At 64.2% G+C, this 57,671-nt stretch carries 48 protein-coding genes and 1 riboswitch (2 of these 49 cut by a window edge); of the genes, 14 read left to right on the top strand and 34 right to left on the bottom strand.

The genetic code is table 11. From position 1 onward, the window contains the following. The 3 genes from LB566_RS04785 to LB566_RS04775 all read right to left on the bottom strand — a co-directional run. Positions 1-108 carry the beginning of a dihydroxyacetone kinase subunit DhaK gene (locus LB566_RS04785; protein WP_140551176.1) on the bottom strand. Its footprint begins 900 nt before the window's first position, so only the first 108 of its 1,008 coding nucleotides appear in the window; its start codon is at positions 106-108; the stop codon falls past the left edge of the window. A 77-nt stretch (positions 109-185) separates the two neighbouring features. Continuing rightward, a complete protein-coding gene (locus LB566_RS04780) occupies positions 186-659 on the bottom strand; it encodes a 6,7-dimethyl-8-ribityllumazine synthase (RefSeq protein WP_140551175.1) in 474 nt (157 codons plus the stop codon). Between the two features lie 76 nt (positions 660-735). Next, a riboswitch (FMN riboswitch) is annotated at positions 736-884 on the bottom strand. 59 nt (positions 885-943) lie between these two features. Then, entirely contained in the window at positions 944-2,134 is a 1,191-nt protein-coding gene (locus tag LB566_RS04775; protein WP_224623485.1) for an MFS transporter, read from the bottom strand. A gap of 49 nt (positions 2,135-2,183) precedes the next feature. On the opposite strand from LB566_RS04775, the gene LB566_RS04770 reads away from it, so the two are divergent. Together LB566_RS04770 and LB566_RS04765 are read left to right on the top strand one after the other, a co-directional pair. Further along, positions 2,184-2,723: an Lrp/AsnC family transcriptional regulator gene (locus LB566_RS04770; RefSeq protein WP_140551173.1), complete on the top strand. Its 540-nt coding sequence runs from the start codon at positions 2,184-2,186 to the stop codon at positions 2,721-2,723. A 155-nt stretch (positions 2,724-2,878) separates the two neighbouring features. Further along, the gene (locus tag LB566_RS04765; protein WP_224623638.1) at positions 2,879-3,691 is read left to right on the top strand and encodes a methyltransferase domain-containing protein; all 813 of its coding nucleotides are present in this window, start codon (positions 2,879-2,881) and stop codon (positions 3,689-3,691) included. 98 nt (positions 3,692-3,789) lie between these two features. Here the strand turns inward: LB566_RS04765 and LB566_RS04760 are convergent, their stop codons facing one another. After that, a complete protein-coding gene (locus LB566_RS04760) occupies positions 3,790-5,112 on the bottom strand; it encodes a four-carbon acid sugar kinase family protein (protein WP_224623482.1) in 1,323 nt (440 codons plus the stop codon). A gap of 8 nt (positions 5,113-5,120) precedes the next feature. Beyond that, a complete protein-coding gene (oiaX, locus tag LB566_RS04755) occupies positions 5,121-6,371 on the bottom strand; it encodes a 3-oxo-isoapionate-4-phosphate decarboxylase OiaX (RefSeq protein ID WP_224623480.1) in 1,251 nt (416 codons plus the stop codon). A 282-nt stretch (positions 6,372-6,653) separates the two neighbouring features. Between oiaX and LB566_RS04750 the strand changes: the two genes are divergently transcribed. Next, entirely contained in the window at positions 6,654-7,367 is a 714-nt protein-coding gene (locus LB566_RS04750; RefSeq protein ID WP_140551170.1) for a transcriptional regulator NanR, read from the top strand. A 10-nt stretch (positions 7,368-7,377) separates the two neighbouring features. Here LB566_RS04750 and LB566_RS04745 read toward each other — a convergent pair whose 3' ends face one another. The 10 genes from LB566_RS04745 to LB566_RS04700 form a co-directional block, all read right to left on the bottom strand. Continuing rightward, a complete protein-coding gene (locus tag LB566_RS04745; RefSeq protein ID WP_224623479.1) occupies positions 7,378-9,216 on the bottom strand; it encodes a hypothetical protein in 1,839 nt (612 codons plus the stop codon). Beyond that, on the bottom strand, positions 9,213-10,247 hold the full coding sequence (locus LB566_RS04740; protein ID WP_224623477.1) for a Gfo/Idh/MocA family protein: 1,035 nt from the start codon (positions 10,245-10,247) through the stop codon (positions 9,213-9,215). Before LB566_RS04740 ends, LB566_RS04745 begins: the two co-directional genes overlap by 4 nt. Before the next feature lie 2 nt (positions 10,248-10,249). Beyond that, the gene (locus LB566_RS04735; protein WP_140497803.1) at positions 10,250-11,314 is read right to left on the bottom strand and encodes an ABC transporter permease; all 1,065 of its coding nucleotides are present in this window, start codon (positions 11,312-11,314) and stop codon (positions 10,250-10,252) included. Continuing rightward, positions 11,314-12,861: a sugar ABC transporter ATP-binding protein gene (locus LB566_RS04730; RefSeq protein ID WP_140551166.1), complete on the bottom strand. Its 1,548-nt coding sequence runs from the start codon at positions 12,859-12,861 to the stop codon at positions 11,314-11,316. Before LB566_RS04730 ends, LB566_RS04735 begins: the two co-directional genes overlap by 1 nt. Further along, on the bottom strand, positions 12,858-13,502 hold the full coding sequence (locus LB566_RS04725; RefSeq protein WP_224623475.1) for a DUF2291 family protein: 645 nt from the start codon (positions 13,500-13,502) through the stop codon (positions 12,858-12,860). Before LB566_RS04725 ends, LB566_RS04730 begins: the two co-directional genes overlap by 4 nt. A gap of 76 nt (positions 13,503-13,578) precedes the next feature. Further along, positions 13,579-14,520: a D-ribose ABC transporter substrate-binding protein gene (locus LB566_RS04720; RefSeq protein WP_140497809.1), complete on the bottom strand. Its 942-nt coding sequence runs from the start codon at positions 14,518-14,520 to the stop codon at positions 13,579-13,581. Between the two features lie 286 nt (positions 14,521-14,806). Continuing rightward, positions 14,807-15,634 carry a phosphogluconate dehydrogenase C-terminal domain-containing protein gene (locus LB566_RS04715; RefSeq protein ID WP_140551164.1) on the bottom strand — a complete coding sequence of 276 codons (828 nt, stop codon included), beginning with the start codon at positions 15,632-15,634 and terminating at the stop codon, positions 14,807-14,809. Between the two features lie 104 nt (positions 15,635-15,738). Further along, positions 15,739-16,788, bottom strand: coding sequence for an ABC transporter permease (locus tag LB566_RS04710; protein ID WP_224623472.1), 1,050 nt, complete (start codon positions 16,786-16,788; stop codon positions 15,739-15,741). Next, on the bottom strand, positions 16,785-19,268 hold the full coding sequence (locus tag LB566_RS04705; RefSeq protein ID WP_224623470.1) for an ATP-binding cassette domain-containing protein: 2,484 nt from the start codon (positions 19,266-19,268) through the stop codon (positions 16,785-16,787). Before LB566_RS04705 ends, LB566_RS04710 begins: the two co-directional genes overlap by 4 nt. A 74-nt stretch (positions 19,269-19,342) precedes the next feature. Next, positions 19,343-20,365 (bottom strand): ABC transporter substrate-binding protein, encoded by a 1,023-nt coding sequence (locus LB566_RS04700; protein ID WP_140551161.1) that lies wholly within the window; start codon positions 20,363-20,365, stop codon positions 19,343-19,345. A gap of 353 nt (positions 20,366-20,718) precedes the next feature. Between LB566_RS04700 and nanR the strand changes: the two genes are divergently transcribed. The 4 genes from nanR (at position 20,719) to LB566_RS04680 (ending at position 24,550) form a co-directional block, all read left to right on the top strand. Beyond that, positions 20,719-21,432: a transcriptional regulator NanR gene (gene nanR / locus LB566_RS04695; protein ID WP_140551160.1), complete on the top strand. Its 714-nt coding sequence runs from the start codon at positions 20,719-20,721 to the stop codon at positions 21,430-21,432. A 74-nt stretch (positions 21,433-21,506) separates the two neighbouring features. Next, a complete protein-coding gene (locus tag LB566_RS04690; protein WP_224623466.1) occupies positions 21,507-22,799 on the top strand; it encodes a ribulose-bisphosphate carboxylase large subunit family protein in 1,293 nt (430 codons plus the stop codon). 45 nt (positions 22,800-22,844) lie between these two features. Continuing rightward, on the top strand, positions 22,845-23,690 hold the full coding sequence (locus tag LB566_RS04685) for a phosphogluconate dehydrogenase C-terminal domain-containing protein (protein WP_140551158.1): 846 nt from the start codon (positions 22,845-22,847) through the stop codon (positions 23,688-23,690). Positions 23,691-23,749: 59 nt separating this feature from the next. Then, a complete protein-coding gene (locus tag LB566_RS04680) occupies positions 23,750-24,550 on the top strand; it encodes a sugar phosphate isomerase/epimerase family protein (protein WP_224623464.1) in 801 nt (266 codons plus the stop codon). 37 nt (positions 24,551-24,587) lie between these two features. Here the strand turns inward: LB566_RS04680 and mtnA are convergent, their stop codons facing one another. Together mtnA and mtnK are read right to left on the bottom strand one after the other, a co-directional pair. After that, positions 24,588-25,682, bottom strand: a complete 1,095-nt coding sequence (mtnA, locus tag LB566_RS04675; protein ID WP_224623462.1) for an S-methyl-5-thioribose-1-phosphate isomerase — start codon at positions 25,680-25,682, stop codon at positions 24,588-24,590. After that, positions 25,679-26,950: an S-methyl-5-thioribose kinase gene (gene mtnK / locus LB566_RS04670; RefSeq protein WP_224623459.1), complete on the bottom strand. Its 1,272-nt coding sequence runs from the start codon at positions 26,948-26,950 to the stop codon at positions 25,679-25,681. Before mtnK ends, mtnA begins: the two co-directional genes overlap by 4 nt. A 135-nt stretch (positions 26,951-27,085) precedes the next feature. Here mtnK and LB566_RS04665 point away from each other — a divergent pair, with 135 nt between their 5' ends. From LB566_RS04665 to LB566_RS04655, 3 genes are all read left to right on the top strand, one after another. Then, positions 27,086-28,597 carry a sugar ABC transporter ATP-binding protein gene (locus tag LB566_RS04665; RefSeq protein ID WP_224623637.1) on the top strand — a complete coding sequence of 504 codons (1,512 nt, stop codon included), beginning with the start codon at positions 27,086-27,088 and terminating at the stop codon, positions 28,595-28,597. A 92-nt stretch (positions 28,598-28,689) separates the two neighbouring features. After that, positions 28,690-29,685: an ABC transporter permease gene (locus LB566_RS04660; protein WP_140551153.1), complete on the top strand. Its 996-nt coding sequence runs from the start codon at positions 28,690-28,692 to the stop codon at positions 29,683-29,685. Between the two features lie 40 nt (positions 29,686-29,725). Next, on the top strand, positions 29,726-30,778 hold the full coding sequence (locus LB566_RS04655; RefSeq protein ID WP_140520874.1) for a substrate-binding domain-containing protein: 1,053 nt from the start codon (positions 29,726-29,728) through the stop codon (positions 30,776-30,778). A gap of 155 nt (positions 30,779-30,933) precedes the next feature. Here the strand turns inward: LB566_RS04655 and LB566_RS30300 are convergent, their stop codons facing one another. The 4 genes from LB566_RS30300 to LB566_RS04635 all read right to left on the bottom strand — a co-directional run bounded on the left by LB566_RS30300 (position 30,934) and on the right by LB566_RS04635 (position 34,508). Further along, a complete protein-coding gene (locus LB566_RS30300) occupies positions 30,934-31,044 on the bottom strand; it encodes a type II toxin-antitoxin system YafQ family toxin (RefSeq protein ID WP_263497970.1) in 111 nt (36 codons plus the stop codon). A 49-nt stretch (positions 31,045-31,093) separates the two neighbouring features. After that, entirely contained in the window at positions 31,094-31,351 is a 258-nt protein-coding gene (locus LB566_RS04645) for a type II toxin-antitoxin system RelB/DinJ family antitoxin (protein WP_140551150.1), read from the bottom strand. A gap of 57 nt (positions 31,352-31,408) precedes the next feature. After that, positions 31,409-33,463, bottom strand: a complete 2,055-nt coding sequence (locus LB566_RS04640) for a bifunctional aldolase/short-chain dehydrogenase (RefSeq protein WP_224623456.1) — start codon at positions 33,461-33,463, stop codon at positions 31,409-31,411. 79 nt (positions 33,464-33,542) lie between these two features. After that, positions 33,543-34,508 carry a sugar-binding transcriptional regulator gene (locus LB566_RS04635; RefSeq protein ID WP_224623454.1) on the bottom strand — a complete coding sequence of 322 codons (966 nt, stop codon included), beginning with the start codon at positions 34,506-34,508 and terminating at the stop codon, positions 33,543-33,545. Positions 34,509-34,702: 194 nt separating this feature from the next. Here LB566_RS04635 and LB566_RS04630 point away from each other — a divergent pair, with 194 nt between their 5' ends. The 4 genes from LB566_RS04630 to LB566_RS04615 all read left to right on the top strand — a co-directional run bounded on the left by LB566_RS04630 (position 34,703) and on the right by LB566_RS04615 (position 41,922). Further along, a complete protein-coding gene (locus tag LB566_RS04630) occupies positions 34,703-36,343 on the top strand; it encodes an acyl-CoA synthetase (RefSeq protein WP_140551147.1) in 1,641 nt (546 codons plus the stop codon). 369 nt (positions 36,344-36,712) lie between these two features. Next, a complete protein-coding gene (locus tag LB566_RS04625) occupies positions 36,713-37,321 on the top strand; it encodes a TetR family transcriptional regulator (protein ID WP_140551146.1) in 609 nt (202 codons plus the stop codon). 56 nt (positions 37,322-37,377) lie between these two features. After that, positions 37,378-38,523 carry an efflux RND transporter periplasmic adaptor subunit gene (locus LB566_RS04620; RefSeq protein ID WP_224623452.1) on the top strand — a complete coding sequence of 382 codons (1,146 nt, stop codon included), beginning with the start codon at positions 37,378-37,380 and terminating at the stop codon, positions 38,521-38,523. A 249-nt stretch (positions 38,524-38,772) separates the two neighbouring features. Then, positions 38,773-41,922: an efflux RND transporter permease subunit gene (locus LB566_RS04615; RefSeq protein WP_224623450.1), complete on the top strand. Its 3,150-nt coding sequence runs from the start codon at positions 38,773-38,775 to the stop codon at positions 41,920-41,922. Positions 41,923-41,999: 77 nt separating this feature from the next. Here LB566_RS04615 and LB566_RS04610 read toward each other — a convergent pair whose 3' ends face one another. From LB566_RS04610 to LB566_RS04550, 13 genes are all read right to left on the bottom strand, one after another. Next, entirely contained in the window at positions 42,000-43,709 is a 1,710-nt protein-coding gene (locus tag LB566_RS04610; protein ID WP_224623449.1) for an APC family permease, read from the bottom strand. Between the two features lie 253 nt (positions 43,710-43,962). Continuing rightward, positions 43,963-46,332, bottom strand: a complete 2,370-nt coding sequence (locus tag LB566_RS04605; protein WP_224623447.1) for a DUF1989 domain-containing protein — start codon at positions 46,330-46,332, stop codon at positions 43,963-43,965. Positions 46,333-46,602: 270 nt separating this feature from the next. Then, positions 46,603-47,241, bottom strand: coding sequence for a sarcosine oxidase subunit gamma (locus LB566_RS04600; RefSeq protein ID WP_224623445.1), 639 nt, complete (start codon positions 47,239-47,241; stop codon positions 46,603-46,605). Then, a complete protein-coding gene (locus LB566_RS04595; RefSeq protein ID WP_411910458.1) occupies positions 47,219-50,197 on the bottom strand; it encodes a sarcosine oxidase subunit alpha in 2,979 nt (992 codons plus the stop codon). The genes LB566_RS04600 and LB566_RS04595 overlap by 23 nt, the downstream gene beginning before the upstream one ends. A 202-nt stretch (positions 50,198-50,399) precedes the next feature. After that, entirely contained in the window at positions 50,400-50,675 is a 276-nt protein-coding gene (locus tag LB566_RS04590; RefSeq protein ID WP_224623440.1) for a sarcosine oxidase subunit delta, read from the bottom strand. An 11-nt stretch (positions 50,676-50,686) separates the two neighbouring features. Continuing rightward, entirely contained in the window at positions 50,687-51,940 is a 1,254-nt protein-coding gene (locus LB566_RS04585) for a sarcosine oxidase subunit beta family protein (RefSeq protein ID WP_224623438.1), read from the bottom strand. Positions 51,941-51,976: 36 nt separating this feature from the next. Beyond that, positions 51,977-53,284 carry a type III glutamate--ammonia ligase gene (glnT, locus tag LB566_RS04580; protein ID WP_224623437.1) on the bottom strand — a complete coding sequence of 436 codons (1,308 nt, stop codon included), beginning with the start codon at positions 53,282-53,284 and terminating at the stop codon, positions 51,977-51,979. A 63-nt stretch (positions 53,285-53,347) separates the two neighbouring features. After that, entirely contained in the window at positions 53,348-54,676 is a 1,329-nt protein-coding gene (locus LB566_RS04575) for an FMN-binding glutamate synthase family protein (RefSeq protein WP_140514697.1), read from the bottom strand. Between the two features lie 6 nt (positions 54,677-54,682). Continuing rightward, complete coding sequence (locus tag LB566_RS04570; protein ID WP_140551135.1) at positions 54,683-55,414, bottom strand: GXGXG domain-containing protein; 732 nt, start codon at positions 55,412-55,414, stop codon at positions 54,683-54,685. A 4-nt stretch (positions 55,415-55,418) separates the two neighbouring features. Then, positions 55,419-56,315: a class II glutamine amidotransferase gene (locus LB566_RS04565; RefSeq protein ID WP_224623435.1), complete on the bottom strand. Its 897-nt coding sequence runs from the start codon at positions 56,313-56,315 to the stop codon at positions 55,419-55,421. An 86-nt stretch (positions 56,316-56,401) separates the two neighbouring features. Next, on the bottom strand, positions 56,402-56,728 hold the full coding sequence (locus LB566_RS04560) for a hypothetical protein (RefSeq protein ID WP_224623433.1): 327 nt from the start codon (positions 56,726-56,728) through the stop codon (positions 56,402-56,404). Further along, a complete protein-coding gene (locus tag LB566_RS04555) occupies positions 56,725-57,414 on the bottom strand; it encodes a hypothetical protein (RefSeq protein WP_224623432.1) in 690 nt (229 codons plus the stop codon). Before LB566_RS04555 ends, LB566_RS04560 begins: the two co-directional genes overlap by 4 nt. A gap of 43 nt (positions 57,415-57,457) precedes the next feature. Continuing rightward, positions 57,458-57,671, bottom strand: the end of a protein-coding gene (locus LB566_RS04550) for an APC family permease (RefSeq protein ID WP_224623430.1). It continues 1,190 nt past the right edge of the window; the window shows 214 of its 1,404 coding nt (coding positions 1,191-1,404); its start codon lies off the right edge, out of view; it ends in the stop codon at positions 57,458-57,460.

Here is a 57,671-nt window from a genome sequence, read left to right as displayed (position 1 = left end):
CGGGCTGCCGTCCGCGCTCCTGAGATGACGGGGATGCGCGGCCAGAATTCCCTCTAGCATCTCGTCGACGGTACGATCGCCGTCATTGATGATCTTCTTGGTCTGCACCGGCATCCTCCCGAACTCGGCATTTTCCCGAGATACTACAGGCTGTTACCGGGATTTCCACCCCGCTCTCGGCTGTTTCAGGCGGCGATGTGCTTTCGCGCCGCCAGGATCTGGACGCATGCGCCGGCCGCTTCCTTGCCCTTCACCTGGAAGTGCTCGAGAAAGAAGCGGTGGTGCTCGGCGCTGTCGTGATAATTGTGCGGCGTCAGTACCGCCGAAAGCACCGGCACGCCGGTTGCCAACTGCACGTTCATCATGCCGTCGATAACGGCGCCGGCGACGAACTCATGCCGATAGATGCCGCCATTGACGACGAAGGCAGCGCCGAGGATCGCGGCGTAGCGACCCGTCTCCGCCAAAGTCTTGGCGTGCAGCGGGATCTCGTAGGCGCCGGGCACGTCGAAGATTTCGACGGCAAAGCGGCCGTTGCCGAGTGCTGCAAGTTCCGCCTCGAAGGCAGCGACACACTGGTCGACGATATCCGCGTGCCAGCGCGCCCTGACAACGGCAACGCGGGTCGTTTCATAGTCTTTGTGGGAATGCTGATTCATGGGTCCATCCTTCCGTTTCGAACCAGAATCAGGACGCACGATACGAAAACCGGCCGCCGGGGCGGTCCGCCTTCCGTTTCGTTCTCTTCCATCCGGACTGTAACCGTCGGCTCCGGCATTGCACCGGATCTGCTGACCCTTCCGGTTTTGCCGGAAGGCGCTCGCGGGCTTGGGCCGAAACCCTTTACCGCCGGTGGGGACTTTCACCCCGCCCTGAGAACATTAACGGCTTTGTATGGAAGGGCAGGGGCGCTGCTGTCAATCAGGCGAAGGCTGGTGGCCCATCACGTCCTGTGTGGCTGGCGCGGGCGCCATGCCGCGGCCGAAGCCGCGACCAGCATGAGCAACGCCGCCACCATCGCCGAGGCGGCAAAACCGAAATCCGAATATAGCGGCCCGAAGCCGGTGGTGCCGACAAAGACCGCCAGATAGGTCACCGCGCTGTTCAGGCCCATGATCGTGCCGCGCCGCGACGGATCGAGCGCCGACAGGCGCATCACCAGCACGTTAAGACCGAAATGATTGGCGAGACCCCAAGCCGCCACCATGGCGAGCGTCAGGCCATAGCTGTTGCTTGTCGCGGCGATCGCGACATAGACGATGGCGACGAGCAGGTAAGCGAAGGGCATGACGCGGCGAGCCCCCAGGCGATCGATGATGCCGTCGAAGAGCGCCGCCGTGCCGAACCCGGCGCCATAGGCGAGTGCGGCCAGGCCGTTGGCGCTGACCGGCTGACCCAGCCCGCTGTGCAGATGGTCGCCAAGATAGCCGTAGACACCGTAGAAGGCGGTCATGAAGGCGCCGCAGGCGATCAGCAGCGGCACGATGCCGGGGGTGCCGAGCGCCTCGAGCGGCGCCGGCGCCGGGCCGGCCTTCCTGACATCCGGGAGTGACGATGCGGTGAGGCTGCCAAGCGCCATCGCCGCCAGTAGCGCCACGGCGGCGAAGACGGCCCGCCAATGCACGAGATCGGCAAGCACCGCCGACAGCGAAACGCCGGCCACCATGCTCAGTGTCCACCCTGTCAGCACGACGCCGATCGTTCCGCTTTCCCGTCCGGGCGGGGCGATCGCCGCGGAACTGGCATAGATTGCCGGCATGGCGACGCCGGCGGCGATGCCGGCGAGAAGCTGCGCGGCGACCAGCGCCGCCACCGTCGGCGCCGCGGCGCTCGCGACAAGCGCCAATGCCAGCAGCAGCAAGGCCGCCTGAAGCATCCGGCGCGCGCCGATCCGGTCGATGTAGCGCGCCAGGAACAAGGCGCTCGCCGAGGTGCCGAGGCCGAAAGCGGCCGCCGCCATCATCACGACAGGCACGCTGGTCGCGAACGACACCGCCACGGCAGGAGCAATCGGCCCCAGCACCAGGGAGTTCGAGCCGATCACGGCGATGCATCCGGTCAAGAGATAGGCCAGCGCCGGGATGGGCGGCCGGGCGTTCGCACCCAGGGTTGCTGCTTGATCACTGTTCGACATATCTTCATAATGGCCGTATTTTATTCGGCGACAATCGGGAATTTCCACTATGGACGAAGAAACAAATGGCATTCCGCAGAACAGGCCGGCACCTCGCGACGTCGACGCGATCGACAGAAAGATATTAGGCGTTCTCGTCGACGATGCCACGGTCAGCTATGCTGAACTCGGCGATCGTGTCGGCCTTTCGCCGCCCGCCGCGCATGAGCGCGTCAAGCGCCTTCGGCGCAGTGGCGCCATTCGCGGCACGGCTGCTATCATCGACCCCAAGGCGGTCAAGAAGCCGCTGCTGGCATTCGTGCATATCGACACCAAGGGCTGGGGCAAGACGCCGGAGCTGATGGCGGTTTCGCAATATCCGGAGGTCGAGGAGATCCACACGGTTGCCGGCGACACCTGCATGCTGCTGAAGGTGCGCACTGAGGACACGAGGGCGTTGGAAGGCTTGCTCGCTCGCCTCTACGAAACACCCGGCGTCACCTCGACGCGAAGCTATGTGGTGCTGTCGACCTATCTCGAGCGGCCGGTGCAGCCCGGCGTCACGACCCAGTGGCCGGCGCCCAGGCACATGGCCGAGCCCCTGTACTAAGGCCTGATGCCGATAAGCGCGAAGCGGTTTTCGGACGACATCATGCTCTATCTCTTTGATTTGGAGGTGGACTGATCGTCTCCGCCGAAAACGGCGCAAGACAAACAATGATATGCTAATCTCCCGAACCTCCAGGCAGGCGGCGGGTGATGGCAATGCAGGACACGGACAAGCTGTTCGCTGGCTCCATACCGGAAAACTACGACCGCTATATGGTGCCGCTGATTTTCGAGCCGTTCGCCGCGGATATGGCAAGACGAGCAGCGTTTCTGTCGCCCGCCGCGGTTTTGGAGACGGCCGCCGGCACGGGGGTCGTCACGCGCGCATTGGCGCCAAAACTGTCTCCCGGCGCAAGCTATACCGTAACCGACCTCAACCAGCCGATGCTCGACCACGCCGCTTCGCGACAACCTCCCGACGGTCGCATCACATGGCGTCAAGCGGACGCCTTGGCCCTGCCGTTTGAAGATGCGGCCTTCGACCTCGTTTGCTGTCAGTTCGGCGCGATGTTCTTTCCCGACCGGCCATCTGCCTACCGCGAAGCCAGGCGAGTCCTGAAGCCGGGAGGACATTTCCTGTTCAGCGTTTGGGATCGCATCGAGGAAAACGTCTTTGCCGACGATGTGACGAATGCTCTCGCGAGGATCTTCCCCGACGATCCGCCGCGCTTTCTGGCACGCACGCCGCATGGCTATCACGACAAGGCAGTGATCCGTCGCGAGCTGGAGGACGCTGGCTTTTCTCCTGTGGTGATCGAGACGAGAGCCGAACAAAGCCGTGCATCTTCGCCGCGCCTTCCCGCCGTCGCTTATTGCCAGGGAACTGTGCTTCGCACCGAAATTGAGGCCCGGGAGGCCGGGAAGCTGCAAGCCGCGACCGACTATGCCGCATCCGCGATTGCAGACAGACATGGCAGCGGCGCGGTGGCCGCCAAAATTCAGGCTCACGTCATCATGGCAACGGCTTAGAGCAATTCCAGCAAAAGTGCGCAGCGGTTTTGCGTCAGGAATTGCGTAGGAACAAACAGATAGAGCATTAGAGGCGATCCTGTTTCGCCGGAAATGCTCTAGCTTCCCAGCCGGATCGTCTCGAAATAGGCGTCGGTGCCGACCTGACCGCCCTTGAGCGCGATTTCGAGTCCATCGATCGCACCGCCGCCATGAGCGACACAGAGCGGTGATCCGGGCGATTCCGGCAACGGCATGCGCACGGTCAGCGCGTCGATGGCCAATTGTCCGAGCGCGTGGCTGGAAGTGTCGCCGCCGGCGATCACCGCGCGCTTGAGTTTCTTCTCGATGACCAGCCGGCGCAGAATGTCACCCAGCGCCCGGCCCAGCCTGTTGCGTGCCCCTTCGATATGGTCGATCTCCGCACTACGGTCGGCCTGTGGACCAAGAGCTGTGTAGAGGATGACGCTGCGCCCCGCAGCCAGGCTTGCCAATCCGCTCGCGACGGCGCGCTCGATTGCGTCGGCGGCGCCCTCCGTGACCAGTTGCATGGCATCCATCTCGACGCCGTCGAAACCGTGGGCAAGGGCGTGGCGGATCTGCTTTTCGGTGGTCGGCGACACGCTGCCCGAGACCACCGCGAGGCGGTCCACCGGTCCCGGCGGCGCGAACGATGCCTGTCCGGAGGCAATGCCTCTGCCGGCCCATTCGGCAAGCAAGGCGTACTCGACGCCCGAGGATCCGACAACGAAGCCATGGCCCTGGTTATGGATACGCCAGATCTGCTCACCGACGCGTTTCTGTGTCTGGCGACTTTCGACATCGAACAGGACGATCGCCCTGTTTTGCACGGCCTGGTCGACCGTTTGCGCGAGATCGTCGGTCTGCAATGTCGCCAGGTCGACAAGGCCGGAGCTGAGACTGGTCTGGCGCGAGAGATGCACCAGCAGGTCTGCTTCGTTCATCGGCGTCACCGGATGCCTGCTCATCACCGGATGCCTGTCGATGCGGAAATACTCGCCGCGGAACGCCGCGAAAAGGTTGCCGAAGGCCGTGTAGCGCTTGAGCTGCGGCGCCCCGACCACCATCGGCACGCTGCTCTGGCCGAAGATGCGCCGGCCGATCTCGATGGCGCGGCCGATATTGCCGACCGTCGGACTGGAATCGAAGGTCGAACAGATCTTGTAATGGCAAACCGCAGCTTCGAGGCCTTTCAGCCATTCGAAGGCGGGCGCCAGATTCTCCTCCATCCATTGCGGCGTTTCGCTTCGGCTGGTGCCGGCCAGTCCGACGGCCCGGCAATCGGCAAATCGCGCCAGCAGGCGCTGGTCGGGCGGGCGCATGAACAGCACCGTCGGCACGCCGCCGAGCTCAAGCGCCTCCATGACGTCGGTCGAGCCGGTGAGGTCGTCGCCATAATAACTCAGGAGCAGGTTCTGCATGACTTCGCTCAGGCTGCCTTGCCGTCACTGAACTTCTCGATCGAGCGTGCCAGCTCGGCATGGTCGCGCGCGAATTCCTCGAGAGCGATGCCCTCGACCGCCGCCTGCCATGCCTGCAGCACCGCGCGCACGCCGGCGCCGGGCCCGTCCGGATGGCTGACGATGCCGCCGCCGCAGAGATAGAGGAGATCGACCGTACGGCCGGTGCGCTCATAGGTCTCCGGCGCCTGGCCGCCCCATTGGCCAGAGCAGGCCACGGGCAGCGCGCAATCGTCTGGTGAAAACAGCGGCGTGGTCACCGCTTCGAAGGAGCGGACGAAAGAATCGTCCGGCTCCCAGTATTTCGAGCCGATGCCGTTGATCTGGAACTGGTCGACGCCGAGCAGCCGCCAGAATTGCTGCCATACCTTGAAATCCATGCCGAGGCCGGGGTGGCGGGTGAGTATGTCCCAGCCATTGCGGTGCGCATGCAGCACCAGCCCGGAGCGCTTCCTGAGATAGGCCATGCCGCCGAAGCCGATGGAGTTGATGTTGACGACCGCGCAATTGCCGCCGGCTTCGAGCACCAGATCGTGGTTGCGCATCATCTCGTCGGGATCGGCATGCGAGATGCCGAAGGCGTACATCACCTTCTTGCCGGTCTTCTGCTCGTGGTCGAGGATCAATGGCATGATCGCCTTCACCCGCTCAGCGAGCGGCGAATAGGCCGGGCTCATCAGCTTCTCGTCGTCCTTGATGAAATCGACACCGGCTTCGATCAGTTCCCCCACCATCGCGGCCGTCTCGTGCGGCCTGAGGCCCAGCGCCGGCTTGACGATGGTGCCGATGATGGGACGGCCCTCGACCCCGGCCAGCCTGCGGCTGCCGGCAACGCCGAATTGCGGGCCGGGATGGGCGCCCCGGTATTGTTGCGGCAGTTTCATGTCGATGACCCGGATGCCGGACAGGCCCCTGATCGAATAGGTGCCGCTGATGGCGATGGTCATCAGCGCCGACAGGTCGGTGCCGATGGCGTCGAACGGGAAGCCGATGTCGACATCGGCGCGTCGGAAGGGGCCGTTCCCGGATACGGGAAGCGACGGCTGCTCGGCATCGGGCAGGGGCCTGATCGCCAGCACACGAGCCGCCACACGCGCTTTCAACTCCTCGGTCTCGCCGGGCAGCGCGACGAAGGTGCCGGTCGACTGGTCGCTCGCGATCTTGGCCGCCAGCGCTTCGATGCTGCCAAGGGTTTCGATGCGATAGGTAAGCGTGATCATGGTTTGCCGGCCGCTCGAAAAGGGTTCGAAAAAAGTTTTGTCGCGCAGGAAATCTGGTATAATGAGTACCTAAGTATTGCAAGCAATATCCCGACTTCGGCAAGAGGGCCGGGCTTCGGCAATTCCGGGAAGATGAGCGGCGTTTTTCGTTCGGAATTGCCTGGAACAAAGAGCTGGCGCGGCTTGGCGATTGCGTGATCGCGGGACCGCTCCAGGCGTAGGCATTCCGGTAATCCTGCCTGGAATGCTAAACAGGAATCGGGCCAGGAGTGATTCGTCACGATGAACCGTTCGGAGCCGATCGTCCGGCGCAAACTTTCCGACGAAGTCTTTGCAAGGCTGAAGCGGCTGATCACCAGCGGCGAGCTGCAGCCGGGCGACGACATGCCGTCCGAACGCGAGTTGATGGAGCGCTTCGAGGTCGGCCGGCCGGCGATCCGCGAGGCCATGCAGGCGCTGAGCAATATGGGACTGGTCGCCATCTCGCATGGCGAGCGCGCCAAGGTGCTGCAACTGACCGCCAAATCGATCATCAGGCAGGTCGACGGCGCGGCCAAGATCATCCTGTCTTCATCCAGGGACACGCTGGAGCACCTGAAGACGGCGCGCATCTTCTTCGAGCGCGGCATGGTCAGGGAAGCCGCGGAAAAGGCGACCGCCGAGGATGTGCAGCGGCTCAGGGCAACGGTGGCCGAGCAGCGCGCCGCGCGCGGCGATTCCGAAGCCTTCATCTCCGCGGACATGAAGTTCCACACCCAGATATCGGCGATATCGGGCAATCCGATCTATGTTGCCGTCAGCGAAGCCACACTTGGCTGGCTGAAGGAATACCACACCGAGATGCTGATCTGGACCGGCAAGGAACAATACACGCTGACCGAGCATGAGGAGATCATCGACCGCATTGAGCACAGGGATGCTGACGGCGCCGAAAAGGCGATGATCAAGCATCTCGAACGCTCGCGTGCGCTCTATGTGATGAATTCCGATAAGTAAGGCTGTTTGCCTATCCAATTCGCGCAATGGCGTAGGGCGACATCGTAAGATGGCCCTGGCCCAGCGCCGAAACATCAACCGTGAGATCGTTCGCCGTCAGGTTCGCCAGCCAGACGATGATGTCGCCCGAGGCGGCGCGTCCGGCCAGCGCCGCAACACGCGTCTCGTCGCTGGTTTTCGCGGCAACATGCGCGAGCCCGGCCAGTTCGCAAAGCCCCTGGATGGCCTGGAAAATCGGCCGTGGTGATCCCTCGGCGACGGGCTCCCCGGATGCGGCCAGCACGCCGAACGGCCCGGTGACGCTGGACAGCGTCAGCATCTCCAGCCCGGCCGGCGCGACCCGCGCGGCATAGCCGATGGTCCAGGCGGCGGCAAACTGCGCGGCATGGCGGGGATCACGGTTCGCCATGGCGATGCGTTGGCCGGCGAAATTGTCCTTGGTCGCGCCGCCATAGGGGTTCTGCCGCATGGCAATGGTGGACGGGCCGATCCGGTAAGGCTTGTCGCCGAAGATCGCCCGGGTCGAACGGGTGATGAAGGGCAGCGCCTCCAGCGACTGCATGACGCTGAGATCGTCGGCGGCGTGAACGATCGGGCAGGTGCAGTGCGTAATGAAGTGGAGTTGGTCGGCGGGCACGCGCTTGCGGTTGAGCTCGGTGAAATAGCTGAACATGCCGCCGCCGAGGCGAATGCCGGGAAAGGCGCGCCGCGCCGCGGCATAGATCTCTTCCAGCGGCGGACATGCCGGCCAGGCGCTGCCCGGCGGTGTCGACTGGCGGTCAACGGAAGGCGAGACTGCAACCGCATCGAGCCGCAGGCCGGCCCGGCGCACCATGGCGGCGACATCGGAGAGTTCGGCATCGACGTCGCCGGTGCAGGCCGCCACGCATTCCAGCGTGGTCGAAGCGGGATAGGCCGCGGCGAGCCGGGCATGGGCGAGCAGCGCGTCCAGGCCGTGGCCGCGCGTCGGATCGAAATGGAAGAGGAGTTGCTGCGGGCCGAGCCTTGCCAGCATCGGCAGTTCGGCCAACGTTGCCTCAACATCCTCGGGATAGACGATCACGCCGACGTCAGGCAGCCTCGGCCCGGTCTCGCCGAGCTCGATGCGGACCGGTTCGGCACTCGCCGTCGCGGCGGGCATCCTGGTGTCGCCGATGAGGCGCAGGCTCACGGTCTGGCGCATCGGCTGGCCGGTCGGCAGCACATAGGGCCACGGCAAAGCCAGCGGCCGCACATAGGTCTTGTAGGAGGCGTCCGACCAGTTGCGCTGGTCCTCCATCTCGAAAATATCGCCATCCATCCGGCATTCGGCGCTGAGGCCGGGCCGCACTCCGTGGGTGATGGCACGCAGATCCTTGAAGGGCTGCCACGGGTCGATCAGATCAGGCAGCTCCGTCTCCACCACGCTGCCATCGGTGTGCTCCACCGTCACCGGGCTGCCGGCGAGGCCGGCGATCGGATGCAGGATGCAGAAGCCGCAGCGGTTGGTCTCGAAGTCGCTCTCGGGCAGTGCGGTCACATCGAAGACCAGCCTGCCGTCGGCGGAGCCTTCGATCGTCGCGTGAAAGCGGAGGCTGCTGTCGTCCGGGCCGGTGCAATTCGCCTCATAGCTTACCGAGAAACGGTCGTCCTTCTGGTCGATGTTCAGGGCCGTGAGCGCCGGCTCATAAGTGCCCCAGTCGCGGTCGCGTACGATATAGGCGATGGCGCGCAGCACTTCGGTGCCGCCATGGCGGATGGTGCGCAAATTGCCATTGACCAGCTCCGCGCTCAGCGCGCCCGCACACAGCAGGATCGGTGCCGCTTCGGCCGCCCGTGTGCCGTAAAGATCGAACGCGTCGGCTGTCATTTGAGCAAGGCTTCGATCTGCACCGGTTCGCGGCTCGCAGCACCCGCATAGGCGGCTTCGACAAGGGCGAAGGTTTTGAGATTGTCGGCGCCCGAGGTGGCCGGCTCCTTGCCTGATGCAAGGCAGTCGACCCAGTGCCGCTGGATCGCCAGCACGCTTTCCTGGATGTTGTGCCATGGCCGCGAGGCCCAGGGCAGAAGCGGCGGCGAGACATCGCTCATTCTGGTTCCGCTCTTGCCGGTGACGGTCAGCCGGTAGCCCTGCGCCAGCCGGATCGTGCCGTCGGCGCCGTCGAGCTCGATGAGTGTTTCCGGGAACGGCTCGGTGGCGAGCTTGGTCGCATAGCTGCAGTCGACAACCGACGTGGCACCGCCGGCATGATCCATGAGCATCGTCGCCACATCCTCACCGGCGATCGCGGGGTTTATACGTGTGGTCCGCGCAGTCAGGCTCGTGACGTCGCCGAGCAGGAAGCGGGTGATGTCCAGGATATGGATGCCGAGATCCTCGATGATGAAGCGCTTTCCCGTTGCCAGATAGGGCTGGCCCGAAAACACGTCATAGCCGGAGCGGAAGGAGATGCGTCCGAAGAAGGGCGTGCCGATCTCACCGCTGTCGAGCGCGGCGCGCACCGCCTGGATCGGCGACTGCCAGCGGAAATTCTCATGCACCATCAGCGGCACGCCGGCCTTGGCGCAGGCCGCGACCATCGCCTTGGCATCGCCAAGCGTCGGCGCGAACGGCTTCTGGCAGATGACGGGAACGCCTTGGGCGGCCGCCATCTCGACCAGCGGCCGATGGCTGCCGACAGTGGTGGCGATGTCGACGAAATCGAGCGTCTCGGCGGCGAAAAGTTCCGCCGCATCGGTGTAGCGCCGTGTCACGCCGAACTGCTCGCCGACGATCCGCTGCCGCTCCGGATCGCGGTCGCAAATGGCGACGATCGAGGCGCCTTCGATATCGCGCCAGGCATGCATCTGGTTGACGGCGAAGAAGCCGCAGCCGATCAGCGCTCCACGCAACTCCGTCATGATCAGCCCGCCTTTGCCATCTGCATCAGGGTGACGCGCTGCTGGAGCCGGCGCTGCGCCTGGTCGACGACCACGGCGACGATGATGACGAGGCCCTTGATCACCATCTGCCAGAACGAGCTCACGCCCATCATCACCAGCCCGTCCGAAAGGATGCCGATGACGAAGGCGCCGACGATGGTGCCGCCGATCGTGCCGCGGCCACCCGACATCGATGTGCCGCCAAGCACTGCCGCGGCGATGGCGTTGAGCTCAAAGCTCTCGCCCGTTGCCGGATGCGAGGCCATCAGCTCCGACGAGATGATCAGCCCGACGATCGCCGCGCAGAAGCCGGAGAACATGTAGACGAACATCTTGACCATATTGACGCGCACGCCCGAGATGCGCGCCGCACGCTCATTGCCGCCGACGGCGAAGATGTGGCGGCCGAGCGGGGTGTAGCGGGCGAGATAGGCCGCCCCAAGCGCCACCACGATCAGGATCCAGATCGAGACCGGCAGGCCGAGCAGCCGGCCGGCGCCCAGGAAGCCGAAACCGGTGGTGCCCAGTTCCGGTTTGCCGACGAGATTGGGGAAAGTGCGGCCGTCGGAGGAAAGCAGCGCGAAGCCGCGCGCCACATAGAGCACGCCGAGCGTGGCGATGAAGGGCGCGACATTGAGCCTGGTGATCAGCAGCCCGTTGACGGCGCCGATCAGCATGCCGACCGCGAGCGTGATCAGGGCGATCTCGACGACGTTGAAATAGATGGTGTATCCGATCTGCAGGTCGATGCCGTTGAGCACGAGATAGCCGGCCACCATGCCGCACAGGCCGACGATCGAGCCGACCGAAAGGTCGATGCCGCCGGTGATGATGACGAAGGTCATGCCCATGGCGAGGAAGGCGTTGAGCGCCACGTGCTTGGCCATCAGGATCAGATTGGCGGCCGACAGGAAGTTCGGCGCCGCGATCGAGAAGAACACCAGCACGGCGATCAGGGCGATGAAGGTTCTGAGCTTCATCAGCGTCAGCAGCGCCGAGCCGCTGGAGGCGGAGGAAGCGGCCGCCTTGGCCGGAATGTCAGTCATCAGCGTTGCTCCCCATGTGCCGCCGGTCCGTGGCCCAGCGCCGACGCCGCGACGATCGCCGCCTCCGTCGCTTCGGCGCGGTCGAACATGCCGGTCAATCTGCCATTGCTCATCACCGCGATGCGGTCGGACAGCGCCATCACCTCATCGAGGTCGGAAGTGGCGAACAGGATTCCCAGCCCGTCGCGCGAAAGCTTGCGCATGGTGCGGAAGACATCGGCCTTGGCGCCGACATCGATGCCGCGGCTGGGCTCGTCCATCAGAAGCACTTTCGGCCCGGTGAGCAGCGCCTTGCCGATCACCACCTTCTGCTGGTTGCCGCCCGACAGCGACGAGACTTCCTGCGCCGGGTCGGCGACCTTGATTGCGAGTTCCCGCACCATCTGCATCACGGCCTGCCGCTCGGCGCCGCCTCGGATATGGAAAAGGCGCACGAAGCGCGACAGGCTGGCCATCGTCAAATTGCTGGCAACCGAGAGGATCGACACCAGGCCCTCGCGCTGGCGGTCCTCGGGGATCAAGGCCAGCCCGCGCTGGATGCGGCGCGTCGTGTCGCGCTCCTTCACCTGCTTTCCGGCGATGAAGATCTTGCCGCTGGCATGACCGTGACGGCCCATGATGCAGTCGAACAGCTCGCTGCGCCCCGCACCCATCAGCCCGTATATGCCGAGAATCTCGCCGGCGCGCAGCGACAGCGAGACGTGGTCGACCGCCAGCCCGCCGGTGACACGCGGCAGGCAGATCTCCTCGGCGCGAAAGATTTCCGCGCCCGGCACGTGGCCGTCGGCCTTGGCGAAGTCCTTTGCGTCCGAGCCGATCATCTGCCGCACGATCCACTGCGTATCGACGTTTTTCATCTCCTCCTGGCCGGTGATGCGGCCGTCGCGCAGCACGGTGATGTAGTCGCCGATGCGGATCAGTTCCTCCAGCCGGTGCGAGATGTAGACGATGGCGACGCCGCGCGCCTTGAGGTCGGCGATCACCTTGAACAGGATCTCGACTTCGGCGGCGCTCAGCGCCGAGGTCGGCTCGTCCATGATGAGGATCTTGGCGTCGAGCGAAACCGCCTTGGCGATCTCGACCAGTTGCTGCTGGCCGATGCGCAGATCCTCGACCAGCATGTCGGGCCGGATGCCGGCTTCCAGCCGTTCCAGGAATTCGCCGGCCCGCCGCTCCTGCTCCTTGCGGTCGATCTTGCGGAAGCGGTTGGTGATCTCGCGCGTGGCGAAGATGTTCTCGGCGACCGACAGATTGCCGAACAGGTTCAGCTCCTGGAACACCATGCCGATGCCGCGGTCGACCGCATCTCCCGACGACGAGAACGAGACCTCTTCGCCTTCGAGCAGGATGCGCCCCACTGTCGGCTGCTCGACGCCGGCGATGATCTTCATCAGCGTCGACTTGCCGGCGCCGTTTTCGCCGACCAGAACGTTGACCGCGCCCTTGCGCACCTCGAAATTCGCCTGCTTGACCGCGACCGTGCCGGCATAGACTTTCGAGACATCCTCCAGCTTGAGGATGACGTCATGGCCATTCGTCTGGCTCATGGCTTCGGCCCGATCTCGGCCTCCGCCGGTGTCACCAGCGGCAGGTCCTGGCCGCCTTCGATCGTATAGGCGCCGAGCACCTTGGCGGTGCGGCCTTCCAGCGCCTCGCGCGGCAGCTTGGAGAGCACCGTCTTGCCGGCATGGGCGTTGAAAGCCTTGCCGAACTGGGCGAAGTCGATCTGATTGGTGAAATCGTTGAACTGGACGAAGTCGAGGCTGTCGCGCAGCGCCGTGCCGCGCATCGCCGGCCCGATCTGGACGCGCGCATCCGCCTTGCCGTCACCGTCGACATCGACATCGATGGTGGCCGCGCGCGACTGCGTGTTGGCGGCAACGATCTTGCCCTCGATGCGCACAGCGAAGGTCCATGGCGAATTCGCCTGCTTCTTCGGATTGCCGTATTTGGCGCCGGCCGCGGCCGGATCGGTCTTCGCCAGCGCATGGACCTCGGCGAACGGTCCCGCCTTCTGCCTGAGGTAGGGGATGACTTTCGCCGCCCAGATGTCCTCGACCATCTTGTCAGGGTTGAAGGCGGAAGCATTGCCGTCGCCTTGCGCCGATGGCGTCGGCAGGATCTTGCAGGCGCTGAGCGCGATGCCGGCGGTCAGGGCAAGGATCGGCCAACTCGGCTTTTTCTGCATGGCGGTCGAGGCATCCTGGTGAAAAGGAGCGAGGGACGAACCTCGGTTCGCCCCTCGCTGTTCGCGTTGCGCCGGCTCAGTTCTTCAGCGCGAAGGTTTCCAGCTTGGCGGCATTGTCGCCATTGATGAGCACGCAGTCCATCAGCTGCTTTTCCTTCTCGGGCGACTTCTTGTTCTTGATGAAGTCGTTGGCCTGTTCGACCGCCATCTGCGCCTGGGCATAGGCAGGCTGCAGCACCGTCGCCTTGATGCCGCCCGAGGTGATGGAATCGCGCACGTCGTTCGATCCGTCGAAGCCGACGACGATGACGTCCTTGCGGCCGGCCGCGGCAAGCGCCGCATAGGCGCCCATCGCCATGGTGTCGTTGCCGGAGATGACGCCCTTGATGTCGGGATTGGCCTGCAGGATCGATTCCATCTTGGAATAGGCCTCGGTCTGGCTCCAGTTGGCCGACTGCTGCGCCACCATCTTCAGGTCCGGATAGTCGTCGATGACGTCGTGATAGCCCTTGGAACGGATGCCGGCATTGGTGTCGGATTCCTTGCCGACCAGTTCGACGAAATTGCCCTTCTCGCCCATCAGCTTGACGAATTCCTGCGCGCCGAGCTGGGCGCCCTGGTAGTTGTTGGAGACGATTTGCGCCACCGCGACGCCGGTGGCGTTGATCTCGCGGTCGATGAGGAAGGAGGGGACGCCGGCGTCCTTGGCCTTCTGCACGGCGGCGACGGTGGCGTCGGCGCCGGCATTGTCGAGGATGATCGCCTTGGCGCCGCGGCCGATCGCGGTGTCGATCAGCTCGGACTGCTTGTTGGCGTCGTCGTCATGGACCAGCACCAGCGCCTCGTAGCCCAGTTCCTTGGCCTTGGCTTCGGCGCCGACGGCTTCCGCCTTGAAGAACGGATTGTCATGCGATGGGGTGATGATGGCGATGAGATCCGCCGCGTAGGCGGGCATCGCCGTGCCGAGTGCCAGCACGCCGGCGAAGGCGGCAAGCGTCATTCTGCGTGTCAGTTTCATGAAGTCCTCCCGTTGAAACCCATGCCTCGATCGTTTCGAGGCCGCTGTCTGCAATTGAACCCGTCAGGCAGTGCCGGCAGCGCGCCGCCCGGATTTCAGAGCCGATCGCCGGCTGTCATCCGGACTGCTCCCCGCTCCGCTCCCGCCGTCCTCCACTCGCGTCAACTTCAAACTTCCAGGGAAGCATGACCGATGCGAGTCCAGGAACAGCTAAAGCCAACTGGTATGATGAGTCAACCACTAATTCAGGTGATCTGTATCCAAGCGGTCAGCCGACTCGGGCCTCTCAGGTAATCCGCTGGATGCTGGCTGCGATCTCTTCCGGTTCGAAGACCCGCTTCCAGTCGTCGCGCATCAGCACCGGCTTGCCGAATTCGATGGCCTTGTTGCAGGCGTCGGAGAAGACGCCCTTGGTTTCGCCGAAGATCACGGCGCCGAGCACATTCATGTGGCCGAGCAGGAAATCCAGGGCCGCCTGCTGGTCGACGCCGCGCGCCACGACCTCGTCGACCGCTTCCTTCATGACCACCAGCAGCGAGGCGCATACGGTCTCCGAAAGGCCGGGCTCGAGCAGCGCCATCTGCTCGACGGAAACGCGGTGCGAGCGCATCACCGGCGCCCAGATGATCTTGGCGATGGCCTCGCCCTTGGCGTAGTCCGCTTCCGGTCCCTGCATCAGTGCGCTGACCATGTGCTGCTTGGCCTTGACGCCGCCGAAATAATCCTTCTTGGCCGCCATGTCGGTTTCGTCGTTGAAGATCGGCGGGTGGCAGGGGTGGGTGACGAAGTACGTCAGGTCGGGACGATCGGGCAAATGGCCGGCAAACGGCGCCGCGGCATCGAGAACGATCACCATCGTGCCCGGCGCAAGCTTGCTTTCGATGCTTGCCGCGACCTTGCCGATATGGGTGTCCGGAACCGCCAGGATCACCACCTCGGCGCCTTCCAGCGCCTCGTCGGCACTGACCGTATCGAAGCCCAGCCCGGTCTTCAGCCGCTCGCGCCCGGCCTCGCTGACCTCCACATGGCGGATCGTATAGGGCGAGCCGCGGAAATTGGTCGAAAGGCGGTAGCCCATTTTGCCGCCGGCACCGAACAGCGCGATCGTCGTCATCTAGCCTTGCTCCTAAATATTGAACGATGGTCTCGCCAATCGTCACCTTATATACTGGTATGATCACTCTACCATCTTGGCAAGAGAAATCATTCCCTGCTTTGTCACTGCGGCCTGATTGCCGCAGCGCCCGCTCCGGGTTTCGCCGTGCCGTCGCCGCCTGCGCTCTCGATGGCGGCGGGGTCGATGGCGGCGCGCCGCGACAGCACCTGCCGGCCGGCCAGCGCCAGCACGAAAATGACGACGATGCCCTGGACGATGTCCTGCGCGCCGGGCGGCAGGCCGATGATCTGCATGGTGGTGACGATGAGGATCAAAAGGATGCTGGCGAACAGCGTGCCGAGCGCCGTTGCGGAGCCGCCGAAGATCAGCGTCCCGCCCAGCACCACCGCAGCGATGGATTGCAGGAGATAGGGCTGGCCCATTTCAAGAAAGGCGCCGCCGATATAGGCGCCCAGCAGCAGCCCGTTGAGCGAGGCTAGCACCGAGGAGATGATGAACGCCGAGGCGATGACCCGGTTGTTGCGGATCGCTGCCAGCCGCGCCGCCGCGCGGTTCTGGCCGACTGCCGAGAGCAGTTGCCCGTAAACGGTATAGCGTAGCACGAACGACGTTGCGGCGACGCCCAGGATGGCGATGACTGCCATGATCGGCACGCCCGCGACGCGGCCCGTCGCCAGCGTCTTCAACAGCGGGCTGACGGCGAAGCCCGATATCGCGCGGTTCGACAGCAGCGTAGCGGTCGCCAGCACATAGCCCGTCGCCAGCGTGGCGATGATGGCCGGTATGTTCAGCCCGACGACGAGCAGCGCGTTGAGGGCGCCGACCGCAAGGCCGAGCAGGACTGCGGCGCCGATACCGACGGCGAGGTTGGCGTCCTGGCCCTTGATGGTCAGCAGCGCCACGAAGGCGCTGAGCGTGATCACCGAGGCCACGGAGAGGTCGATATTGCCGCGCCCGGTGGTGACGACGAACATCTGGCCGATGCCGACGACCGTGAGGAACGAGGCCGACAGAATGATGCCGGACAGGCTTGAGAGGCTGAAGCGGTTGGTGACGATGGACAGCACCAGCCAGAGCAGCAGCACCCCGATCGCGGACCAGATCCAGCGGTTTCTCTGCGCCCAAGGGCTGAAGGCGGCAAGCGCGTTCATTGTTCGCTCCTGCGGTCCGCGGTCAGGCTGCGCAAGGTCAGTAGGGCGATGAGGATCAGTCCCTGCGTGGCCGCATTGAAGTCGCTGCTCACGCTCAGCGTGCCGAGCAGGGCGCCGATCAACGCCAGCGTGACCGCGCCGGCGACGGCGCCGACCGGCGAGATGACGCCGCCCAGCAGCGAACAGCCGCCCATCACCACGGCGGCGACGCTGAGCAGCGTGAACGAATTACCGGAATTGATGTCGCTCGCCGTGTTGATCGCCGTCAGCGACAGGCCGGCGGCGGCGGCGAACAGCCCGGCGACGAGGTAGCGCACCAGCGCGTAGCGCGTCGGCGACCAGCCGGAACGGATCATCGCGGTCGGATTGTTGCCGAAACCGCGCAGCACCACGCCGAGGGGCAGCCGGTCGATCACGAACACCACGACTGCCACCGCGGCGATGAGGATGATCGAGGTTGGCACGAAGCCAAGCGACCAGTTGAACATCGCCGATAGCCATTCGGGGCTGGCGCCGCCCGGCGTCGGCTGCAGCGCATAGCCTATCCCGACCCAGATGAACGAGGCGCCCAGCGTCACGACGATGGCCGGGATCTTGCGCGCCTGGATCAGGCCGCCGAGCCCCGCATAGGCGGCGATCGCCGCCGCCAGCGCCAGCGCGCCGAGCCACGGCTGGTCGTAGAGCAGCGTGGCGCTGAGCACGCTGACGAGCCCCGCGAACGCGCCGACGCCGAGGTCGATCTCGCTGCCGCCGACGATGAACATCTGCGCCGCGGTCACCAGCACCAGCGACAGCGCCGGCATGAGCAAGAGGTCGAGCCCGAAAATGGAGGCGACCGCCGGATTGGCCGAGATCATCACGGCCAGTACGGCGGCGAGGCCGATGAAGGGGGCAGCGTTCACCAGCCGGCGGGCAAGCCCGGCGCCAGCAGCGCCGCTGCGCGCGACGCCGGCGGCTTTGTCCGCCTGCTGGACAAAGGACGCTCCAACGATGGCCGATTCCGTGATCGCCTCGCCAGCCAGTTCCTTGACGATGCGGCCGCCGGAAAATACCAGCACGCGATCGCAGGCCAGGAGTTCGGCATCTTCGGTCGTGTGCCAGACGAGCGTGCGCCCGCCTCGCGCAATGTCGTTGCAGAGGCGGTAGAAATCCTGCTTGGTGGCGATGTCGACGCCGCGCGTCGGGTCGTCGAGCAGGACGATCGGCGTGTCGGCGACCAGCGCCCGGGCGACCAGCGCCTTCTGCTGGTTGCCGCCGCTGAGCTCCAATATGTTGGATCCGAAGCGGGTTTCGTCGAGCCGCAGCCGGCCGGCGGCATCGGCCGCTGCCGCGCGGTTGGCGCGGTCCGACACCAAGCCCAGCGCCGGGCGGCGCGCCAGGGCGCCGATGCTGATGTTCCCAAGCACGCTCCACAAGGGGAACACGCCTTCCTTCTGGCGGTCGCCCGCGATGAAACCGGCTTCACCGTTTCTGACGACGGCCGCATCCGTTCCGGAACCGGGCTTGAAGATTGCGTGCAGCAACTCTTTCTGGCCGCTGCCCTCGAGGCCTGCCAGTCCGATGATCTCACCGCGGCCGATTTCCATGTCGCGGCCGAGTTCAGCCGTCAGGAACCCGGACAGTCGCACCAGCGCTTCGCGGCTGCCGGTGGCGGCGGTACCGTGCTGGTGGATCGAATTGGCGTCGCCTCCCATGAGCTGCACCAGCCTGCCGATCGACGTCTCGGCCACATCGCCGCGCCAGGCCGTGCGTCCATTGCGCAGCACGACCACCTGGGTGGCGATGTCGATGATTTCCTGAAGCTTGTGGCTGATGAAGATGAAGGCTAGGCCGGATTTGGCCCGCTCGCGGATGAAGCCCCGCAACTGTCTCGATCGATCGAGATCGAGCGAGGAGGTCGGCTCGTCAAGAATGATCAGCTTGACGCCGGGTGTCGCGGCGGCCCGTGCAATCTCGACCATTTGCCGTTCGGCGATGGAGAGGTGGCCGACTTCGGCATTCACATCGATGCCGTTTGCGGGAAAGACGGCGTCCAGCGCCGAGCGGGCGCGCGCCCTGTAGAGTGCCCGCCAGCCCGGCCGGTTGGCGGCATCCGCCGGAATTTCCAGGAAGAAGTTTTCGGCCACCGAGAGGTTGGCGCACAGCGACAATTCCTGGTGCACCATGCGGATGCCGCGGCGCTGTGCCTCCGCCGTGTCGTAGCCGGCGAAGCCGATATTCTGGCCGGCAAACGAAATCGAGCCCAGGGTCGGCCACATCGCCCCGCAGAGGATGCGCATCAGCGTCGATTTGCCGGCGCCGTTGCCGCCGACCAGCCCGATGATCTCGCCGGCGGAGACGGCGAGGTCGATCTCTATATTCGCCAGCGTCGGTCCGAAGCTCTTGGTGATCCCGGAAAGCGAAACAACGCTCTGCCGGGTCGGATCGGCGAGCACCGCGGCGGCTGCGCCTTCCGGGGCGGCTACGGCGAGATGGGACATTCGTCCTCCGTTTCTTCACGGGCAGGGACCGGGCGCGGCCGTTCCGCGGCGCCCGGTCCCTGGCGTTGCCAACCTTACTTGCTCAGCAGGTTCTGCTTGACCCAGTCGAGCGAATAGCTGGGGCTGATGATCTGGCCGCCCGGCAGCTTTGCGTATTCCTTGAGGTTGCCGGCATCGACGGTGGCCACCGGCATGATCATCACTTTGGGTGCCTTGGCGCCCTTCAGCAGCGACAGGCCGAGCCAGAACGCGGCGCCGCCAATGCCTGGTGTGGTGTTCATCGAGATCGTCTGGTAGCCGTTCTTGGCGTTCTCCTCGGCCCACCATTTGACGAAGTCGGTGCCGCCGCCGCCTTCGATGATCGGCATCTTGCCGGCATAGTCGCCGCCATACTGGACGAACGCCTGGGCGATGCCGACATCGTCGCTGCCGCCCTGTGCGAGCACGGCGTCGACATGCGGCAGCGAGGGCAGCACGTTGGCGATGGCCGCCTGCGCGACCGACGCGGTCGCCTGGCCGTAGACGGTGGCGACGACCTTGATGTCGGGATATTTGGCCAATACCGACTGTTGCGCGTTGAACATGTCGTTGTCGGGCGCCGAACCCTTGACGCCGCGCACCTGGATGACGTTGCCCTTGCCGCCGATCATCTTGAAAACGGCCTCGGCCTGGGCTGCCTTGTAGCCCTTGAAGTCGAAGTTGAGCTGGTAGTTGCAAGGCGCCGAAGCGACCGAATCGAACGAAACGACGATGATGCCGGCCTTGCAGGCTTTTTCGATGATCCCGTTGACCGCGGTTTCCGAGGCGGCGTCGACAGCGAGCACGTCGACCTTCTTGAGGATCAGTTCGGCGATCTGGCTGTTCTGCTGCGCCACCGAGCCGTCGCCGTTCATGACGATGTAGTCGGCGATCTGACCCGCCGCCTTGGCCTCCTTGGCCGAGGCTTCGAAAGCCTCCACCATCTGGTGCCGCCACGTGTTGCCGTAATAGGCGTTGGCGAGCGCGATCACCGGCGCATCCGGTGACGCCATTGCCGGCACAGCCGAGACGCTGACCAGCACGGCGCCGGCGAGCGCCGCCACGGTTGAAAACTTCATGATATTTCCTCCCAAAAACACCGGCCGATAGGATCGGCCTTGCCATTTCGTTAGCGTCCATTCGAAGACGCCATACCAGCTACATGTTATACCAGCATACCAAATAGGCAAGCGGGCACCGCAACCCAATCGCCGAAACCTCCTTTGGATTGTGGACGAGACGAAGCTCGGCCTGCCAGCTTCGTTCTTTCCTTGCCAAACGGAGGCGGCCTCCGCCGGCAAATGGTGATCATGCGAAAAGCCGGCGTAGACGGACGTTAGGTCATCATATATGTAATGTCAATCGATGGCGCGACCTTGTCTGCCGACACGACTCGGGATCGACTATGCCGCGAACAGCCAGGGAGGGACGGATGGAGCCGGTCCAGAAAAAGAAATTGTATGTGGAGGTGCTTGACCGGCTGATGGCGGCAATCTCGACGTCCGAATTCCCGCCCGGCTCTCAATTGCCGTCGGAGAAGGAATTGATGACGATGATCGGCGTCGGCCGGCCCTCTATCCGGGAAGCGATGCTGTCGCTCCAGCAGATGGGGCTTATCAGGATCTCGCACGGAGAACGCGCCCGCGTCATCAATCCGACGCCCGATGTCATCGTCGATCAGGTCTCCGCGGCCATGGTCATGATGCTGGCGACGAACTCTCGCGGACTCGAAGAACTCAAGGAAGTCAGGCTCTTGCTGGAAACCGGCCTGGTCCGGATAGCCACGCGGCGCGCCACGGCCAAGAGTCTGGAACGCCTCGCGGAGACCTTGCGTCATTTGCGCGAGGCAAAGGGCGACCAGGCCCGGTTCGTGGCGGCCGACATGGAGTTCCACGCCGTCATCGCCGAGATGAGCGGCAATTCGATGATAGCGGCGGTGGCGAAGGGAATGCTCGAATGGCTGTCCCGTTTCAAGCGGGATCTGGTGGCGATGAAAGGCGCCGAGCGGCTGACCGTCGAGGAGCACGAGCGGATCTACAAGGCGATTGCCAGTGGTGATGCGGAAGGCGCGAGCGCCGCGATGGCCGACCACATCGGCCGCGCAAACGAACTTTATTCCAAACTGGCCGGCGGCGGAGCCGGCTGAGCGGTCGGCGAATTTCTTTGCGTGGGAAAACTCATGTGATGACATGATATCTTTTTGGTGCTAACGGTCGCTCCATGAACCTCATTCCAGCCGGGAAGCCTGCATTGTCCGGTCGCCTCCGCGCTACCTATCTGATCGAAACCCGCTACCCGCTGGAGGTTGCCGCGGCTGCAATGGCGGGCGAACAATCAAGCGGGACGTTCCGTGCCATACCCGGGGAAACGCCGGAGCTGCTGCGCAGGTTCGGAGCCCGCGTCGAATTCATCAGCGATGTTGCCGAAGTCGACAGCGAGGCGTTGCCGTTCTCGCGCTCGCCAAAAAATGCGACCGTGAGGCCGCGCCGGGCCAAGGTGGGCCTTTCCTGGAACATCGAGAATACGGGGACAGTGCTGGCTTCGGTCTGGTCGACGGTTCTCGGCAATCTGTTCGAGCTGCATCATTTTTCGGCCATGCGTCTCCTCGACCTTACCTTTCCCGATGCCTTCGCGGATGCCTATCCAGGGCCCGCTTTCGCCGTTGAGGGAACGCGTCGCCTGACGAGCGTCGAAGGGCGTCCGCTGATCGGCACCATCGTCAAGCCGAGCGTTGGTCTTAGCCCGCAGGAGACGGCGGCCCTGGCCGACACGCTGATTGCCGCGGGCCTTGATTTCATCAAGGACGACGAATTGATGGGAGACCCTCCGCATTCGCCGTTCGAACACCGGTTCGAAGCGGTCATGGCGGTGATAGACAGGCACGCCGACAGGACCGGGCGCAAGGTCATGTATGCGGCCAACATTTCCGGTGACATCGACGCCATGCGTCGCCAGCTGGATCTGATCGAGCGCCGTGGCGGGACCTGCGCCATGCTGGTCCTGAATTCCGTCGGCCTGTCCGCCGTCATCGAGATGCGCCGCCACTCCGCCGTTGCGCTGCACGGCCATCGGGCCGGCTGGGGCCTCTTCAGCCGCTCTCCCGATCTCGGCATGAGCTATCTCGCCTATCAGAAATTCTGGCGCCTGGCGGGCATCGACCACATGCACGTCAACGGGCTGTCCAACAAGTTCTGCGAGCCGGACGAGTCGGTGATGGCGTCGGCCCATGGCTGTCTCACCCCGATGTTCGAACGGGCTGGCCGTCCCGATACCGTCATGCCGGTGTTTTCGTCTGGACAGAGCGCTGTGCAGGCAGCCGAGACCTATACGAGGCTCGGCTCGGACGATTTCATCTACTGCTGCGGCGGCGGGATCATGGCGCATCCAGGCGGGCCGGCCGCCGGCGTCCGAAGCCTGCATGATGCTTTCGAAGCCGCGGCGGCAGGCATTCCCGCACGCGACTACGCCGCCACGCATCCGGAGCTCGAAGCCGCGCTGCAAGCGTTCGGCTGAATCTGCGCCATCGGCGCGCCATCAAGGCAAATGGGAGAGAAGCAAATGACGACATCCGTGGCGGTGCTTGGGGCCGGAGGAAAGATGGGCTTCCGCGTGACACGCAAGCTGATCGAAGCGGGCTACGATGTCCGCGCCGTGGAGATCGGCGAGGCCGGCCGCAAGCGGCTGGGAGAAGCCGACATCGGCGCTGTCGCCATGGAGGAAGGCATTCCCGGCGCCAAGGTCGTGGTGATGGCTCTGCCGGACAATATCATCGGCCAGGTGGCGCGGCAGATCTCGCCGATGCTTGCCGCGGGCACCATGATCCTCATTCTGGATGCGGCAGCGCCCTATGCCGGCGACTTGCCCGCGGATCGGCCGGATCTCACCTATTTCGTCGGCCATCCCTGCCATCCGCCGCTGTTCGGCGACGAGACGGAATGGGCCGCGCGTCGCGATTACCATGGCGGCATCGCCAGGCAATCGATCGTGTGTGCCCTGATGCAAGGTCCGGAAGAGCACTATGCGCTTGGCGAGCAAGTGTGCAAGGCCATGTGGTCGCCGATCATCGACAGCCATCGCGTCACGGTCGAACAACTGGCGATCCTGGAGCCGGGCCTGTCCGAAATGGTGGCCATGCCCTTCGTCGACACCATGGTCGAGGCCGTCGAGGAGTGCGAGCGCAAATATGGCATTCCCAGACAGGCCGCGATGGACTTCCTGATAGGCCACCTGAACGTCGAGATCGCCATGTGGTTCGGCTTCTCTCCGAAAGTGCCATCCGATGCGGCGCTGCGCCTGATGCGGTTCGCCAAGGGGGTCGTCGTCCGGGACGACTGGCGCGAAGCGCTGTCTCCGGCCAAGGTCAAGGAAGCCTCGGAATTGATCGTCTACGGCAAGGGAGCCTGAGCCTGCCTTCGCCGCGCCGGACCGTCTCGGTATCGACCGCGCTCTTCGATGGCTATTCCATGGAATTGGCCCTCGAGGAGATTGCAGCGGCCGGCGCCCTCCATGTCGAGCCGGCCTTCATCCGTGGTTATGTCGATTTCGATGAAAGCATGTTTGCGGCTGCGCAGGCCGCGAAGCTGCGCCGGGCAGCGGAACATGCCGGGCTGGGGATCAATGCCGTATCGGCTCATCTCGACCTCTCCGGAGCCGATGCCGTCGACGCCTTGTCCCGCCGCATCGGCTTTGCCGCCGGTCTTGGTGCGTCCTTCCTGATCACCAATGCCGGCCCGGCGAGAAACAGCGCGGCGATCCGCAAAACGATCGACGCCCTCCTGCCGAAGCTGGAGGAAGCCGGCATCGTTCTGGCACTCGAGAACCCCGGGCACGGCCAAGGCGATCTGCTCGGCGGCGCCCGGCTGGGGGCAGGCTTCATCCGCGACATCGGCTCGCGACACGTGCGCCTGAACCACGATGCCGGAAATGTCTTTACCTACAGCAACGAAGCGATGCAGCCGGCGCGAGATATCGCTGATGCCATCGAGGCGATTGGGCATGCCCATCTCAAGGATGTCGCGAGCACCGGGGAGGGATGGGGGTTTTGCGCCATCGGCGACGGCTCGATCGGCTACGGACCGTACTGGGCAGCGCTTCCCGCGACGCTGCCGGTCAGCATCGAACTGCCATTGCGGCTGCAGCGCCCGCAGCGCCGCGATCCCCAGCGGCGAAGCACGCCGGTGGATATCGCCACCATTCGTCGCGCGCTGCGGCGTTCACTGGATTTCGTCAACTCGCTGGAGATCGCAAAGAGCAGCACTTTCTGAACCGCGAAAGGTGGTTCCTGGCCCTTGCGAGAGCCGACTATCCCCGCTCCGGGAACATTGCCTTCAGCCCGTCGCGCGAGGCCTTGGCGACGCCGCGCTCGGTGATCAGACCGGTGACCAGCCGCGCCGGCGTCACGTCGAAGGCGGGGTTTGCCGCGGGCGTCGCTTCCGGCGAGACGCGCACCTGGGCGATCTCGCCGCTCGCGGTCTTGCCCCACACCAGCGAAACCTCGTCGCCGGAACGTTCCTCGATCGGGATTTCGGCAAGTCCGTCGCCCACCGTCCAGTCGATGGTCGGCGAAGGCAGCGCAACGTAGAACGGCACGTCATTGTCGGAGGCGGCGAGCGCCTTCAGATAGGTGCCGATCTTGTTGCAGACGTCGCCGTCGGCCGTGGTGCGATCGGTGCCGACGATGACCATGTCGATTGCGCCGCGCTGCATCAGGTGGCCGCCGGCATTGTCGACGATCAGCGTGTGAGGCACGCCGTGGCCGGCCATCTCCCAGGCCGTCAACTGGGCGCCCTGGTTGCGCGGCCGCGTCTCGTCGACATAGACATGGACCGGAATGCCGGCCTCCGTTGCCAGGTAGATCGGCGCGGTGGCGGTGCCGTAATCGACGGTGGCCAGCCATCCGGCGTTGCAATGCGTCAGGATGTTGACGGCTTCGCCCGGCTTTTTGCGCGCAGCGATGTCCTTGATGATGGCGAGACCGTTCTCGCCGATGGCGCGGTTGAGCCCGACATCCTCGTCGGCGATCTCGCTGGCGCGCCGATAGGCGGCGGCAGCCCGTTGTTCCGTCGGCAGCGGCCGCAGGAACCGCCGCATCTCATCCAGAGCCCAGCGCAGATTGATCGCCGTCGGACGCGTCTCGTGGAGCGTCTCCCAGACGGCATCGAGCGCGGCATCCGACGAATCGTCCGCCATCTGCATGGCGACGCCATAGGCAGCGGTCACACCGATCAGCGGAGCGCCGCGCACCCACATGTCGCGGATGGCGGTGGCGACGCCGTTAACGGTATCGACCTTCACGATACGGAAGTCATGCGGCAGCCAGCGCTGGTCGATGATCTCCACCGAACGACCGTCGTCGCTCAGCCAGATGGTGCGATAGTGGCGCTCGCCGACGTTCAAATCCGGTTCTCCTGTTCGATCAGCGTGGCGAGGTTGTTGACCTCGTCGATGCTGTGGATATGGCGCCTGTTGACGGCGATGTGGCGGCCGAACTTCAGCGCCCTCGCTTCACATGTGGCGCGCAGGTCTTCGTCGGCAATGGTTTCGAAATCGGCATTGTGGGCGAGGCCGAGTATGCGCCGGTGCACCTCGATGCCGGCAAAGCCGAGGAGGTCGTCCCAGATCCGGTGCAGCACATGGTCGAGCGCCTGCTCGGCGCCCAGCCTGTCGCCCTGATCCTCGAACAGGCTCTTCTGGTAGAGCATGCCGTTGCGCTCCGTGCGCCACAGATGCGAGAACTCGGTGCGGAACACCGACCACGTCTGCGCTGTGACATCGAGCAGGTAGGCGCGCATGGCGTCGCGCTTGCCGTTCTGCTCATGGCCTCGCTGCGAAAAGAAGGCCATCCAGAAATTGGCGAGCAGCATGCCGACGTCGAAAGCCATCGGCCCGTAGAAGGCGAACTCCGGGTCGATCATCCTGGTCTCTGTATCGGTGACCATGATCGAGCCGGAATGCAGATCACCATGCAGCAATGTCTCGGCATTGGCGGCGAACAGATGTTTCAGGCGCTGCGCTTCCACCTTGAGGTCGCGGTCGGCGCGCAACTCGGCAACCAAGGCGTCGAGCTGCGGCGAGGTGTGGCGGTTCAGCTTGGCGTCGAAATAAGGATCGGAAAACACCAGGTTCTCGGTGATGTCGCACAGCTCGACATTGTCCGCAAACAGCGCCAGATCCGCCTTGCGATCCCTGGTCACCATCGAGAGATCGGAGCCACGAAACAGGGTGCGGGCCATGAACAGCCCGATATCCCTGGCGATGTTGGGCAATTGCCGGCCCTCGATCAGCGCCCGCCGCAAAATGATGTGCGGCGACAGATACTCCATGATGATCAGCGCCTGGGTCTCGTCGAAATGGTAGATGGCCGGCACCGAGCCCGGCGCGCGCGCCTCTTGCCGCGTCAGCGCGTGATATTCGAAGAAGGAACGCTTCAGCGGCAGTGGCCAGCTGTCGCCGACCAGCCGGACGTAGGGCAGGGCCTGCTTGACCACCGCCGCGCCCTGGTCGCCCTCGACGATGAAGACGAGATTCAGGTTGCCGTCGCCGACCTCGCGCACCTTCCAGCGGCTGGCGTCCTCGCCGATGCGCCGGGTGAGCGCCTCGTTAGTGCTGAGCCGCGTGGCGAGCGTCTCCACCGACAGTGGCTCGAACGGCGTCTTTCCGGTCATCCTCACCTCTCCTGCTCGTCCCTCAATAATAGCGGAGCCACGGCGGCGGGGCCAAGCTAGGTAGCGCTCTGGCAATTGTCAATCGTGTTGACAATTGCCGATGCAGCCCATAGCGTCACCGTCAGGGAGGAACGCATGGTCGGCAATGCCGTGTTCCGCGTAGAGGGACTGAGGAAATCCTTTGGCCGCAACGAGGTGCTTGGCGGCGTCTCGCTCGAACTCCATGCCGGCGAAGTGACCGTGCTGATGGGCGCCAACGGCGCCGGCAAATCCACCCTCGTCAAGATCGTCAGCGGCGTCTACGAACGCGATGGCGGCACCATGACCTTGGCCGGCCAGGATTTTGCGCCGGGAAGGCCGGCGGAAGCGATCCATGCGGGCGTCGTCACCGTTCACCAGAACATCAATGACGGTGTCGTCGCCGATCTTGACGTGGCCACGAACCTGACATTGGACAGGCTGAGCGGCAAAGGGGCACCGGTCCTGTTCAATCCGGTCCGTGTGCGTCGCGAGGCCAAGGCGGTTGCCGACCGCATGGACCTGGCGATCGACTTGAAGGCGCGCGTCAGCGATCTCTCGCTGGCCGATCGCCAGATGGTGGCGATTGCCCGCGCGCTGGCACATCAGCCGAAAGTGCTGATCCTCGACGAACCGACCTCGTCGCTGTCGAGCGCCGAAGCCGATCGGCTTTTTGCGCTGGTCGACAGGCTGCGCGCGCAAGGCGTGGCGATCCTCTACATCTCGCACCGGATGTCCGATATCAGGCGGCTTGCCGACCGCATTGTCTCGATGCGCGACGGCGCCGTGTCCGGCGTTTTCGACAAGAAGCCGCTCGACTACGAAGGCGCGGTCAATGCCATGCTCGGCCGCAAGATCCACCTCGACCAGATCGTCGCCAGGCATTCGGCCCGGGCGGTGCTAACCGTCGAGGGCCTGCGTATCGCCCAGGGCGCCAGGCCGATATCGCTGACGCTTGGCGACGGCGAGGTCGTCGCCGTCACCGGCCTGGTCGGCGTCGGCAAGACAGCGCTTGCCGAGACGCTGTTCGGCGTGCGCAAGCCTCTCGCCGGCACCATGACGATGAACGGCAAGCCCTACGCGCCGCGCTCGGCCGGCGACGCGATCGCCGCCGGCGTCTTCCTCGTCGCCAAGGATCGCGCCACCAGCGGCATCGTCGGCGGCTTCAACATCGAGCGCAATGTCAGCCTGCCGTTCCTGAGGCGGATGTCGAACCTGGGCGTGCTCAAGCGCCGCCTGGAACGCGCCACGGCGCGCCGGCAGATTCAGGAATTGGGCATCGTCTGCCGCTCCGAGAAGGACGAAATGTCGGCATTGTCCGGTGGCAACCAGCAGAAGGTGATGGTCGCCCGCTGGATGGCCCAGGATGCAAGCCTGTTCATTCTCGACGAGCCGTTTCAGGGCGTCGACATCTCGGCCAGGCGCGACATCGCCGCCAAGCTGAGGGCAAGCGCCAATGGCCGCGCGACGCTTTTGTTTGTCACCGAACTCGACGAGGCGCTGGAGACGGCCGACCGTATCCTGGTGATGTCGGAGCAGACCATCGTCGGCGAACACCGCAACGCAGACATCGATCTCGATCGCCTGCTGGCCGAGGTGGCCGGCGGGCTGCCGCACCGCGCGGCTTGACCTGCTGGAATTGAAGAACTGGCGACGACAATCGGAATGGAGAGCATGGGTTCGAGTTGGGTAAAAATGGCAGCAGCGCGTGGGAGCGCTGAATGACGCAGCGCAACCACGCCATCCGCTACGGTTTCATCGTCCTGTTGTTCGGGCTCGTCGCTTATTTCGCGATCGCCGCCGACGGTTTCGTTTCGCCGCAAAGTGCGGTCTTCATTTTCCAGTCGGTCGCCATCACGGGCGTGCTGGCGCTTGGCGTCACCGCCACGCTGGTCGTTGGCGGCTTCGACCTGTCGATCGGCTCGGTCGCCACGTCAGCCATGATGGCGGCGGCCTATGTGATGGTGGTGCTGGAGCAGAACGCCGTCGTCGCGGTCATCGTCTGCCTGCTGATCGGCGTTATCGTTGGCCTCATCAATGGTTGGTTGATCGTCTATATGCGCGTGCCGGACCTGCTGGCGACGCTCGGCATGATGTTCCTGCTGGTCGGCCTGCAGCGCATCCCGACCGAAGGCCGCTCGATCGCCACCGGCATGACCATGCCCGACGGCTCGGTCGCCAACGGCAAGTTCGGCGAGGCGTTCCTGGCGCTCGGCCGCCACCGCTTCGACTTCTTCATTCCCAATCTCGTTCCGGTCTCGGTCGTCGTCCTGGCGGTGCTTGCGGTGCTGATCTGGTTCTTCCTCGAATACACCCGCTTCGGCCGCATGATGTATGCCGTCGGCTCCAATGAGCGCGCCGCCGAGCTCGCCGGCGCGCCTGTCAAGGCATACAAAATCTGGGCCTATATCATTTCAGGAGTTTTTGCCTCGATCGGCGGTATTTTGCTTGCCGCGCGGCTTGGACGCGGCGACATCGCCTCGGGTAATAATCTTCTGCTCGACGCCGTCGCCGCGGCGCTCATCGGCTACGCGGTTCTCGGCGCCGCCAAGCCGAACGCGTTCGGCACGGCCGTCGGTGCGGTCTTTGTCGGCGTCCTGCTGCAGGGCCTGACGATGATGAATGCGCCGTACTACACGCAGGATTTCATCAAGGGCGCCGTTCTGGTCGTCGCCCTTGTCTTTACCTTCGCTCTTTCCGGCAGGGGCAGGACATAGATTTCGACCGGGTTGCATTTCAACAAGTGGAGGAAACGACGTGAACATCACAAGAAGACTTTTGGGCAAGGCAGCGCTCGGGCTCGCCGGCGCGGCGCTGCTGATGCAAGGGACGGCTCTGGCAGCCGACCGCCCGGCGCCGTTCGACAAGCCCGGCGTCAAGATCGCCCTGGTGCGCTATCTCTCGACCGGTGACTTCTTCCAGGCCTATCTGTCCGGCGTCGAGGCGCAAGCCAAGGCCCTCGGCGTCGACTTGCGCGTGCTCGACAGCCGCCAGGACGCCGCCCTCCAGGCCGACATGGTCGACCAGGCCATCGCGCTCGGCGTGCAAGGCATCATCATCCAGCACGGCCTGACGGAATCGATGAAGGACGCCGCCCAGCGCGCGGTCGACGCCGGCATCAAGGTGGTCGCTTTCGACGTCAATGTCGAAAACCCCAAGATCCCGCAGATCGAGCAGTCAGACCGCGACCTTGCGCGCCTCGCGCTCGAGCAGGCTGTCAAGGATAATGGCGAGAGCTGGAAGGCCGGCTATGTCTATGTCGCGGGCATCGCCCCGCTCGACCGCCGCAACGAAACCTGGGTCGACGTGAAGAAGAAATATTCGGGCATCAACGAAGTCGCCATGTTCGGCACGCTGGACAACCCGATCGCCAACTCGGTCGCCAACCAGGCGCGCTCGGTGCTGACCGCCCATCCCGACATCAAGGTGATGTTCGCTCCCTATGACGAGTTCGCCAAGGGCGTGAAGATCGCCGTCGACGAGGCAGGCCTGAACAAGGACATCAAGATCTATTCGGCCGACATCTCGACCTCGGACATCGCGGCGATGCGGGAGCCCGACAGCGCCTGGGCGGCAACCGCCGCCACCAACCCGGCCGTCGTGGGCCAGGTCTCGGTGCGTGCGCTGGCGCAGCTGCTCGCCGGCGAAGACCCCGGCCACAACGTCGTCGTGCCGCCGACGCTGATCACCCAGAAGGACCTTCTCGACAAGGACATCAAGAACATGGAGGATCTGTCGGCCAAGCTGCCGCAGTTCGCCCATGCCGATGTCGCGATGCCTGCCTGGATGCCGAACCCGAACGCGAAGTAGGTTCGGCACTTTCGGCGTGCAGAATTACATGTATTGAGAGCCGCCCGCAGCAGATCGCCGTGGGCGGCTATTCCGCAGAGTCACTCGTTGAACAGGTCGGAATGCGAACCGGTACGGGCAAGCTCCGGCTCGATATGCGCATCTCGAAAGCCTTTCTAGTCGCCTTTCAGAGGATGATCCTTGTACATCGCCGGCAGATCATGCCCGGCGATGAGCAGGCCTAGCAGATCACGCAATTTCCCAAGGTTCTTGCCACGCTTTTCCATACGCTTCACATCCGGCGAAATTGCCCGGAGCGAATGGGCTCTGGCATGCTTAGAGCCCCAAATCCTTGAACAACTCATCGGCCGAGGCGAAACGCTTTCCTTTGCCTTTCTCCAATTCGGCCATGGCCTTTTGAGTGGTAGCGTTCGGCACTTTTACCGGAAAGGGAAATTCCTTGTCGGCGGCGACGCGGACCAGCAACAGACGAATGGCATCAGAGACCGACAAGCCCATAGCTGCCAAAGCCTCCGTTGCCTGATCCTTCGTCGCGGCGTCGATCCGTGCGCGGACCACTGCATCTGTAGCCATATCGCGACTCCCTTCTGTTGAGCCACAATGTAGCTACAGTGTGCAGATCTTGCAAGCCTACCGCAGCGCCGCCGCGATGTTGCCGCCGTCGACCGTCGTCACGTCGGCGGTGGTCCGGTCGGCCAGCGCATGATGCAGGAAGGCCTGCGCCACGTCCTGCGCCGTCACCTCCTGGCCGAGCAGATTGCCGGACATGTATTCCTTCTCCGAGACACCGCGCGCGCCCGAACGGCTGGCGATCATGGCGTCGGTCAAGAGGCCGGAGCGGATGCGGTCGGCATTGACCGCGTTGGAGCGGATGCCATGCGCGCCGTAATCAAGCGCGTATTGCCGGGACAGGAACAGCGTCGCCGCCTTTGGCACGCCATAGGCGCCGAATTTCGGCCCCGGATTGACCGCCTGCTTGGAGGTGTTGAACAAAAGCGCGCCGCCGGTGCCTTGTTCGAGCATGATGCGCACCGCGTTCTGCGCCACAGACTGGTGGGCGAAGAAATTGAGTTCGAAGCTCTTGCGCAGCAGCGCGTCGTCAAGTTCGCCGATCCGGCCTTCCCAGGCGGCACCGGCATTGGACACCACTATGTCGACGCCGCCATACACGGCAACGGCCCTGTCGAAGGCTGCACGCACTTGGCGCGGATCGGTGATATCGGCGGCGACGCCGATCGAATCGTTGCCCGCTTTCTTGGCCGCATCAGCGGCTTTTTCGCCATCGAGATCGACGACCACCGCATGGGCGCCATTGTCGGCGAATAGTTTTGCGGTCGCCGCGCCGATGGCGCCTGCGCCGCCGGTGATCAGCACCACCTGGCCGGTCAGCGGCTTCGGCTTGTTGGAGGCGAGCTTGGCCTGTTCCAGCGACCAGTATTCGAGCGGGAACAGGTCGGCCTTCGAAAGCGGATGGAAACGGCCGACCGCCTCGGCGCCGCGCACGGCCTCGATCCACATCTCGCCGACGTCGGAGGCGATCCTGGCGTCCTTTAGCGTCCGGCCATGGCCGAACATGCCGAGCCCCGGCACCAGCGTCAGTCGTGGCATCGGGTCGAGCATGGTGCGCTTGACGTCGTCGAGCGCGTCATTGGTCTCGAAATAGGCGCGGTATTCCTTGGCGAAGGCGTCGACATGGCTCTTGATGACGGCCTTGTAGTCGCCGGTCTTGTCCGCGTCGGGCGCCGGTACCGCCATCGGCCCGGTCTTGATGCGGATCGACAGGTCCGGCGTCGACACGCCGCGTGCGGCATAGTCGGCGATCTCGGCCGAGTTGATGAAATCGACGATCGCGTCCGAGGTGCGGAAATCGCTGATCATGCGGTCGAAGCGGCCTTCGCCGCGCGCCACCGCCACGGCGCCGCGCAGCATCGGCGCGACGGAAGCCGGCGACGCAAGCTTTGCCGGCAGTGCGGCCTTTGCCGCCTTCGGCTTGGCGTGGCCGGCAATATACGTCTCAGCGACATTCACATAGTGGATCATCCGATCGTAGGCCTGCCTGGCGTCGTCGCCGAAGGTGAAGATGCCGTGCTTGTCGAGGATCAGTCCTTCCACATCAGGGTCGGCATCAAAGACGTCGGCCGCCGCCTTGGCGAGGTCGAAGCCCGGCATGATGTAGGGCACGTAGCCCATCTTGGTCCCGAACACCGTCTTCACCAGTGGTTTGCTGTCTTCCTGGTCGACGATCGCCAGTATGGCGGTCGAGTGCGTGTGGTCGACGAACTTGTGCGGCAGGAAGGCATGCAGCAATGTCTCGACCGAAGGATTGGGCGAGGACGGATCGATGAGGTTCGCCCGCTGCAACGCGACCATGTCCTCATCGGCGAGCTTGTCCAGCGCGCGCGCCTTGAGGAGCGCGCCCATCTTCACCGCCGGCAGGCCCTGCGGCTCGATGACGGCCATGTCCCAGCCGCTGCCCTTGACGCACAGCACGTCCCATTCGTCGCCGACGAGGTCGGTCGCCTTGATCTTGCAGGAGGTGTTGCCGCCGCCATGCAGCACCAGCCGCGGTTCACCGCCCAGCAGGCGCGTCGTGTAGACGCGTAGCGCGAGGTCGCGTCCGACGCCTTTCTTTGCATAGTCGGCAACCATCTTCTCCGCATCGCCGTCATTCCACAGGTTTTTCATTAGCTTCGTCCGGTTGCTGTCATAGTGGTGAAACAGGAATGCCGCGACGCCTTGATGACGGCCGCGGCAGGAATGGTCTCTAGGCTACCTTTTTGCCCGGCGCTCCGGCATGATCCAGAAGCCGCTGCGCCATGTCGGCGCCGACCACCAGATGCGTGCAAAGGCCGCCGGCGATCGCCGCGAGCAGGGGTTCGAACTTGCTGTCCTCCTGCACCACCATCAGCCGCTTCTGAATGGCGCGCAGCGAGGAAAGCTCCGCCGAGATCACCCGGCGGTTGTAGCCGCAGTCGAGCACCTTGCCCTCGTCATCGATGATCTGCCCGGCAATGACGCCGGCCGCGCCCGCCTTGCGCAGGTCGGCCATTTCGTCTGATGTCAGCGCGCCGCATTTGACCAGATGGCTGTCGGCATCGACGGCGCCGACCGAATACAGCGCCAGATCGCATTCGTGGATGCTCGACAGCTGTTCGAGGATGACCGGCTCGGCCCGCAGACCGCGTGCCAGTTCTTCGGTGGTCAACACGAGCGGCGCGTAGAAATTGATGCCCTTGGCGTTGAGCCGCCGCGCGATCTCCATCGTGCACTGGTCGGGACGATAGGAATAGGGCGCGCCGAGATTGCCGCAGAGCTGCACCACGGTGACATCCTGGAGATCGGCGTAGGACATGATGTCGGCGATCATGTAGACGGTGCGCCCCCAGGCGACGCCGATGCGGTCGCCCTTTTTCACCAATTCAAGAAAGACGCTCGCCGCCAGCACCGCGATATCGGTGGCGGGATCGGCGATATGGCCGTTCTCCGGTGCGATCCAGACCGCGTCGAGACCGAGCGCATCCTCGAGCTTGCGCGCCATGACGTCGTCGGTGAAAAGCTGGGTCGAGGTCGAGATGTTGACGATACCGGTCTCGCGCGCCTTGCGCAGATACATGGCCACCGAGGCGCGGGAAATGTTAAGCTGGCTCGCCACCTGGTCCTGACGCAGGCCATGCGCATAATAGAGCCAGGCGGCCTTGTGGATAAGTTGTTCTGCCGGTCGGATCGCCATGCCGTCTCCTCGGCTGACATTAGTCACGGCTCTCGACAAAAGTCAAACCGCAGGGAGGTACGTGATGCCTTTACGCGCGCCAAATCTAGATCATCATTGCGCCAAACGTGCCCTGTCGTGGCATCGTTGCTGGTGACGCGGCCCGAGCCTGTGATTAGAACTTGTCGGCAAAAGGACATTCGGGGGAGGACAGGATGGGCAATCCTTACGAACAGGATCTCGACAGGAACGCTGCCAACCATCAGCCGCTGACGCCGCTCACCTATCTGGAGCGGGCAGCCAAGACCTATCCCGATCATGTCGCCATCATCCATGGCCGGCAGCGCGTGACATATCGCGATTTCTGGCACCGTTCGCTGCAGCTCGCCTCGGCGCTTGCCAGGCGCGGCATCGGCAAGGGCGACACGGTGACGGTGATGCTGTCGAACACGCCGCCGATGCTGGAGGCGCATTTCGGCGTGCCAATGACCAAGGCGGTGCTGCATTCGCTCAACACCCGCCTCGACGCCGCCGTGATCGCTTTCCAGCTCGACCATGCCGGGACCAGGGTGCTCATCGTCGATCGAGAATTCTCCGCAGTGGTTCGGCAAGCGCTCGATCTGGCCAAGGTGAAGCCCCTGGTCATCGACTATGACGATCCCGACTACGCCGCGGACGCTCCCTATCCGAAGGGCGGTCGCATCGGCACTCTTGACTACGAGGCCTTCGTCGCCGAGGGCGAGGAGAATTTCGCCTGGTCGATGCCAGACGACGAGTGGGACGCCATTTCGCTCAACTACACCTCGGGCACGACAGGCAATCCGAAAGGCGTTGTCTACCATCATCGGGGTGCTGCGCTGATGGCCTACGCCAACACCGTCCATGCCGGCATGGCCAAGCACGCGGTCTATCTGTGGACGCTGCCGATGTTCCACTGCAATGGCTGGTGCTTTCCGTGGACCTTGGCCGTCCAGGCCGGCACCCATGTCTGTCTGCGCTGGGTTCGGCCGAAGCAGATCTACGACGCCATCGCCGACCACGGCGTCACCCATCTGTGCGGCGCGCCGATCGTCATGTCGGTGCTGATCAACGCCAGGGATGAGGACAAGCGCCAGTTCCCGCAAGCCGTCACCTTCAACACGGCCGCCGCGCCGCCGCCGGAAGCGGTGCTCACCGGCATGGCCGATGCCGGCTTCGCCGTCACGCATCTCTATGGTCTGACCGAGACCTACGGCCCGGCAGTGGTCAACGAATGGCACAATGAGTGGGATCATCTGGAGAAGGGGCAGAGAGCCACGAGGAAGGCCAGGCAAGGCGTGCGCTACGCCGCGCTCGAAGGCCTCACGGTGATGGATCCCGAAACGATGACGCAGACGCCCGCCGACGGCAAGACCATCGGCGAGGTCATGTTCCGCGGCAACATCGTCATGAAAGGCTATCTCAGGAACCGCAAGGCGACCGACGAGGCGTTCGCCGGCGGCTGGTTCCACTCCGGCGATCTCGGCGTCATGCATCCGGATGGATATATCCAGCTCAAGGACCGCTCCAAGGACATCATCATTTCGGGCGGCGAGAACATTTCCTCGATCGAGGTCGAGGACGCGCTCTACAAGCACCCGTCCGTTGCGTCTTGCGGCGTGGTGGCGCGGGCGGACGAGAAATGGGGCGAAGTGCCGGTCGCCTATGTTGAGCTGAAGCCCGGCAAGACAGCGACCGAGGCCGAGATCATCGAGCATTGCCGGGCGCTGCTTGCCCGCTTCAAACTGCCGAAAGCGGTGGTGTTCGCCGAGATCCCGAAGACCTCGACTGGGAAGATCCAGAAATTCCGGCTCAGGGAGATGGCGAAGGAGGCGTAGGCCGCATGGCCGCCCTTGCGATGACCTCGACAATTTGCGGCGGGCCTTGTGACTTCGTCATCCCAGCGAAGCAAGGAGCAAGCGACGCGGCGCAGACCCCTAGGATCCATGCCCTGACGTCGGTCAAAAAATGAGGTGGATCAGGAGCTTGCTGTAGCCCACAGCAGCCATCCTCGACTGCCGGAGTTCGGCCGCAATGTCACGGGAATCCAGGGTTTCCGAGACGTCGCTTCGCGAGGCGAGGCACCCCTCACTGTCACCATCTGTCACCATTTTGTACGCGTACGCCGAATCCGTGTTGACATCTCGTTCCTTTCGATTTACGAGTGACGAAAATCAAAATTCATCACTAGTAAATCGAAAGAGGCTATGTCCGAAACCGCCAACATCGTCGCCGATGCCGCCCGCCAAGAGAATGTGACGCGCATTCTCGATTGCGCCGAGCGCCTGTTCCGGCACTATGGCTACGGCAAGACCAATGTCGCCGACATTGCCCGCGAACTCGGCATGTCGCCAGCCAACATCTATCGCTTCTTTGCGTCCAAGGTCGAAATCCACCAGGCGGTCTGCGGCCGGATGCTCGGGGCCAGCTACAGGATGGCCTACGAGATCATGCATTTGCCGATCAGCGCCGAGGAACGGCTGCGGCGCTATGTGCACGCACAGTACAAGATGACCATGGAGGTCATGCTCGACGACCAGAAGGTCCATGAGATGGTCATCGTCGCCCTCGAGCGCGATTGGGGCGTCATCGACAAGCATGTCGACAGTATCCACGATCTTTTTGCCGAGGTGATCCGCGAGGGCATCGCGGCCGGCGAATTCAGGGAGCAGGATCCGGTGATTGCGTCGCGCTGCTTCGGCGCCGCCACGGTCATTTTGTGCCACCCGCAGATGGTGGCCCAGTGTCTTGCCAAGACCAACCGGGCAATGCCCGACGACCTCATCGACTATGCGATCAAGGCCTTGAAGAAATAGCCGCCGCCCGCCGGGCGCCGGCAATGACAATCAATCTCCAGTTTGGGAGTGCTAAGGTGTCTTCGTCCAATTCCATTATCCGCTGGCTGCCGGTTGCCGGCCTGATCGTCGCGGCGCTTGGCCTTGCCGGCTGTTCCCAGGAGAAGGCGGAGGTCAAGGATATCATCCGCCCCGTCAAGGTCGTCGAGATCGGCGCGGCGCAGACCACGCGCCAGCTCGATTATTCCGGTTCGGTGCGTGCCCGCACCGAGATGAATCTCGGCTTCCGCGTTGCCGGCAAGGTCACCGAGAGGCTCGTCGACATCGGCCAGCATGTCACCTCGGGCGACGTCCTCGCCCGCATCGATCCCTCCGATTACGAGCTTTCGGTCAAGAGCGCGGCGGCGAGCCTTGACGCCGCCGAGCGCCAGGTCGAGACGGTGGATCTCGCCAGGAAGCGCGCCGAGCAGCTTTATGCCAAGAATTTCGCGCCGAAATCGCAGCTTGAGCAGGCGACGCTGACCTATAACCAGGCGGTCGCGACGCGCGATGCCGCCCGCTCGACCCTCGCCCAGGCTCAGAACCAGGTCCACTATACCGATCTCAAGGCGAGCGAGAACGGCATCGTCACCGCGGTCAGTGCCGATGTCGGCCAGGTGGTCGGTGCCGGCACGCCCGTGATGACGGTTGCCGTCGACGGCGAGAAGGAAGTGCTGATCGCGGTTCCGGAAATGGATATTGCCGGCTTCAGGCCGGGCAAGGAGGTCAAGGCAAGCTTCTGGGCGGACGATGCGCTGACGCTTGCCGGCAAGGTCCGCGAAGTTGCCGGCAGTGCCGACCCGCAGTCGCGTACCTTCGCCGTTCGCGTCTCGCTCCCAAACGACCCGCGCGTGCTGCTCGGCATGACCGCCAACGTGCAGGCGACGGTCGACAGCAAGACCCAGCTGGTCTCGATCCCGCTCAGCGCCTTGGCTGAAAAGGACGGGCAGAAGATCGTCTGGGCCGTCGACCGCGGCAGCGACACCGTGCATTCGCGCCCGGTCAAGATCGCGAACTTCACCGCCGACGGCGTCGCGGTTGCCGACGGCCTCAAGCAGGGCGACGTCGTGGTTGCCGCTGGCACGCAGTTCATGACCGACAATCTGAAGGTCAAGCTGTCCGGCGACAGTCTCCAGCAGTCCGCCTCGGCGGCGGACGACGCTGCCACCAGCAGCCTGCGCTGACAGCCAGGCACAACGAAAACCCTCCCTGTCCTGTCGGTGCGAGCCGCAAGACCGGGCAGGCCATGGTTTCCGGGCGGCAGGCGCCCGATCGTCGAGACGCCGGCAAGATGGCTCCCCCGCATCATTGTCGCGTCATACGCGATGCGAGTCTCTCCGCTTGAGGGAGCTTCGCCGCCCGGAAGCCAGACGAAGAACGCATGAACGGCATGATGAACCTGCCTTGCAGATCAATTGGACTGGACTGGCGCCATGACCACCGACAGCAGCACTGAAAAGCGGCCTTTCAACCTCTCGCGCTGGGCGATCGGGCATCCGAGCATCGCACGTTTCCTGTTCGGCCTGATCATCCTTGCCGGCGCGCTCGGCCTGATGCGCATGGGCCAGAAGGAAGATCCCGACTTCACCTTCCGCGTCATGGTCGTGCAGGCGATCTGGCCGGGTTCTTCGATTCAGGAGATGGAAGACCAGGTCGTCAACAAGATCGAACGCAAGCTGCAGGAGACGCCGCATCTCGACTTCGTGCGCTCCTATACGCGGGCCGGCAGCGCCATCATCACGGTTCAGATCAAGGGCGACACCAATGCGGCCCAGGTCAACGACGCCTTCTATCAGGTGCGCAAGAAGGTCGGCGACATAGCAGGCGATCTGCCGCAAGGCCTGCTCGGCCCCTATTTCAACGATGAATTCGGCGACACCTTCATCACCTTGCATTCCATCAGCGGCGACGGCTTCAGCTATCCCGAATTGAAGAAGTTCGCCATCCAGGCCCGCGACATGCTGCTGACGACGCCCGGCGTCGAGAAGGCGGTCATCATCGGCGACCAGCCCGAGAAGATCTATATCGACGTCTCGTCCAAGGCGCTGGCCGAGCGCGGCCTGACGCTGACCGACCTGCAGAACGCGATCAAGGGACAGAACAATGTCGACCCGGCGGGCTCGGTCGACACCGGCTTGCGCTCGGTCCGCATTTCGGTCGAGGGCGACGTCACCAGGGCGGCCGACATTCGCGAACTGCGCTTGCGCGCCGGCAACCAGGTAACGCGCCTTGGCGATATCGCGACTGTGAGCTCGGGGCTGGAGGATCCCTTCGAGCGCAAGTACCGGTTCAACGGCCACGAGAGCGTCCAGCTCGGCGTCGTCATGGCCAAGGGCTTCAACGTCACCGATGTCGGCAAGGACGTCGAGGCGACCTACAAGCGATTCGAGGAGGCGCTGCCCTATGGCGTCTCCGTCGACCAGATATCGGACCAGCCCGAGGTCGTCAGGGACGCTGTCAGCGAGTTCATGCATGCGCTCGGCGAAGCGCTGCTGATCGTGCTCGTCGTCTCGTTCCTGTCGATCGGCTGGCGCTCCGGACTTGTCATTGCCATCGCCATTCCGCTGGTGCTGGCCGCCACCTTCGCCATCATGTACGAGATCGGCATCGACCTGCAGCGCATTTCGCTGGGTGCCTTGATCATCGCGCTCGGCCTGCTCGTCGACGACGCGATGATCGTCGTCGAGATGATGGAACGCAAGCTGGAGGAGGGGCTGGTCAAGATCGAGGCGGCGAGTTTCGCCTATTCCTCGACCGCATTTCCGATGCTGACCGGTACGCTGATCACCACCGCCGGCTTCATTCCGGTCGGCTTTGCCGCCTCCACCGCCGGCGAATATGTGCGCACGCTGTTCTACGTCGTCGGCATCGCGCTGGTGGTGTCCTGGTTCGTGGCGGTCTATTTCACGCCATGGCTGGGATATATGATCCTCAAGCAGCGCAAGCATGCCGGCTCCCACCACGACGTCTTCGACACCCGTTTCTATCGCCGGCTTCGCTCGACGGTTACCTGGGCCGTGCGCCATCGCATCATCGTGCTGACGATGACGCTGGTGACTTTCGCCACCAGCCTGTGGGCCTTCCAGTTCATTCCGCAGAACTTCTTCCCGCAATCGTCGCGCCCGGAAATCCTCGTCGATCTCTGGCTGCCGGAAGGCACCAGCATCAAGGAAGTCGAGACGCAGGCCAAGGCGCTGGAAGCCAAGATGATGGACGACAAGGACAAGCGCTTCATCGCCACCTATATCGGTGAAGGCGCGCCGCGCTTCTTCCTGCCGCTGGACCAGCAGCTCAGGAATCCGAACTTCGCCCAGCTTCTTGTGATGGCCAATGACGAGCCGGCGCGCGAGCGGCTGATCGTCAAGCTGCGCACCATCCTGGCGCAGGACTTCCCCTCCATCCGCGGCAAGGTCGATCGCTTGTTCCTCGGCCCGCCAACTGGCTGGCCGGTGCAGATGCGCGTCATGGGCCCGGACCGCCAGGAAGTGCGGCGCATTGCCGACCAGGTGAAGGCGAAATTCCAGGCCAACCCGCTGCTCGGCGCCGTCCATGACGATTGGCTGGAACCTGTGCCGGCGATGAAGCTGGTCATCGACCAGGACCGCGCCCGCGCGTTGGGCGTCACCTCGCAGCGCATCCGCCAGATGCTGCAGGCCTCCATGTCCGGCGCGCCGCTGGGCGACTTCCGCGACGGCGAGGAAACGGTGTCCATCGTCGCCCGCGAGCCGGATGCCAGCCGCGCCTTGCTGTCCTCGGTCGATTCTATCTACATCCCGACCGATTTCGGCGGCTTCGTGCCGCTGTCGCAGGTGGCCAAGGTGGTGCCGGTGCTGGAGCAAGGGGTCGAGTGGCGGCGCGACCGCTTGCCGACCATCAGCGTGCGGGCGACCTTGCCCGACGGCGTGCAGTCCAACGACGTCGTCACCAAGATGTACAACGACATGAAGGATCTGCGCGACGGGCTTGCGCCCGGCTACAAGATCGAGATCCAGGGCGGTGCCGAGGATTCGGCGGAAAGCCAGGCTTCCATTGCCGCCAAGGCGCCGATCATGCTGGCCGTCATCGTCATTCTCCTGATGATCCAGCTGCAGCATTTCGGCAAGGCGATGCTGGTGCTGGCCACCGGCCCGCTCGGCATCATCGGCGCGGCGGCCGCGCTTCTGATCAGCGGCGCGCCGTTCGGCTTCGTCGCCATCCTCGGCGTCATCGCGCTGCTCGGCATCATCATGCGCAACTCGATCATCCTGGTCGACCAGATCGACCAGGACATCGCGAGAGGCATGGAACGTTCCGAAGCGATCATCGGCTCGGCCGTCCGCCGCTTCCGTCCGATCATGCTGACGGCGATGACGGCCGTGCTGGCGCTGATCCCGATCTCGCGCGGCGTGTTCTGGGGGCCGCTCGCCTACGCCATGATGGGCGGCATCCTCGTTGCAACCGTGCTCACCATCCTGGTGCTGCCCGCTGGCTACGCCCTGTTCTTCGGCCGTGAGCGCAAGAAGGTGCCGACCGACGAACAGACGCCCGAACCGGAAACCGTCGAAGGCGTCGAGAGGCCGCAACTCGCTTTGGCGGCTGAATGAACCAAATCGGCCGGTCCCGTTTGAGACCGGCCGATTTCTGTTCTTGCTGAGCCGAAGGCCGCTTGGCCGTCAGGCAATCAGATGACGAAAAACCAGTTGGCGATCAGCATTACCGCCACGCCGGCGCCCAGCGTCAGATAGGGCAGCATGCCCGCCTTTTTCACCGAAAGGTCCGCTCCCGCCATGCCGAGGTCGGCCAGCATGTGGTCGGGGAACTTGCCGCCGTCCTGGATGTAATGGCGGAAGCAGAACACCGGGATGATCAGCGCCGCGGTAATCAGCCCCGCCCACAGCGCCATCGGGTTCCACACCTTGGCCCCGGCGCCCATGAAGATCGCGTTGACATAGGCGAAGATCGCTCCGATCCCCAAGAGCCACGTCGGGGCCTTCCAAGGGCGTGCGATATGGCCGTTGTCGATGCGGTGGATCCAGCCGGCATTGAGGTTGAGGAAGTTGAAGATGATGTAGCCGCAATTCGATACGGCGAGGATGAAGAAGAAGCTCGTCGCATCGGCCGAGGCGATCGCCAGCACGATCAGGTTGAAGCACAGGTCGGTCCACATCGCCCGCGTCGGCGCGCCATGTTCGTTGACGTGGCTGAGATAGCGCGGCAGCCAGCCGTCGACCGAGCCCTGGTAGAGCGTGCGCGAGGAGCCGGCCATTGCCGTCATGATGCACAGCACCAGCGCCAGGATCATCAGCATCACCAGCAGGCTGTGGATAAGCCCGCCGCCGCCGACCATGCCGGCGAGAGCATCCGCCACGCCCGAACCGTCGACGATCGGCGTCGCCAGCATCCCGTTGAGGCCGAGCACGCCCTGGAAGGTGAACGGCACCAGGATGAACAGCAGCATACAGAGCAGGCCGGAGTAGAAGATGGCCTTGAAGGTGTCGGTGCCGGGGTTCTTGAACTCGGAAGTGTAGCAGACGGCGGTCTCGAAGCCGTAGGTCGACCAGGCGGCGATGAACATGCCGCCGAGCACCAGTGTCCAGCCGGCGATGTTCCAGGCGCCGGGCTCCGGCGCATAGGCGGCCGCTAGCGGCACCAGCGGCGAAAAATTCGCCCAGCTGATCTGGCCGGTGAAGATCGGCACGACGCCGACGATCAGCATCGGGACGATGACCAGCAGGCCGATATATTTCTGCACATTGGCGGTGCCCAGGATACCGCGATGCTGGATCGAGAAGATCATCAGCATCAGCACGGCGCCGATGAAGAAGGTGGCGTTGAAGGTGAAGGACACCGGTCCCAGCGTGTGGCTGAACGCCGACCACGTGCGGATCGCCGGGGTCGCCGCCGCGGTCACCGCGGTAATGGCGTCGGCGGCGCTCGTTCCGGCATGCGCCGCGATATAAGCGGCGACCTCGGGCGACGTGTCGGTAAAGATAGGCACCGGCGCCAGCGCATTGAGGATATAGGCGGCGGCGATCGAGCAGCCGAGCGAGAGCACCGGCGACCAGGCGAACCAGTTGCACCACACCGACAACGGCGCGATGAACTTGGAGTAGCGCAGCCAGGCGGTCGCACCGTAGATCGAGGCGCCGCCCGACTTGTTCGGGAACAGGCCGGCGATCTCGGCATAGGTGAAGGATTGCAGGAAGCCCATGACCATGGACACGGTCCAGATCAGGAAGGCGAGCGTGCCGGTCGTGCCGGCGATGCCGCCGATCGAAAACAGGACGAGGGCCGGAACGCCGCTGGCCACCCAGAAGGCGCCGCGCCAGTCGATATGCCTGAGCAGCTTGCTTTCGGCAGGCTGCTCCAGGACCGTGCTTATGGTGCTCATGTCGGTGAATTCCCCTTTTTGATGTTCCCCGCCGGCGCCGCCTCGACTTTGCGAAGCTTGCTCCCCGGCCAATATCGCCGCGACTTCAGTGTTTCCACTCAGTCGTATTTTTTTCTTAAGAGTGAAGATTGATCCGGCGCGCTTTCACGTCAAGCGTTTTGTCGCGCCGTGCACATCACGCTTGCGGGCGGGCGCACAAATGTGCCCTGCGGCGCCGCCTACGGGGCAATCCCGTATGCCCGAAAGGCCGCGATCAGGAACGCGGCCTGGTCTTTTGCGGATCGTAATGGGCGAAGGCCACGACTCGTGCCGGCAGCCGCTTGGCATGGCCGTCGAGCTTGCCGATTTCAACCTCGGTGCCGACAGCCGCGTGGGTGACGTCAAGCCGCGCCAGGGCGATGGTCTTGTTCAGCACCGGCGAGCGCATGCCTGAGGTGACGACGCCGATCTGGGCGCGGCCGACATGCACGCAGTCGCCATGGCCGACCGCCACATTGGCGTCGATGTCGAGGCCGACCAGCTTCGTCTGCGGATGCTCCTTGCGCCGGATCAGCGCCTCACGGCCGATGAAGTCGTCGGTCTTGGTCTTCAGCGGCACGGTGAAGCCGATGCCCGCCTCGAACGGATCGGTCTGGTCGGAGAACTCGTAGCCGGCGAAGATCAGGCCGGCCTCGATGCGCACCATGTCGAGCGCCTGCAGGCCCATCGGCTTCAGTCCATGCGGCTGGCCGGCCGCCCAGATCGCCTCGAAGACCTTTTCGGCGTCGCGTGGATGACACCAGATCTCGTAGCCGAGTTCACCGGTATAGCCGGTGCGTGAGACGACGACCGGAACGCCATTGCCGCCGCCGATGCGCGCGACGGCGAAGCGGAACCATTCCAGTTCCTCGATCGACGGCTGTAGCGGCGAGGTCCAGATCACCTCCCTCAGGATGTCGCGGCTCTTCGGCCCCTGCACGGCGATATTGTGCATCTGGTCGGTGGACGAGCGCACCAGCACGTTGAGGCCCAGCTTTGTCGCCGTCTCGCGCAGCCATTCGCCGGACAGATCGTCGCCGCCGACCCAGCGGAAATTGTCCTTGCCGAGCCTGAGCAGCGTGCCGTCGTCGATCATGCCGCCATGCTCGTAGCACATGGCGGAATAGACGACCTGGCCGACGCCGAGCTTCTTGACGTCGCGGGTCAGCGTGTATTGCAGCAGCGCTTCGGAATCCGGGCCGGTGACCTCGAACTTGCGCAGCGGCGACAGGTCCATGATCACGGCGGCCTGCCGGCAGGCCCAGTATTCGGCGATCGCGCCTTCCCTGGCGAAGGAGTTGGCCAACCAATAGCCCCTGTACTCGACGAAGTCGCGTGTGTGCTTGGCAAAGCTCTGATGAAAGGCTGTCTCGCGGGTCATTTTGGGTTCCGAATCGGGCGTCATGCGTCTGGCGATCGCTCGCGAGAATTTGTGCTGGCCGGAATAGGTGCGCACATGGATGTCGGTCAGGTTCCAGCCATTGGCCGGTGTGGTATCGTCGGGGCAGGCGGAGGAGACGCAGACGATGTCGGTAAGCGCGCGCAGCAGCACATAATCGCCCGGGCGGGACCATGGCTCGTCGGAGACCATGACGCCATGCGCGTCGATCGCCGTGTTGAAGAAGAAGTTGATCGCCATCCAGCCGGCGCGTGGCGTGACGCCCTTGTCCGACAGCGCGCGGTTGAAGTTCTCCGAGCAGTTGGCATGGCCGGGATAGCCGATGTCATCGTAATATTTGGCGGCGCATGCGAGCGCGAAGGCGTCGTGCCGGCCGCATGTGTCCTGCACCACTTCGACCAGCGGCTCCATATCCTGGTCGTAATATTTCGAGTGCAGCCCCGGCATCGGATAGCTCGATCCCATCAGCGTGCGGGTGGTCGTCACGTCGAGCGGATGGTCTAACCCCTTGTCCAGCTTGCGCGCCGAAAAGCACTGGAAGTCGGTGCACTGGCGGCCGTCGACATCGATGATCTGCAAATAGTCGCCGGCCTTGACGAAATAGGATTCCGCCGTCGCCGAATGGACGCGCAGGTCGAGTACCGGATCGGCGAGCGGGTCGGCCAATTGCGACTTCGCCGCCGGACGGATGGTGGCGCGCCGGAGGATCACAGTTAACGGCGTCGCCGTGTCATGGCCGTCGACCAGCATCGGCCCGCCGGGCGCGGCGATTATCACCGAGCCATCGCGCGCAACCGTAAAACCCTGTTCGGTGCCGGCCGGCGTGGCGCCGCCGAACACGCGCACCGCCTTGGCCTGGTCGAGCTGCACCTGCCGGCGCGCGAGCCCGCGCTGCAGGGACGCGAGACTGTCGTCGCCCTCGGCAAGCAGCGCCTTGATGCCGGCGGCATTGCTGTTGGGTTTTTCACCGAGGATGGAGGGATCGGTCGCACCTGTGCCGTCCCACGACAGCAACTCGCAAGCCTGGCCGCCCTCGACATTGCGCACCGTGATCGTATCACCGGCCTCGATCTCAATCAGCACCGCACCGTTGCCTTTGACCGTATAGCGCTCCATGCCCGGCGGCAGCGCGATCTGCCCGGGCCGCAGGATCAGGCTCGGCCGGGGCGGTCCGGATGCGACGGCAGGGTAGGGCGACTGGCTCATCTCAGCCTTGCGGTTCGAGAAACAAGTTTGCCTGTGTGTAAAATTATTTTAGCACCAAGAATAGCAGTGCGGTTGCGTTTGGCAAGGCGCAGGTGGATGGGGTTCTTCCTTCTCCCCTTGTGGGAGAAGGTGGATCGGCGCGTCAGCGCCGAGACGGATGAGGGGTGTTCCAGCGGAGTGAGACGTTGGCGTTCCCTGGAACACCCCTCATCCGACCTCGCTTCGCGAGGCCACCTTCTCCCACAAGGGGAGAAGGAAGACGCGTCAAGGCTACACCAATTCCTCAGAGTGGCTAGTCTTAACGCCATATTCCGCAGCCGAGTCCAGGATCGTGTGCCACAGGCTTTCGGCAAAGGTCGCGAACACAAGCAAATTGAACACCGCCTGTCCGTTTCGATCCTCCCCGCGCCAAAGCGTAATGCTGGTGTGATCCATCGACGTCGCGGCGGCTGCGCCGACGGGGAATGTCTCCGGGTGCAAATCGATCGACGACAATTTCGCCAGCATCTCCCGAGCCTTGCCGCCGTAAATGCTGATCAAGACTCGCGCATGCGATTGATCTGAAAGCGACCCTGAGGCCGCAAAGGCTTGAGCGAGCGGCTCGACCGCATGCTTGCCGCCCTTCGACAGGACGAAAAACTGATCCGGTCCCGACCAGATCAGCGTCGCGTCGGCCGTACTCACCGCCTTCGGTGTTTCCGGCGCCGCAACGCCGAAACGCGCCTTGGCGGCCTTGGCCATTTCAGCCGCTTGGCCGCGCCGCGCCATCACTTGCACGAGGTCGAAATTCCGGATCTCGGTCAGCGACACGTCGGCCTCGCCACGCGCGCCATATGGCCCCGTGACCAGCGCGCGGTCGAGCGGGCTGCGGACTTCCCAGGAAAACTCAGCCACGCTGGCGCCCTCCATCCGGGTCGTAGAAGACTGGATTGCACAGTTCAACGTCATACTCTTCTGCGCGCAGCGGATCGTGCGCGCGCACGATCTCGCCGATGCGCTCGCGGCCGCGCTCGACAAGCGCGAGCCCGATCCACTGCTCCAGCGTCGGCGAGAAGCAGACCGAGGTGACATAGCCCTCGTCGTTATCAGGTCCGGGCGTCTGGCCCTTCGGAACGATGTGCGCGCCGGAGCGCAGCCGCCGCGCCTTGTCGGTCGGCTTGATGCCGACGACGACCTGCCGGTCCGGCGCGACCAGCGCCCCGCGACCCGCCATGACGCGGCCGATGAAATCCTTCTTGGTCGACATCATCTTGCCGAGGCCGAGGTCGGCGGCAGTGGTGGTTCCGCTCAGTTCCGGACCGGCCACATGGCCCTTTTCGATGCGCATGACGCCGAGCGCCTCGGTGCCGTATGGCGTTACGCCGAACGGTTTGCCGGCCAGCATCAAATTGCGCGCCATCGCCTCGCCATAGCGCGCCGGCACCGAAATTTCGAACGCCATTTCGCCGGAGAAGGAAATGCGGAACAGCCGCGCCTTGATGCCGCCGCGCAGCGCGACTTCGCGCGCGCCCATGAAGGGGAAACCTTCGTTCGACAGATCCTCGGCCGGATCGACGATCTCCTTCAGCAGATCACGCGTCTTCGGCCCGGCGATCGAGAATTGCGCCCATTGGTCGGAGACGGATGTGAGCTGCACGTCGAGCGCTGGGAACAGCACCTGCCGGCAGTATTCGAGATGCTGCATCACCAGTCCGGCCTTGGCCGTGGTGGTGGTCAGGAAATAATGATCATCGGCCAGCCGCGACGTCGTGCCGTCATCATAGACGAACCCGTCCTCGCGCAGCATCAGCCCGTAGCGCGCTTTGCCGACGGCGAGGTTGGAGAAGGTGTTGATGTAGACACGGTCGAGAAAGGCGCCGGCATCGGGGCCGTGCACGTCGATCTTGCCGAGCGTCGAGACATCGCAGAAGCCCACGCCGGAACGCACCGCCTTGACCTCGCGGGTGACGGATTCCAGCCAGTCCTTCTCGCCCGTGCGCGGATACCATTGCGCACGCTTCCACAGGCCGGTGTCGACGAAGACGGCACCCTGTTCGGCGGCCCAGTGGTGCGAAGGCGTCAGCCTTGTGGCGTGGAAAGTCTCGTCGCGGTGATGGCCGGCAAAGGCGCCGATGGCGACCGGCACATAGGGCGGGCGGTAGATCGTCGTGCCGGTTTCGGGAATGGACTTGCCCGACACCGCAGCCATGATGGCAAGGCCGGCGACGTTGGAGGTCTTGCCCTGGTCGGTCGCCATGCCGAGCGTCGTGTAGCGCTTCAGATGCTCGACCGATTCAAAGCCCTCACGCTGCGCCAGTTCGATGTCGGAAGCGGTGACGTCGTGCTGCTGGTCGACGAACGCCTTGCCCTTGCCGGCGACGTGCCAGAGCGGCGTCAACGAGAACGCCTCGTCATCGGCGGTCGGCGCTGTGCCGGCCTTGCCGCTGCGCCCGGCGTCGAGCGCGGCCGCCGCGCCTGCTGCAAACCCTCCCGCCAGGCAGGCGCCGAGACCGAACGAGCCATTGGCGGCGCCGGCGGCGACCATGCCTGGAGGCGCGCCGTCGGGTACGAAGGCGGCGATGTCGTCGCGCCATTTCGGCCGGCCGCGATGATAGGAGGTGAGCCCGACCGCCGGGTTCCAGCCGCCGGAAACGGCAAGCCCGTCCGCTTCCACTTCGGCTCGCGCACCGCCGGTGAGAGAGACGGAGATCTTCCGCACACCGTCCTTGCCGCCGTCCACACAGCTGACGGCGCCATGCAGCAGCGGGAAACCGCTCTTTGAGGCGAGTGAACGATGGGCCGGCGAGACATCGGGCCGTGCGTCTATGACCGCCGCGATCTGCAATCCGGAGGCGAGCGCTGTCTCGACCGTGCGCCAGCCATCCTCGTTGTTGGTGAACAGCGCGATGCGTTTCGCAGGAGCGGCGGCATAGCGCGCGACATAGGTCCGCATCGCGGAAGCCATCATCACGCCGGGCGTATCGTTGCCGGCAAAGACGACCGGACGTTCGAGAGCGCCGGCCGCGACGACGCAACGCCTGGCCACGATCCGCCACATCCGCTGGCGCACCTGATGCTCGGGCGGCGAGGGCAGATGGTCATTGACCCGCTCGATCGCGCCGTAGGTGCCGCCATCATAGACGCCGAACAGCGTCGTGCGGGTCATGATGCGGACGTCGGGCATTGCGGCGAGTTCCGCCAGGGTCCGCGACAGCCACTCGGCCGCAGGCAGTCCGTCGATCGTGCCGCCATCCGACAGCAGGCGGCCCCCGGGGACAAAATCCTCTTCGCACAGGATGACGCGGGCGCCGGAGCGGCCGGCGGCGAGGGCTGCCGCAAGTCCGGTCGGGCCGGAGCCGGCGATCAGCACGTCGCAATGCGCCCAGGCCTTGTCGTAATGATCGGGATCGGCAACGCCGGCAGCGCGGCCGAGACCCGCGGCGCGGCGGATCGCCGGCTCGTAGATCGCTTCCCAGAATTTCGCCGGCCACATGAAGGTCTTGTAATAAAAGCCGGCGACGAAGATCGGCGCGAACAGTTGGTTGACCGACATCACATCGAAATTGAGCGACGGCCAGCGGTTCTGGCTGGCGGCCTCGAGCCCTTCATAGAGCTCCGCTGTGGTTGCCTTGGTGTTCGGCTCGCGGCGTGCGCCGGTGCGCAGTTCGACCAGCGCATTGGGCTCTTCCGAACCAGAGGTCAGAATGCCGCGCGGGCGGTGGTATTTGAACGAGCGGCCGACCAGCTTGACGCCGTTGGCGACAAGCGCCGACGCCAGCGTGTCGCCCTCGAAGCCGAAGAACGTCTTGCCATCGAAGCGGAAGCTCAGCGGCGCCGAGCGGTCGACGAGGCCGCCGGTCGGGAGACGATTGGATTGGGAGGAAATCACGATGCAGCCTCATGCACTGGCGTCGCGCTGCCCCTCATCGCCCTGCCGCTTCTTACCCTCCCCCTGGTGGGGAGGGTCGCTGCGAAGCAGCGGGGTGGGGGGGCGGCGCAGACCCCCACCCGGACCTGCGGTCCAACCTCCCCACAAGGGGGAGGTAGAGGCCTGGCGGAGTTCGCGGCGCTGACCTCGACAGAAAAGTTCATTTCGCAGCCTGCCTCGCCCCGGCGCCCGCCGCTGGCGCCACAGCCGAAATCTCGTGCGTCAGCGTGTTGCGGGTGACCTTCAGCCACGCCCGGCAGCCGCCGCCGTGATACCAGTTCTCGTCCATCACGCCGGCGACATTGTCGCGCAGGTAAACGTAGTCGAAGACATCGTCCTCCGAAGCGCCAGTCGCCGGACGCACCGGCTTGGCGTCGCCGAGATAGGTGAACTCGCCGAGTTCGCGTTCGCCGCAAAAGGGACAGGTGATGCGCATGACAGGGCCCTTCAGTGCAGGTTTGGTTGGGCGCCCTGGCCCTTCTCGTCTATCATCGCACCGGACCGGAACCGGTCGAGCCGGAAGCGGGCGGCCTCCTTGTGCGATTCATCGCGGGCCAGCAGATGGGCAAAGACAAGGCCTGAACCCGGCGTTGCCTTGAAGCCGCCATAGCACCAGCCGGCATTGAGATAGAGCCCGTCGACCGGCGTCTTGTCGATGATCGGCGAGCCGTCCATCGACATGTCCATGATGCCGCCCCACTGGCGCAGCAGGCGCACGCGGCCGATCATCGGCATCAGCGCCATGCCGCCTTCGCAGACGTCTTCCATCACAGGCAGGTTGCCGCGCTGGGCGTAGGAATTGTAGCCGTCTATGTCGCCGCCGAAGACCAGGCCACCCTTGTCCGACTGGCTGACGTAGAAATGGCCGGCGCCGAACGTCATCACATTGGGGATGAGCGGCTTGATCGCCTCGGAGACGAAGGCCTGCAGCACATGGCTTTCGATCGGCAGGCGCAGGCCCGCCATCGCTGCGACGCGCGAGGAACTGCCGGCGACGGCCATGCCGACCTTGCCGGCGCCGATCCTGCCGCGCGAGGTCTCGACGCCGGTCACCTTGCCGTTGGCATCGCGCATGAAGCCCGTCACTTCGCAATTCTGGATAATGTCGACGCCGAGCGCGCTCGCTGCATGGGCATAGCCCCAGACCACGGCGTCATGCCGCGCCGTGCCGCCGCGCCGCTGCAAGAGCCCGCCTTGCACCGGAAAGCGCGCATTGTCGTAGTTCAGGAACGGCATCATCTTCTTGACCGCGGCGAGATCGAGCAGTTCGGCGTCGATGCCGTTGATGCGCATCGTGTTGCCGCGCCGCGCATAGGCATCGCGCTGCGCATCGGAATGGTAGAGATTGATGACGCCGCGCTGGCTGACCATCGTGTTGTAGTTGAGGTCCTGCTCCATCCGCTCCCACAGCTTCATCGACAGTTCGTAGAAGCCGGTGTTGCCTGGCAGGCCGTAATTGGAACGGATGATGGTGGTGTTGCGGCCGGCATTGCCGGAGCCGATCCAGCCCTTTTCCAGCACGGCCACATTCCTGATGCCGTACTCGCTGGCAAGGAACCAGGCGGTGGCCAGGCCATGGCCGCCGCCGCCGATGATCACCACGTCGTAGCGGTCCTTCGGGCTGGCATCGCGCCAGGTGCGTTGCCAGTTCTTGTGGCCGGAAAAGGCGGCGCGGGCGAGCGAGAAGATCGAGTATTTCATAAAATCATTCCGAGGCCGCTCGCGTCGCGCTGGAGGTCAGATGTCCAGCGTGTGGTCGCGCTCCCATTGCGTGAAGTGCGAAGCATAGGAATTCCATTCCTGATGCTTCAGCTTTAGATAAGCCGACGAGAATTCCTCACCCAGCGCCGTCTTCAGCGATTTGTCGTTGTCGAATTCGCGCAATGCGTCCAGCAGGTTGAGCGGCAATTTCGGTGCGCCCTCCACCGTATGACCGTGCTGGTACATATCGATGTCGTAGCGCCTGCCTGGATCGGCCTTGGAGCGGATGCCGTCGAGGCCGGCGGCAATGATGACGGCTTGCAGCAGATAAGGGTTGGCCGCGCCGTCCGGCAGGCGCAGCTCGAAACGGCCGGGGCCTGGCACGCGCACCATGTGGGTGCGGTTGTTGCCGGTCCAGGTCACCGTGTTCGGCGCCCAGGTGGCGCCCGAAATGGTGCGCGGTGCGTTGATGCGCTTGTAGGAATTGACCGTCGGGTTGGTGATGGCGGCGAGAGCAGAGGCATGCTTCATGATGCCGCCGAGGAAGTTTTTGCCCTTGGTCGAAAGGCCGAGCTCCATCGAATTGTCGGCAAAGACATTGGTCTTGCCGGATTTGTCCCACACCGAGATATGCGCATGGCAGCCATTGCCGGTCAGTCCCTGGAAGGGCTTGGGCATGAAGGTGGCGCGCAGGCCGTGCTTTTCCGCGATCGACTTGACCATGAACTTGAAGAAAGAATGCTTGTCGGCGGTCGCCAGCGCATCGTCGAAGGCCCAGTTCATCTCGAACTGGCCGTTGGCGTCTTCGTGGTCGTTCTGGTAGGCGCCCCAGCCGAGCGCCAGCATGTGGTCGCAGATCTCGGCGATGACATCGTAGCGGCGCATCACCGCTTGCTGGTCGTAGCAGGGTTTCGACGCGGTGTCGTATTCGTCGGAGATCGTCTTGCCGTCCGGTGAGATCAGGAAAAACTCGGCCTCGACGCCGGTCTTGACATGCATGCCGTCGCTGGCGGCTTCCGTGACCAGTCGCTTCAGAGTGTTGCGCGGCGCCTGGTCGACCTCCTTGTCGTCCATGATGCAGTTGGCGGCGACCCAGGCGACCTCAGGCTTCCAGGGCAACTGGATGACCGAATTCGGATCCGGCACCGCCAGCATGTCAGGATGCGCCGGTGTCAGATCGAGCCAGGTGGCGAAACCGGCGAAGCCGGCGCCGTCCTTCTGCATATCTGATATCGCCTGCGCCGGCACCAGCTTGGCGCGTTGCCCGCTGAACAGGTCGGTGTAGGAAATCATGAAGTATTTGACGTTTTTCGCCCTTGCGAACTCTGCAAGATCAACTGTCACGGAAGTTCCCCATTTTTTGTCGATTGTTGGCCCTAGAGCATATGGCCTTCGGCCCTTTGTTGATCAGAAGCCGTTCTTCCCCGGTATCCAGTTGGTGCCGGCCAGCGGCACGCCGGCCATCGCGGCGGCCTCGATCGTGAGCGCGACGAGATCCTCGGGTTCGAGATTGTGCAGGCTGTTCTTCCCGCAGGCACGCGCAATGGTCTGCGCCTCCAGCGTCATCACCTTGAGATAGTTGGCAAGCCGCCTGCCGGCTGCGACGGGATCGACCCGCTTCATCAGTTCGGGATCCTGCGTGGTGATGCCGGCGGGGTCGCGGCCTTCGTGCCAGTCGTCATAGGCGCCTGATGTGGTGCCGAGCTCGTTGTATTCCGCCTCCCAGCGGGGATCGTTGTCGCCGAGCGCGACAAGGGCGGCCGTGCCGATCGAGACCGCGTCGACGCCGAGCGCCAGCGCCTTGGCGACATCGGCGCCGTTGCGGATGCCGCCCGAGACGATCAGCTGCACCTTGCGATGCATGCCGAGATCCTGCAGCGCCTGCACCGCCGGCCTGATGCAGGCGAGCGTCGGCTGGCCGACATTCTCGATGAACACTTCCTGCGTCGCTGCGGTGCCGCCCTGCATGCCATCGACGACGACGACGTCGGCGCCGGCCTTCACCGCAAGCGCGGTATCATAATAGGGGCGGGCGCCGCCGACCTTGACGTAGATCGGCTTTTCCCAGTCGGTGATTTCGCGCAGCTCCAGGATCTTGATCTCAAGATCGTCCGGTCCGGTCCAGTCGGGATGGCGTGAGGCCGAGCGCTGGTCGATGCCTTTGGGCAGCGTGCGCATCTCGGCGACGCGGTCGGAGATCTTCTGGCCGAGCAACATGCCGCCGCCGCCGGGCTTGGCGCCCTGGCCGACGACGACCTCGATGGCATCGGCGCGGCGCAGGTCGCGCAGGTTCATGCCGTAGCGCGACGGCAGATATTGATAGACGAGCTGCTTGGAATGGCCGCGCTCTTCCTCGGTCATGCCGCCGTCGCCGGTCGTGGTCGAGGTGCCCGACAGCGTCGCGCCGCGCCCAAGCGCTTCCTTGGCCGGGCCCGACAGCGAGCCGAAGCTCATGCCGGCGACAGTGATCGGGATCTTCAGCTCGATCGGCTTCTTGGCATGGCGCGAGCCCAACACGACTGATGTGTCGCAGCGCTCGCGATAGCCTTCGAGCGGGTAGCGCGATATCGAAGCGCCAAGGAACAGAAGGTCATCGAAATGCGGCAGCTTGCGCTTGGCGCCAGCGCCCCGGATGTCATAGATGCCGGTGGCCGCGGCGCGGCGGATCTCGGAAAGCGTGTAATCGTCGAAAGTCGCGGATTTGCGCGGCGTCGTCGGCGGGTTGCGATAGGTCATGCTGCCTCAATACGCGTCGGCGTTGTCGATATTGAAATTGTAGAGCGTGCGCGCCGAGCCGTAGCGCTTGAATTCAGACGGCTTGACGCCGGTGACGCCGGCGCGATCGAGCAGGCCTTGCAGGAGTTCGAGGTGTTCGGGCCGCATTTCCTTGGCGATGCAGTCGGCGCCCAGGCTGTCGACCTTCCCGCGCACGAACAGCCGTGCCTCGTAGATGGAATCGCCGAGCGCGTCGCCGGCATCGCCCAGCACCACCAGATTGCCGGACTGCGCCATGAAGGCCGACATATGGCCGATATTGCCGTGCACGACGATGTCGATGCCTTTCATCGAAATGCCGCAGCGCGAGGACGCATTGCCCTCGATGACCAGCAGCCCGCCCTTGCCGGTGGCGCCGGCATATTGGCTGGCGTCGCCTTTGACCGTTATCGAGCCCGACATCATGTTTTCGCCGACGCCGGGTCCCGCCGAACCATGCACGGTGATGGCACTGCCGGAATTCATGCCGCCACAGTAATAGCCGACGCTGCCGCGCACATCGATGCTGACCGGCTGGTCGACGCCGACGGCGACCGAATGGCTGCCCTTCGGGTTCAACACTTCCCAGGCGGTCTCGTTCGAGCCTGGCGTCAGATTGTGCAGTGCCTGGTTGAGCTCGCGCAGCGACATCTGGTCCAGGTCGAACACCCGGGAGGCATGGTCGCTCGCCGCCGCGGTTGAAAGTTTTGTTGCCGGCATGAACTCAATGCTCCCAGAAATAGACGGTTGCGGGTTCGGGTTCCCAGACCCTCGCATTGTCTATGCCGGGCAGCTTGGTCAGCGCGCGATATTCCGAGCCGAAGGCGACATACTGGTCCGTTTCGGCCATGACGGCAGGCTTGCAGGCGATCGGGTCGCGCACCACGCCGAAGCCGTTCTTGGTTCCGACGACGAAGGTGAAGAAACCGTCGAGATCGGAGAGGGTGCCTTCCAGCGCTTCGCCGAGGTTCTTGCCATGCGCCATCTGGGAGGAGAGATAGGCGGCCGCTACCTCGGTGTCGTTCTCGGTCTCGAATGTCATGCCTTCGCGGACCAGTTCGCGGCGAACGTTGTTGTGGTTGGACAGCGAGCCATTGTGCACCAGGCACTGGTCGGCGCCGGTCGAGAACGGATGCGCGCCCATCGTCGTCACCGCCGATTCAGTCGCCATGCGGGTGTGCCCGATGCCATGCGTTCCGGTCATCCTACCGATGTCGAAGCGCTCGACCACAGCCTCGGGCAAGCCGACTTCCTTGTATATTTCCACGGCTTCGCCGGCGCCCATGATGCGGATGTCGGGCCTGAGCGACTGGATGGTCTCACGCGCCGCATCGACCTTTTCGGGCGTGGTCCTGATGACGGCATGCGTCGATTTTACCGTGACGCTCACCGGCGCGCCGAGCGCCTTGGTGAGTTCGGCGTCCAGTCCACGGAAATCACGCTCCGGTTTCGGCGACTGGATGGTGATCTTGGCCTCGTTGCCGGACGGCGCGCCATAGATTGCGATGCCGGCGCTGTCGGGGCCGCGATCGCTGAGCGATATCAGCATTTGCGACAACATCGCACCGAGCTGCGGCTCCAGCGCCTTGTCCTTCAGGAAAAGTCCAACGATTCCGCACATGCCAGCCTCCAGACCCTTTGTCGCTAAAAATGATGTATCGAATGAGTTCGGGGAATTCAATTGGTATGAAAAAAATATTCCTCTGATTACGCGTTGGGTTTTGTCCCATCGGGCGGCGCATTGCCTTGCCGGCGCATGGAATGGGTCCATTTGGCGGTCCGGATACGTGCCATTTTGTAGGCGTCGAGGATCGACAGCGCATAGATCAGGAAGCCGCCGGCGTGGCGGCCGATAAAACTGGCGTCGGGCGGCGCGATTTTCGCCGTCACCCAGGCCAGGATGACCATGAAGAAAAGGAACTGCAGGCCGCGCGTCGGAACGCCGAGCATGACGTGTCCGCTGCCCGGCAGCAGGGTTGCCGCGCCCAGGACGATATATGGGCTGGTAGGTCCGGGAGAGGGGGCGCCGATCATGCCGCTTTCCGTTCGTTCCTGTTGATGGCGTCGCGCAGTCCCGAAAGGGATACGAGCAGCCGCGAGATTAGCACCGGGTCGATTTGCGCGTCACCGAAAGCGGCTTGCCGAAAGACACCGTAGCGGGCCCGCTCGGCTTCGGCCAGCAGCCAGACGATGCGCACGCCTTTTGGCGTGATCAGAAGCTCCTTGGCGCGTCCTTCTGAAAAGGGCTCCAGATGGTCGGCGATGATGCCTTGCGGAAAGCGCACGCCTCTGCGGTCCGTTCGAAGCACCGCCTCGGCGGGAAAGCCGGGCGCCTTCGGCAGCGTGTGGTCGAGATGGTCGAAATTGGAGAATGTCGTCGGCGAGCCCGGCCGCATCATCATGTCGAAGGTGCCGGGCACGGCTGTTTTCTCCGTTATCGATACGCTGAGCCAGCGCGTCGGCAGCTTTCTCGTCGCAAGCGTGTCGACGATGGTGCGCAACTGCACGCGCTGGCCGTTCCACGAGCCTTCCCACGTAATGACGCCGGCAGTGCCGTCCGAGACATCTTCTGCGTCGGCAATGACGGCGCGGATGCTGGCCTGGTCGGCGGCGCGCGCCACGGCAGCCCTGTTGCGGCTGCGGCGTGCCAGCCAGGCAAAGTGCAGGACGAGAGCCAGGACAGCCGCCCCGGCAAGCAGTGCTGACGTCACCTCAGACATTTCGTCATGCAAGGCCCGCCCAATTTGGGAGGGCCTACTCCCATCAATAGCCCTGCGGTTTCGGCCACGGCATGGTGAACTGGTCGCCGCGCCGCACGAATTTGTAGCGGTAGAAATGGAACCACAGTGAGATCAGGAAATAGAACGCGACCATGGCGATGAGCTGCGAGCCGAAGCCGAGGAAGATGGCGAAGAAGGTCACCAAGCACAGGCAGAACAAGACGATCGCCGGCAGCGGGTGGAAGGGATGCGTGTAG

This window comes from Mesorhizobium sp. CA13 (assembly GCF_020165235.1).
GTDB lineage: Bacteria > Pseudomonadota > Alphaproteobacteria > Rhizobiales > Rhizobiaceae > Mesorhizobium.
Note: the sequence above shows the minus strand (reverse complement) of the source record. Positions and strands in the feature narration are given on the sequence as shown.

Excerpts from the sequence above, each read along its gene's own strand:
- LB566_RS04780 (WP_140551175.1), bottom strand. The coding sequence starts at position 659 with ATGAATCAGCATTCCCACAAAGACTATGAAACGACCCGCGTTGCCGTT.
- LB566_RS04775 (WP_224623485.1), bottom strand. The coding sequence starts at position 2,134 with ATGTCGAACAGTGATCAAGCAGCAACCCTGGGTGCGAACGCCCGGCCG.
- LB566_RS04770 (WP_140551173.1), top strand. The coding sequence starts at position 2,184 with ATGGACGAAGAAACAAATGGCATTCCGCAGAACAGGCCGGCACCTCGC.
- LB566_RS04765 (WP_224623638.1), top strand. The coding sequence starts at position 2,879 with ATGCAGGACACGGACAAGCTGTTCGCTGGCTCCATACCGGAAAACTAC.
- LB566_RS04760 (WP_224623482.1), bottom strand. The coding sequence starts at position 5,112 with ATGCAGAACCTGCTCCTGAGTTATTATGGCGACGACCTCACCGGCTCG.
- oiaX (WP_224623480.1), bottom strand. The coding sequence starts at position 6,371 with ATGATCACGCTTACCTATCGCATCGAAACCCTTGGCAGCATCGAAGCG.
- LB566_RS04750 (WP_140551170.1), top strand. The coding sequence starts at position 6,654 with ATGAACCGTTCGGAGCCGATCGTCCGGCGCAAACTTTCCGACGAAGTC.
- LB566_RS04745 (WP_224623479.1), bottom strand. The coding sequence starts at position 9,216 with ATGACAGCCGACGCGTTCGATCTTTACGGCACACGGGCGGCCGAAGCG.
- LB566_RS04740 (WP_224623477.1), bottom strand. The coding sequence starts at position 10,247 with ATGACGGAGTTGCGTGGAGCGCTGATCGGCTGCGGCTTCTTCGCCGTC.
- LB566_RS04735 (WP_140497803.1), bottom strand. The coding sequence starts at position 11,314 with ATGACTGACATTCCGGCCAAGGCGGCCGCTTCCTCCGCCTCCAGCGGC.
- LB566_RS04730 (WP_140551166.1), bottom strand. The coding sequence starts at position 12,861 with ATGAGCCAGACGAATGGCCATGACGTCATCCTCAAGCTGGAGGATGTC.
- LB566_RS04725 (WP_224623475.1), bottom strand. The coding sequence starts at position 13,502 with ATGCAGAAAAAGCCGAGTTGGCCGATCCTTGCCCTGACCGCCGGCATC.
- LB566_RS04720 (WP_140497809.1), bottom strand. The coding sequence starts at position 14,520 with ATGAAACTGACACGCAGAATGACGCTTGCCGCCTTCGCCGGCGTGCTG.
- LB566_RS04715 (WP_140551164.1), bottom strand. The coding sequence starts at position 15,634 with ATGACGACGATCGCGCTGTTCGGTGCCGGCGGCAAAATGGGCTACCGC.
- LB566_RS04710 (WP_224623472.1), bottom strand. The coding sequence starts at position 16,788 with ATGAACGCGCTTGCCGCCTTCAGCCCTTGGGCGCAGAGAAACCGCTGG.
- LB566_RS04705 (WP_224623470.1), bottom strand. The coding sequence starts at position 19,268 with ATGTCCCATCTCGCCGTAGCCGCCCCGGAAGGCGCAGCCGCCGCGGTG.
- LB566_RS04700 (WP_140551161.1), bottom strand. The coding sequence starts at position 20,365 with ATGAAGTTTTCAACCGTGGCGGCGCTCGCCGGCGCCGTGCTGGTCAGC.
- nanR (WP_140551160.1), top strand. The coding sequence starts at position 20,719 with ATGGAGCCGGTCCAGAAAAAGAAATTGTATGTGGAGGTGCTTGACCGG.
- LB566_RS04690 (WP_224623466.1), top strand. The coding sequence starts at position 21,507 with ATGAACCTCATTCCAGCCGGGAAGCCTGCATTGTCCGGTCGCCTCCGC.
- LB566_RS04685 (WP_140551158.1), top strand. The coding sequence starts at position 22,845 with ATGACGACATCCGTGGCGGTGCTTGGGGCCGGAGGAAAGATGGGCTTC.
- LB566_RS04680 (WP_224623464.1), top strand. The coding sequence starts at position 23,750 with ATGGAATTGGCCCTCGAGGAGATTGCAGCGGCCGGCGCCCTCCATGTC.
- mtnK (WP_224623459.1), bottom strand. The coding sequence starts at position 26,950 with ATGACCGGAAAGACGCCGTTCGAGCCACTGTCGGTGGAGACGCTCGCC.
- LB566_RS04665 (WP_224623637.1), top strand. The coding sequence starts at position 27,086 with ATGGTCGGCAATGCCGTGTTCCGCGTAGAGGGACTGAGGAAATCCTTT.
- LB566_RS04660 (WP_140551153.1), top strand. The coding sequence starts at position 28,690 with ATGACGCAGCGCAACCACGCCATCCGCTACGGTTTCATCGTCCTGTTG.
- LB566_RS30300 (WP_263497970.1), bottom strand. The coding sequence starts at position 31,044 with ATGGAAAAGCGTGGCAAGAACCTTGGGAAATTGCGTGATCTGCTAGGC.
- LB566_RS04645 (WP_140551150.1), bottom strand. The coding sequence starts at position 31,351 with ATGGCTACAGATGCAGTGGTCCGCGCACGGATCGACGCCGCGACGAAG.
- LB566_RS04640 (WP_224623456.1), bottom strand. The coding sequence starts at position 33,463 with ATGAAAAACCTGTGGAATGACGGCGATGCGGAGAAGATGGTTGCCGAC.
- LB566_RS04635 (WP_224623454.1), bottom strand. The coding sequence starts at position 34,508 with ATGGCGATCCGACCGGCAGAACAACTTATCCACAAGGCCGCCTGGCTC.
- LB566_RS04630 (WP_140551147.1), top strand. The coding sequence starts at position 34,703 with ATGGGCAATCCTTACGAACAGGATCTCGACAGGAACGCTGCCAACCAT.
- LB566_RS04625 (WP_140551146.1), top strand. The coding sequence starts at position 36,713 with ATGTCCGAAACCGCCAACATCGTCGCCGATGCCGCCCGCCAAGAGAAT.
- LB566_RS04615 (WP_224623450.1), top strand. The coding sequence starts at position 38,773 with ATGACCACCGACAGCAGCACTGAAAAGCGGCCTTTCAACCTCTCGCGC.
- LB566_RS04610 (WP_224623449.1), bottom strand. The coding sequence starts at position 43,709 with ATGAGCACCATAAGCACGGTCCTGGAGCAGCCTGCCGAAAGCAAGCTG.
- LB566_RS04605 (WP_224623447.1), bottom strand. The coding sequence starts at position 46,332 with ATGAGCCAGTCGCCCTACCCTGCCGTCGCATCCGGACCGCCCCGGCCG.
- LB566_RS04600 (WP_224623445.1), bottom strand. The coding sequence starts at position 47,241 with ATGGAGGGCGCCAGCGTGGCTGAGTTTTCCTGGGAAGTCCGCAGCCCG.
- LB566_RS04590 (WP_224623440.1), bottom strand. The coding sequence starts at position 50,675 with ATGCGCATCACCTGTCCCTTTTGCGGCGAACGCGAACTCGGCGAGTTC.
- LB566_RS04585 (WP_224623438.1), bottom strand. The coding sequence starts at position 51,940 with ATGAAATACTCGATCTTCTCGCTCGCCCGCGCCGCCTTTTCCGGCCAC.
- LB566_RS04575 (WP_140514697.1), bottom strand. The coding sequence starts at position 54,676 with ATGACCTATCGCAACCCGCCGACGACGCCGCGCAAATCCGCGACTTTC.
- LB566_RS04570 (WP_140551135.1), bottom strand. The coding sequence starts at position 55,414 with ATGCCGGCAACAAAACTTTCAACCGCGGCGGCGAGCGACCATGCCTCC.
- LB566_RS04565 (WP_224623435.1), bottom strand. The coding sequence starts at position 56,315 with ATGTGCGGAATCGTTGGACTTTTCCTGAAGGACAAGGCGCTGGAGCCG.
- LB566_RS04560 (WP_224623433.1), bottom strand. The coding sequence starts at position 56,728 with ATGATCGGCGCCCCCTCTCCCGGACCTACCAGCCCATATATCGTCCTG.
- LB566_RS04555 (WP_224623432.1), bottom strand. The coding sequence starts at position 57,414 with ATGTCTGAGGTGACGTCAGCACTGCTTGCCGGGGCGGCTGTCCTGGCT.